The organism is Bacillus cereus group sp. BfR-BA-01441, from assembly GCF_022663075.1.
GTDB lineage: Bacteria > Bacillota > Bacilli > Bacillales > Bacillaceae_G > Bacillus_A > Bacillus_A cereus.
The window spans coordinates 1-47,212 of record NZ_JAKUEU010000043.1; the positions used below are offsets into that span (position 1 = coordinate 1).

The window sequence follows — 47,212 nt, forward strand, 5'->3', positions numbered from 1 at the left end:
AATAATGAGTGGTTTTTTCATAACAGCAACTGATACTGAAGTTGGAAAAACAGTAGTTGCAGGTGCTATAGCAGGTGTATTTAGAGAATTAGGATATAACGTAGGGGTGTATAAACCGTTGCAAAGTGGGCATGTTGCATCAAACCCTGAGGGAGATGCGGCAAGGTTAAAAGCATTATCAGGTGTACCGACACCAGAAAATGAAATTTGCCCTTATTCTATTGAAGAACCACTTGCTCCGAGACTTGCCATGAAAAGAGCTGGAAGAGTAGTAAAGTTAAAAGAAATTACTGATTACTATAATGAACTATTAAAAGAGTTTAATAGCTTATTTGTAGAAGGAGCAGGTGGGCTTGCTGTCCCATATACAGAAGATGCTTTAGTAATTGATTTTGCAAAAGAATTACAGTTGCCTCTTATTGTAGTAGCTCGTCCTACATTAGGAACAGTAAATCATACAGTGTTAACGATTGCTTACGCAAAGGCGCATGGTTTAACCGTAGCGGGTGTCATTTTATCAGGTTGCAAAGAATGTGAAATGGAAAGAGTGCAAGAAAATAAAGAGATGATTGAAGAGCTGAGCGGGGTACCAGTTTTAGGATTATTGCCATTCTTTGCAGGTGAGTTTACGAAAGAAGAAGTATTAGAATCTGCAAAAGAACATATTATGATTTCAAAATTAGAGGAGTTTATCCAAAATGAATCAAACGTGGCGGGCGCACCTTCAATCTAAATTACAACAATTACATGAGCAAGGGCAGTATCGTGATTTGCATGTAACAGAGAAGGCAGAAGAGACTTGGCTTATTCGAGATAAAAAAAGGATGTTAAATTTAGCGTCAAATAATTATTTAGGGTTAGCTGGAGATGAAAGGTTAAAAGAAGCTGCTATTGCCTGTACAAAAAGATATGGAACTGGAGCGACTGCCTCTCGTCTCGTTGTAGGAAATCATCCATTATATGAAGAGGTTGAGAGAAGCATATGTGACTGGAAAGGTACTGAAAGAGCTTTAATTGTAAATAGTGGGTATACGGCAAATATAGGTGCCATATCTTCTTTAGCCTCTCGGCACGATATTGTTTTTAGTGATAAGTTAAATCACGCAAGTATTGTTGATGGAATCATATTAAGCGGGGCAGAGCATAAAAGGTATCGTCATAATGATTTGGATCATTTAGAGAAGTTGTTGAAAATGGCTTCGCCTGAAAAAAGGAAATTAATCGTAACAGATACCGTTTTTAGTATGGATGGTGATACTGCGTATTTGAGAGATTTAGTACAGCTGAAAGAGAAATACGGGGCAATCATTATAGTTGATGAAGCACATGCGAGTGGAATATATGGAATCGGCGGAGCTGGGTTATCTCATATAGAAAAAAATCTTGCTCAAAAAATTGATATACATATGGGGACGTTTAGCAAGGCTTTAGGGTGTTATGGTGCGTATTTGACAGGTGATGAAATTTATATAGAGTATTTACAAAATATGATGAGAAGCTTTATTTTTACTACAGCTTTACCACCAAGTACGTTAGGAGCGGTGCAAAAAGCAATTGAAATTGTAAAAGAAGATAACGAAAGAAGAGAGAACCTTATAGCAAACGGAGAATACTTCAGAACTAAATTAAGGGATGCTGGTTTTGATATTGGGAATAGTTCAACTCATATTGTACCGATTGTAGTCGGTTCAAATGAACATGCTTTACGGTTTAGTAAAAGGTTGCAAGAGGCAGGGATTGCGGCTATTGCAATTCGTCCGCCAACTGTGCCGGTTCATAGTTCTCGAATTCGCTTTGCAGTTACATCGCAACATACAATAGCTGATTTTAAATGGGCTATTGACCGAATTATCCACATTGCGAAAGAAGAGGAGCTTTTCGTATGAATGAGCTAAAGATTATTTTTATCCCCGGATGGGGAATGGAAGAGAATATTTGGGATTTAGTACTTCCGTATTTTAAAGGATATTCTGTTCAATGCATAGATTGGCGTAATGTGAAAGAACGAAGTGAATTTGCGGAACGAATTATAGATGTAGCGCATAATGACAACGTAATATTGGTTGGATGGTCACTAGGAGCGTTAGCAGCAGTTGAAGCTTATAAAAAGATTCAGGCAAAAGGCATCGTATTAATTGGTGGTACTGCTAAATTTACAAATACGAGCGATTACAGTAACGGATGGAATGCTTTGCATGTAGAACGGCTGAAAAGGAATTTGGCGAGAAGGAAAGAAGATACGCTCAAGCGGTTTTATGAAAATATGTTTACGAAAGATGAGCTAAAAGAGAATAAAAACTTTGAAGACATTGTAGACCGTTTTAAAGGTGATTCTATTCAGTCTTTACAACTAGGTTTGGATTATTTAATAGAAACAGATATGAGAGAAGAACTAAAAGAAATTAAAGTACCTATACTACTTATTCACGGAGAACAGGATGTAATATGCCCATTGTCTGCGGCACGTAGTATGACGGAAAATAGCAGCAGCGAGCTGAAAGTAGTAAGTGAAGCAGGGCATGCATTATGTGTGACGAATTTTGAATATTGCGCAAATGAGATAATTCAATTTGTAGAGGGGATACGACATGATCAACAAAACGTTACTACAAAAACGGTTTAATGGGGCAGCCGTATCTTACGATCGATATGCAAATGTACAAAAAAAGATGGCACATTCATTACTTTCAATCTTAAAGGAACGATATAGTGAAACGGCATCAATACGTATTTTAGAACTGGGATGCGGGACGGGGTATGTAACAGAGCAATTATCAAAGTTATTTCCGAAAGCACATATTACAGCAGTTGATTTTGCTGAAAGTATGATTGCGATTGCGCAAACTAGACAAAATGTAAAAAATGTAACGTTTCACTGTGAAGATATTGAGCGATTACGATTAGAAGAATCATATGATGTCATTATTTCAAATGCTACATTTCAATGGTTAAATAATTTACAACAAGTGTTAAGAAATTTATTTCAACATTTGTCTATAGATGGGATATTACTCTTTTCAACGTTTGGACATGAAACGTTTCAAGAATTGCATGCTTCGTTCCAACGTGCGAAAGAAGAAAGAAATATAAAAAATGAAACATCGATTGGTCAACGTTTTTATTCAAAAGATCAGTTGCTTCATATATGTAAGATAGAAACAGGGGATGTGCATGTTTCTGAAACATGTTACATAGAGAGTTTTACAGAAGTTAAGGAGTTTCTGCATTCTATTCGAAAAGTAGGAGCAACTAATAGCAATGAAGGATCATATTGTCAAAGTCCCTCACTCTTTCGTGCGATGCTACGCATATACGAAAGAGACTTCACGGGAAATGAAGGGATAATGGCAACGTATCATGCTTTATTTATACATATAACAAAAGAGGGGAAGAGATGAAATGAAACAAGTACAAACAAAAAGGGATTGGAAAAAACTTGCATACGACGTAGTGGAAGAGAAGATGATCACGAAAGAAGATGCAATAGCGATATTAGAAGCTGATGATACCGAAGTTTTAGAAATTATGAATGCGGCTTACATTATTCGCCATCATCACTTTGGTAAGAAAGTAAAATTGAATATGATTATTAATACGAAATCTGGATTATGTCCTGAAGATTGTGGATATTGCTCACAGTCTATTATTTCAGAAGCACCGATTGATAAATATGCATGGTTAACGCAGGAGAAGATTGTAGAAGGGGCACATGAAGCAATACGCCGTAAAGCAGGTACATATTGTATTGTAGCGTCTGGTCGTCGTCCGACGGATAAAGAGGTAAATCACGTAATTGGAGCAGTTAAGGAAATTCGTGAAACGACAGACTTGAAGATTTGTTGTTGTTTAGGTTTCTTAAATGAAGATCAAGCAGGACGTTTAGCGGAAGCAGGCGTGCATCGTTATAACCACAACTTAAATACACATGCAAATAATTACGATAGTATTTGTTCAACTCATACGTATGATGATCGTGTTGATACAGTTCAAAAAGCAAAACAAGCGGGCATTTCCCCATGCTCGGGAGCGATTTTTGGCATGGGAGAAACAATTGAAGAGCGTGCTGAAATTGCATTTGAATTACAACGTATAGATGCAGATTCTATCCCTTGTAATTTCCTTGTTGCTGTAAAGGGGACACCTCTTGAAGGACAAAAAGAGTTAACTCCAGTAGAATGTTTAAAAGTACTGGCAATGATGCGTTTTGTAAACCCAGCAAAAGAAATTCGTATTTCAGGAGGACGTGAAATCAATTTACGTTCTGTACAGCCAATCGGTTTATTTGCAGCAAATTCTATTTTTGTCGGGGACTACTTAACGACAGCTGGACAAGAGCCGACTGCGGACTGGGGTATGATTGCAGATTTAGGATTTGAGATTGAAGAATGTGCATTATAAGATAGATGAAAAAGCAAACTTGTAAAAGGGTTTGCTTTTTTTGTAAATAAAATGTAATAAATAGTTGTGAACGCTTGATATTATTGGTTTTTAAGCGAAAAAAAGAATTTTTGTGGACGAATTTTCCAAGCCCTAGTTGTACATAGTAAATATGTAATTTATATTGGGTTGGAGGATTTTACATGTACAAATACATATTAGCGATTATGACTTGTTTAATTTTAATAAAAGCAATAAGTTCTGATCCAGTTAAGGCTGCTGAAAATCCTGAACAAAAAGAAATGCAACAAAGAATCGAACAACACTTTCGAACGAAAGCTGAACATTTTGGATTGAAAACGGAAGGAAAAGATTTAAAGGAAGTTAGAAAAGAAATTACTATTATAGAAGAAGCGAAAAAAAGAGAGAATGTATGGAGAACGGCACAAGCTCTTCATATAAAAACAGAAGGAAAAACGATGAATGAATTAATAAAAGATGTACAAAAAAAGGTGAAAAAATAAAAAGAGGCCGCAGCCTCTTTTTTTATGCCCATTGTTTTGATAAGTGAGCCATTTCAATTGCAGCAACAGCTGATTCATATCCTTTATTACCAGCTTTCGTACCTGCGCGTTCAATCGCTTGTTCAATTGTTTCTGTCGTTAATACGCCGAAAATAACTGGGATGTCCATTTGTAGTGATAAAGACGCAACACCTTTTGCTACTTCATTACAAACGTAATCGTAGTGAGTTGTAGCACCTCGGATTACAGTACCTAATGTAATAACAGCATCATACTTTCCGCTACTAGCCATCTTTTTAGCGATTAAAGGAATTTCAAATGCACCAGGAACCCAAGCAACATCAATATCATTTTCTTCTACACCGTGACGCTTTAATCCGTCTAAAGCGCCGCCAAGTAACTTACTTGTAATAAATTCGTTAAAACGTCCAACAACAACTCCAACTTTTAATCCTGTACCAACTAAATGACCTTCGAATACCATAATAAATCTCTCCTTTAATTATAAGTTTAGTAAGTGTCCTAATTTGTTTACTTTCGTTTGTAAATACGATTTATTCTCTTCTTTTGCTGGCATTTGCAACGGTACACGCTCGACTACTTCTAAATCGTAACCTTGTAAGCCAGCAATTTTTCTTGGGTTATTCGTTAATAATCGTAAACTCTGTAAACCTAAATCTTTTAATATTTGAGCACCGATACCGTAATCACGAAGATCAGCAGGGAAGCCGAGTTTTTCATTTGCTTCTACAGTATCGAATCCTTCTTCTTGTAATTTATAAGCACGAAGCTTATTAAGAAGCCCAATGCCTCTTCCTTCTTGCCTCATATAAAGAAGAACACCTTTTCCTTCACGCTCAATTTGAGCAAGTGCTGCATGGAGTTGTGGTCCGCAATCGCAGCGATGTGAACCGAATACATCTCCTGTTAAGCATTCAGAATGAACACGTACAAGTACCGGTTCACCTGTTGAAATATCACCTTTTACAAGTGCGATATGTTCTTTCGTATCTAATGAGTTAGAATAGCCAATTGCGTGGAAAGTACCGAAATCTGTAGGTAATGTAATTTCCACTTCTCTCGTCACAAGTGTTTCATGATGGCGGCGGTAAGCAATTAAATCTTCTATTGTAATCATTTTTATATCAAATTGTTTTGCGCATTCTATTAAATCAGGTACACGTGCCATCGTGCCGTCCTCATTTATAATCTCGCAAATAACTCCAGCTGGTTCGGCACCGCATAGCTTTGCTAAATCAACAGCAGCTTCTGTATGACCTGCACGACGCAGGACACCGCCTTCTTTCGCAATTAATGGAAAGATATGTCCAGGTCGATTGAAATCAGCACCTTTTGATGCGGGGTTTAACAATTCTTGTATCGTAGTTGCACGTTCGTGAGCGCTAATCCCTGTTGTTGTAGAGACATGGTCAATGCTCACTGTAAACGCAGTATGATGTGAATCTGTATTATGAGATACCATTGGTTCTAATTGTAGACGTTCTGCGTATCCTTCCGTAATCGGTACACAAACGAGACCACGGCCATGTGTAATCATAAAATTTATTGTTTCTGGTGTAATGTACTCTGCTAAAGCAATAAAATCGCCTTCATTTTCTCGGTTTTCATCATCACATACGATAACGACTTTACCTTTTTTTAAATCTTCTAGAGCTTCTTCAATACGATGAAACATTGTGATTCCCCCTTATAGAAATCCGTTTTCTTGTAAAAAGCTTTCGGTCATTGAACCTACTCGTTTTGTAGGTTTAGTAATAAAGCGTTCAATATATTTACCAATCATGTCACACTCAATGTTTACGATATCTCCGGCATTTTTTGCTCCAATGACAGATTCGCTTACTGTGTGCGGGATGAGTGAAATCGTTATGGAAGATTCGTCTATATCAAATATCGTTAAACTCGTTCCATCAACAGCAATGGACCCTTTCTGCAAACAATAGCGCAGTAGTTCATCAGAAATTGCTATTTTGTAATAGACGGCATTGTAATGTTGTTTTTTATTTAAAATCGTTCCGATTCCATCAATATGTCCTGAAACGAAATGTCCACCGAATCGTCCGTTTGCAGCCATTGCGCGCTCTAAATTTACTTTAGAGTGCGGTTTAAGCATGCGAAGTGATGTCGACTGCATCGTTTCAGGCATTGCATCAACTGTAAATGAAGTAGTTGTAAAGCTTGTTACAGTTAAGCAAATACCGTTAACCGCGATACTATCACCTAAGTGAACATCTGATAAAATTTTTTTTGCATGAATTGTTAATTTCATCGCTTCTCCGCTTTGTTGCATGTTTGCTATCGTTCCTAATTCTTCTACAATTCCTGTAAACATTTCGTCACCTCGTTTCGGGCATTCGCAACGATTTTTATATCATCACCAATTTGTTTCATCTCTTGAATTTTCAAGGAAAGCGCATTTTGTAATTTTGAAAAACCATTTCCTCCAAATAAAGTAGGAGCATCTTTCCCACCAATTAATTTCGGACTTATATAGGTTACAATTTCATTAAAATTGTTTGTTTTTAAGAAACTTGCATGAATCGATTGGCCACCTTCAACGAATAGAGAAAGAATTTGTTTCTCTCCAAGAAAGGAAAGAAGGTCCTCGATTTCTATATGTTTCGTTTCCATTTGGAATATAGCTATATTTTTAGATTCATAAGAAGATATCTTCTCTTCCTTTACATCCTTACCGACAATAATCCATGTCGGTGCTAAACCATCTGTTATAACATGAGAAGATGGTGGCGTTCGTAAATGGGTATCTAAAACAACGCGAATAGGATGTTTCCCACCATTTGGAATTCTTGTTGTTAAATGAGGATTATCAGCTATAACTGTATTCACTCCAACAAGAATTGCATCATGTGTATGGCGATATTGGTGAACATCAGCACGTGCTTCTTCACCTGTAATCCACTTACTTTCACCAGTTACAGTTGCTGTTTTTCCATCTAAGCTCATCGCTGTTTTGATTGTTACAAAAGGGCGCTTCGTTTTCATGTAGTGAAAAAAGTAGCGATTTAATAAAACTGCTTCTGCTTCAAGAACACCGGTCGTTACTTCAATTCTAGCTTCCTCTAATCTTCTTTTTCCGTTACCAGAAACGAGCGGATTACAATCGAGAGTAGCAATTACAACACGCTTAACTCCTTTTTCGATGAGCAATTCACAACAAGGTGGTGTTTTTCCAAAGTGACTACACGGTTCCAGTGTTACATAAACGGTAGCGTCTTTGGCGTTCTGACCAGCCATTTGAAGGGCATGAACTTCTGCGTGTTCTTCACCAGCTCGTAAATGAGCCCCCATACCAACGATGTTTCCATCTTTTACAACAACAGCACCAACCATAGGATTTGGACTTGTTTGTCCTGATGTCCCTTCTGCTAACTGCAGGGCAATCCTCATATATTCTTGATCTGTCATTTTCTTCACCTCTCCTAAAAAAATCAAAAAACCCCAAGGATTTAATATCCTTGGGGTTTGGGAGACGTGATTTCTAGAAATATAGTTTGAATACGAAAGCATAGGAAAGAAACCTAACGATAATTGATATTTCTGCATAAGGAAAAAACCTAGCAAAATATCGAATTTTTAAACGCTAGTTGTCTCTTTTTATTTCAGTATAAAAAATAAGTATAGAAAATTAAACATATATAAAGAATCAAAATGAATCTTTAAAAATATGCATACTGAAATAAAAGTGTATTCACTATATAAAAAACTAGAAACATATCCTTCTCCCATCCAGACTATACTGTCGGCCCTAGAGTTTCACTAGATCCACCGTTTTCGAGTTGAAAACGGGTCACGGACTTAGAAGTTTTCACTTCATCACCGCCGGTTGGGAATTTCACCCGACCCCGAAGGATGCTGTTTGCTCAAATTATAGCACAAAAAAAATAAAAGGCTAGTAAAAAATATTCGAATGTGAAGAATTGTGTGAAAATATATGCAGGCTGGAATGGAAATAAAAGTATTAGAAATGTTGTAAGGAGAAGGGATATAACGGAGTTGCTAAAAAGAAAAAACATGCACAAAAAAATGTGCATGTCACATGTAAAATTATTCTGCCTCTGGTGCTCTAACAACAGACTCGAATTTACCTTTATGCGAAGCGTCGCAATAAGGCATATTTTTTGATAAACCACAACGGCATAAAGAAAATGCCGGTTTTGCTGGGAATACATTTCCTTGTGAGTCGACTAATTCCACGTCCCCTGTAACGCGAAAAGAGCCATTATCATTTACTTTAATTTGTACTTTTGCCAACGTTATCCCTCCTTCCCAAACGCTTAATTTCATCATATAATCAAGGGAAGTGCTTGACAATATAAAAAGAGCACTTTGTTTGAGAAAGAAGAGAGTGTTATAATAGTTTTCATAACTGACTAGAGTAAGGTGACGAGAGATGGATAAACAATTACATACATTACGAAACATTGCAAATGAGCGCACGTGGGCATCATTTTTGAATGATAATCATCCATATAGTTTGTTACATTGGTCCATTGCAGGTGTAGGGCAAGAGGCAAAGGATGTTTGGTTACTTCAAGATGAAGTAACATTTCAAACGACAGAATTCCCAACGTTAGATGATGCAATGCAATGGATTTCTGAAAATATGGAACAAGTTACAGACGTTTTAGCGCAATAAAAAACAGGCTTATGCAAGCCTGTTTTTTGTTTCTTTCACATATGTGTTTAAAAATTGATCGACGGCTGCTTCGTACTCTTCTTTATTTTCGTTATAAGAGCAAGCGTGTGCACCGTGTTCTGCAATATAAAGCTGCTTATTATTTTCTTTCGCTTCATATAACGCTTTTGTCATATCAGCTAAAATATAGTCGTCATCTTTACTATGAATAAAGAGAACGGGATTGTTAATGTTTTTTATACAGTCGATTGGTGAAACTTCACGAATTGTATAACCGTCACGAACTTTCAAAAATGCGTTTGCTAAAGGTAATAAAGGCCATTTTGGTAAATGGAATTCAACCTTTAAACGGTGCTGTAATTGTCCTTGAAAATCAGAGAAAGGACAATCTGCAATATAGAAATCAGCACCATCTTCTACAAGTCCTGCGTATTGAAGAAGTGTTGCAGCTCCCATAGATTCACCATGAATACCAAGTGTAATATTGGTGCCAAAACGGTTTTTTAGCCAGTCAACTACGGATTTTAAATCATGTTTTTCATAGTATCCATAGCTTGTTGTTTTTCCGCCAGTTTTACCATGACGACGATGATCGTAAATGAGGACGTTATATCCCCTTTTTAAGAATAAGTTTGCATATTTTACAGAGTTTATTTTATTTACAGTTACACCGTGGCAAAAAACCATAAACTTATTGGTGGAATGACCGGCAGGAATGTAATATCCGTGAAGGTCGTATCCGAATTGTGAAGGGATATGAATTTCTTCTTTATGAAGAGCATAAAAATCCTCTATACGAAAATGTTTTTTCGTTTCTCTTTCGAGTACTTCTTCCTCTGTTTTTTTCTTTAAGTACATCACTTTATTTGTAAAGAAAATCCCAAGGGCAGTTATTGCACCTAGTATAGTAAACAATGCTGCAAAAAAACGTTTCATACTTTACCTCATCCTCCAAATACCGTTACATGTGATACACTTATATTGTATCACAATGATATAAAGGGGGAGAAATAGGAAATGCTGCATATACAAAAAATTACGCCAGCGATGAAAGAAACAATCCGAATGTTCATGTGTGAGAACTGGGGAAGTCCATTGATGGTTTCACGTGGTAAGGGACATCAGTTAGAAGAGTTGCCAGGATTTGTTGCGCTCTCAGATGACAGAATAATCGGAATTATAACGTATGAAGTGACCGGAAATATATGCGAAATTGTATCGCTAGATAGCTTTGAAGAAAGAAAAGGAATAGGGACGAAACTTGTGGATTGTGTATTACAAGTTGCAGAAGAAGAACGGTGCAGACAGGTTTGGCTTATTACAACAAATGATAATATGAATGCGTTACGATTTTACCAAAAACGTAATTTTGTAATGACTAATTTATATGTGAATGCGGTAGAGGAGGCACGAAAAATAAAGAAAGAAATTCCACGTATGGGATATGATAATATCCCAATTTTACATGAAATTCAGTTGGAGTATCGTTTAGTGAAATGATGTAACAATTTTCAGAAATATGAGTTATTAATCTTGACGGATAGTGTAATTTAGGTTACCGTAAAATTGTAATCTATTACCATATTAAGGGGTGACGATGTGGCAACTATACGTGATGTTGCAAAATTGGCAGGTGTTTCAGTCGCAACCGTTTCACGAGTTATTAATGAAAAAGGATACGTTCATGAGGACACAGTAAAACAAGTAAAGGAAGCAATTGAAGAATTACGTTATAGGCCAAACAGTGCAGCGAAGCCACTATTTAAAGAGAGTTCAACGATAATTGCATTACTTGTAGATAATTTATGTAACCAATCAAACATCACTTTGCTACATTGTATTGAGGAAATAGCATATAAAGAAGGCTATCAAATCATTATTTGTAATATAGAGAATAAAGATAGATACATACATATGCTGAAGCAAAATAACATTGCAGGTGTTATTTTGACGAGAGCAGTTTTTAAAAGTGTAGGAGAAATTCCATTTCCGTTTGTTGTGATCGATGAGCAACAATCACATGGAAATTATTATGAAAGTGGACAGAGAGCTGTTTCTTTATTAAAAGAGAAAGGGTGTCACTTTCTTGCATATTTCGGTGAGGGAGAAGAAAGTGAAGAAATGGAAGATCATATAGCAGGGTTTTTAGACGCTGTTTGGGATGAAGGAATCTCTTATCGAGAAGAATGTGTACAAGGGTATACAAATAAACAATTTATTACATTATTGCAAAACAATCCGTATATAGATGGAATTGTAGCCTCAAGTGATCAGATTGCTATTGAGTTAATTCGGTCAGCGAGATTTCTAAATATACATATACCAGATAAATTAAAAATTGTTGGACCGAATGGGAGTATAGAGTGTGAATGGATAGGTTCATCACTACCGACAATTGAAAGCTATGTCAAAGATAACGGAAAAGTAGCTTTTCAACAATTAAAAGGAAAAATAAAAAAGTAAAAGGTGCGTTTTATACGCACCTTTTTATAATGTAATTGCGGCAATAAAGCCAAATATAAGTAACGGTATATTGTAATGTAGAAAAGTGGGTACACATGTATCCCATATATGATGGTGCTGACCATCAGCATTTAAACCGGATGTTGGTCCAAGGGTACTATCCGATGCTGGAGATCCTGCGTCACCTAGTGCTCCGGCTGTACCGATAATTGCAATTGTGGCCATTGGACTAAATCCAAGCTGAATGCAAAGAGGTACAAAAATGGTTGTTAAGATAGGGATGGTTGAAAAGGATGAACCAATTCCCATCGTAACGAGAAGTCCAATAACGAGCATAAGAAATGCAGCGAGTGGTTTGTTATTTCCGATTATATGTGCACTCGTTTGCACTAGAGATTCAACATGTCCTGTTTTTCGAAGAACAGCGCCGAATCCAGCGGCAGCAATCATAACAAAGCCAATAAAGGACATCATACGCATTCCGCTTGTTAATATCGCATCTGCTTCTTTAAGTGGTAGACTGCCACTAACTGATAAGACGATAATACCTGCTAAAGCACCGAAAATCATTGATTCTGTTGTTAATTGAACAGTTAATGTAGCAATGATAGATAATAACCCGAAAGTAATGCTACGTTTTGTATAGGGAACGATTTCATTTTCGGTAGTATGAATTTGTTCTGTTTCATACGTACGAGGTTTTCGGTACGTAATGAATACCGCTACACATAATCCAATAATCATACCGATTGCTGGAATAGTCATTGCTTTTGGAATAAGTGTGACATCAAATGTAAGGCCGCTTTGCGCAGCGTTGGTTTGCAATACGTCATGATAAATTTTTCCGAACCCTGCAGGGATCCACATATAAGGAGTAATCAATCCAAATGTAATAATACATGTGACAAGTCTGCGATCCACTCTCAGCTCATTTAATACTTTTAAAAGTGCTGGAATTAAGATGGGGATGAAAGCAATGTGAACAGGAATCACATTTTGTGAGAAACAAGCCATCGTTAAAATAATGAATAAAATAAGTATTTTAGAATAAACTTGTTTTTTCGTGTCTTGTTCATTGCCAATCCATTTTAATGCAGTTTGAATCATAGCATCTGGAAGTCCTGTTTTGGAAAGGGAAATAGCGAAACCACCAAGCATTGCATAACTTAAAGCGATTGGAGCACTGTTTCCAAGACCAGTTGTAAAAGTATTAATCGTTTCTGAAATACCGAGTCCGCCGATAAGTCCGCCTGTTAAAGCTCCAACAATGATGGCGACAATGACCTGGACACGTAACAAACTAAGCAATAGCATAATTGCTACTGCGACGAGTACAGCGTTCATAATAAATGTAATCTCCCTAAATTTTTATTCTGTTAAGACAAGTAAATATGAAACATTTTGCTATGTTTATACATACTTGCGACATATTATTATAAAATGTTTTCTATGAAATGTAAAAGAGCCTTTTGTTACTAATGCTGAAAAGCTAGCTCTTGTTTAATTGATTGTAAAGAATTAGCGAATAATTCTGGTTCTTCTAAATCAGGAGAATGTGCTGAATTTGGGAACCAAATCATCTTTTTTATAGGCGCTTCAATAATATCGCAATATTCCTGAACGAGTGCATAAGGAGTTTGATAATCATAGCGACCAGAACAAAAATAAACTGGAATAGATAAACTTGAGATAGAAGAAAAGAAATCGATTGTCAGCATTTCTTCCCATAAAATGCCAGATTTTAAATTTCCTGCGAGAAACTTGAACCAATCTAATAGCGTATATTCGGGAGAAAAGAAACCTTTTCGTATGAAAGAAAAGGAAGATCCGTTTTGGATTGCGCCTCCAAATGTGCCAAGCCACTTTCTTTGAATAATGAGACGTCTCGTATCTAAAAATGGTGGTTTGCCTAATTTTAAAAGGGAAGCTAATGCTTTTTTATGATCATGTTTTTTTGCAGAATGAATTAAATGTTGATATAGCAATTCTTCATTTTGTTTCATATGTACAATTTGCCCAATACCGATGTAAGCCTCGATGTACTTTGGATATTGATGTGCTATGTTAAGCCCAATAATACTTCCCCAAGAATGACCAGCGAGAAATAGTTTTTGTTTGTTGAACTTTTTAAGTACATATTGAATCACTTCTTTTGCATCGGAAACGAATTGTTCGATTGTGAAATTTGCTCCGAAATCTTTCATTGAAAAGGATTTACCAGCCCCGCGCTGATCCCAATTAATAACAATAAATTGCTTCTCTAATTCTTTTTGAAAATGGCGAATAAATCCGATTTGTGCCATCCCAGGTCCGCCGTGATAGCATAATAAAATAGGTTGCTCTACGTTTTGTCCACGCATAAGGAGAGTTTGTTTTCGATTATTAATCATAACGCTTTCTATCGTAGCGATACTATTAGGAATGAGTTGTTTGTTTTCGTTATAGAACTGAGGGGTGTAGCTACGAAAAAGCATATTGAAAACCTCCTTTTGTGAAATCGTATGAATCGCACAGGCTATTCATTTTGCATATACTGTTAGAAAATCATTGTAACATACCATACTAGTGTCATTTCAACACGGGAGGAGGGAAATTGTGACGATTGGAGAAATTATAGATGGTTTAAATAGACGTGAATCCATCGCTATTATAGCAAAACGTCTTGAAATAAGCCCGTATACATTATCGAAGAAATTAAGATTGATTGGATACGAATATGATGGAGAGCAGAAGAAACGTATTTTTGTAGGAGATGGAGAAGAACCACGTCACTTACAACTCCAAGAAGCGACCGCCCTTCAATATGAGAAAACAGATTATCAATTATTAATTTATGAGCAATTACAAAGCATTTATGAGTTATTAAGAAAAAGAGAAGAAGTAATTGCACCAATTGTGAGTAAAAGTACAGAGAAAAAGAGACGAACCTTTTCTATTAATACAGAAATATTAGCAAGATTGGACCTTATATCAGAATCGAAAGGAATTCAAAAATCTAAACTTGTAGAAGAGGCGTTGCAACAATTTTTACAGCAATATGAAGTTGACAAAACATCACATTTTGATAACTAAAGAAAAGGATACTATGTTCATTAGAAGAACGAGTATCCTTTTTATGATGTATATTACGTATAAAATAGAGGATCAGTACAAATCCATTATACGTGAAAAATGAAATTTATTATTAGAGAAACACTTAATTTACTTTTTGAATTCTTCCATCAATAACTGGCTGAATTGGTTCTTTTAATTGTTTTACGTAATTGACTAACGCTTCAAAGTCGTTTGGCCCAGTTTCTGCATTTTTACCATTTTTAAATGATACGAATCCATCACCGCCAGAAGCTAAGAAGGCATTTGCAACTACGCTATACGTTGTAGATGGAGATAATTCTTCTCCGTTTGTTAAACGTATATTTGTAACTTTTTCACCGTTTGGTTTATTTGCATCCCACGTATATTGAATACCTGAAATTTGAAGCATTCTTGTTGTTCCTTTTTGCCATTGCTGATTTAAAATATCGCGAACGTCTTGACCTGTTAAATCTACTTTAATCAATTGATTTCCAAAAGGTTGAATGCCATATAACTCACCCCACGTAATATCACCAGCATCTAAGTCATTACGAATGCCACCAGGATTCATGAGGGAGATTTGAGTTTGCATCGTTTGACGCTGAGCATCGGCAACTAAATTTCCAAGAGTGGACTCACCAGCATCATTTTGTTTACGGTCGATAGGTGCTGTAGATTTTCCGACCACTTCATTTACAAGTGGTGCGATTTTTTCTTTATATTGATCTAGTTTTTTCTTTACTTGTTTATCAGGTTCTACACCTTCATGATACGTTGTAATAACTTCAGCTTTTTTCTTTACAATATCCTTTGTTTTACGATCAATTGTTACATCGACGTCTGAGAAAGCCATTCCGTATGAATTTGCTTGGACAATTAGTTTATTGTTTACTGTACCATTTACATACGTATGACTATGTCCACCGAAAATAACATCAACTTCTGGGTCTGTTTCATTTGCAATTCGAGTAAGATCGCCATTTGTTACCCCAGACTCATCGGTTGTTCCACCGACATGAGCAAGAACGACGATAGATTTAACGCCGAGGCGTTTTAATTGTTGTGTTGATTTATTAATTGCTTCTACTTCATCAGTAATTTGTACATTGTTAAGCATCGTAGGCATAACGACATTTGGTGTATCAGTTGTAACAACCCCAATGAATCCTACAGGAACACCATCTACCATTTTTACAGTAAATGGTGGTAAAAATAAGCGGCCAGTTGATTTGTTATAGAAATTAGCAGCTACATAGGGGAAGTTAGCCCCTTTGAAATTTCCTGTTTTTTCATGATATCCACCGTAAATGAGGCGTTTCATTTCATCAATGCCTTCATCAAATTCATGGTTCCCGATTGTACCGACATCAAATTTTAAGTCATTTAAAAATTCAATCGTCGGTTCATCTTGTAATAATGCTGAAACTGGTGGACTAGCTCCGACGATATCACCAGCATGTACGAGAAGTGTATTAGGGTTTTGTTTTTTATGCTCTTTTAAATAAGTAGCTAAGTAATCAGCGCCACCAGCTTCTTTATTATTGATTTTTTTAACAGTATCTAGTTGTCCATGGAGATCATTAATACCAAGCATTTGTACGTCTATGTAGCGGTTTTGTTCAGCTGGATTCTGAGATGGGGGAGCGGCAAATACGCTTGAAAAAGTAATGGTGCTTAAAACAGCAACGGCAGGAATAATTTTTTTCCACATAATATAATTCTCCTTTTTTATAATCTGACATCATACGACATAATTTTAATAGATTCATAGGATTATAGCTACATAAAAATTTAGTCTTTTCGAAAAATTAACATATTTACAAAAAGTGAATAATAGAGTAAAGACCCTTTTTTATTGTCGATTTCATTGTGTATCTACTATAATGGAGAAAAAAGTAAAAGGTGAGTAGCATGAAGAAAAAGAAACAAAGACAAATGCAAAGACAATCACAAGTGAATCAACCAAAGAAAGAAACACTTACATTAGGCGATCAATTAAATGATTCACTCATGCAACAATTAAAGAGTAAGAAGAAAGAGTTGCAAGTGAGGGAAGAGGAAAAAGAGGCAGCTGAACTGGAAAGAAAGCGCCAAGAACAAAAAGAACGTGAAAAGAATAAATCATTTGAAGAACTGCTAAGTGAAAGTAACCTTACTTGGAAAGACTTTAAATAATAAAAAAATGATCAGTGAAATACCACTGATCATTTTTTGACGAGCTTGTAAGAAAAGGGGAGTTAGAATGAGAAAAATTGTCGTTGTTCCACATGAAAACCATTGGAGTGAAAAATTTCAAATGGAGGCTAAAAGATTAAAATCAGCGATGCCAGAAACGGTAAAAATTTATCATATTGGAAGTACGTCAGTTCCCGGACTGGCAGCTAAACCTATTATTGATATGATCATGGAAGTAGAAAATATCGAAAGAGTAGATGGGTGGAATGAACGATTTATAGAGCTTGGTTACATCGTAAAAGGGGAAAATGGTATTTCAAGACGCCGATATTTTATTCATGGAACTGAAGAAAAACGCTCGTATCATTTACACGTGTTTGAAAAAGGAAATCCAGAGATAGTAAGGCATTTAGCATTTCGTGATTATATGATGGCTCATTGTGAAGAAGCAGAGGCATATGCAACCTTAAAGAAAGAATTAGCCGAAAAGTATACATATGATGGCGCGTTATATACGGAAGGAAAAAATGAGTTTGTGCGCAATGTGGATGAGAAAGCGAAAGAATGGAGAAAAAATAACGTGAATGAATGAGTTCACGCTATTTTTTAGCTATATAAAAGTGTTATGTAAACTGTACGTATGTTTTGACTTTTGGGATGAATCTTGTTGAAATAAAATTGTGGCTTATAAAAAATGTAACAATGAAAGGGAGACGACTGTGCATATTCCAACAACTACACTTCATAATGGCGTGAAAATGCCGATGATTGGTCTAGGCGTATATAAAGCGAAAGAAGGAGACGAAGTAAAGCAAGCAGTAAAAACAGCGTTAGAAGTTGGATACCGTTCGATTGATACAGCAACTGTATATGAAAATGAAAGCGGTGTCGGAGAGGCGATACGTGAATCAGGAATTCCAAGAGAAGATATATTTATTACAACAAAAGTATGGAATGACGATCAAGGATATGAGGAGACACTCGAGGCGTTTGAAAAGAGTTTGAAAAAATTACAAATGGACTATGTAGATTTATATTTAATACATTGGCCGGTAAGAGGGAAGTATGTTGATACGTACCGAGCTTTAGAGAAATTGTATGAAGAAGGTAAAGTGCGTGCGATTGGTGTTTCTAATTTTCATAAACATCATTTAGAACTATTATTACCAAATTGCAAAGTGAAGCCGATGGTAAACCAAGTGGAACTTCATCCGATGTTGACGCAATTTGAGTTGCGAAATTATTGTCAAGATGAGCAAATTCAAATGGAAGCATGGAGTCCGTTAATGAGGGGCGGAGAAGTATTCCAGCATCCAATCATTCAGGCTATTGCTAACAAATATGAAAAAACACCTGCACAAGTTATATTAAGGTGGGATATTCAAAGCGGGATTGTTACAATTCCTAAATCTGTTACACCATCTCGTATTAAAGAAAACTTTACTATTTCTGATTTTGCACTAACTGAAGAAGAGATACGTCAAATTAACACGTTGAATCGTGATTTACATGTAGGAACGAATCCTGATAAATATGATACGTTATAAAAAAGACTGTCTCCTAATACTGGAGACAGTCTTCTGTTTTATCGGTAATTCGATATTTTTAACGATGCAAAGCATATGTGTCATATTTAACAATCTTTTGAAGTTGTATATATTCTTCTTTCGTTAAAGGTAACTGTTGACTAGCTTGTATATTTTCCTGTAATTGTTGAAGAGAGCTTGCACCAGGTATAACAGCTGCAACAGTCTTATTATGTAAGCAATATTGAATAGCTGTTCCTGTTAAAGAGCGTTCTCCAATCATTTCTTTTACACTTGCTAGAGTTGCATGTAATTCATCGTAAGAATAAGAGAGATAATCCTTTTCCTTTACTCTTTCTATCTTTCTTGCATTATTGTCAGTTAAAATTCCTTTTGCAAGTGGCCCGCGGGCAATGACGCTAATTTGGTGTTCATTTAGAAGGGGGAACCATTCTTCTGGACGACGATTTAAAAGGTTATATTCCATTAGTACACTAACGATGTTTGAGCGTTTTGCATATTCACGAACGACATTTGGGCGTATAGAAGAAATACCGTAATGGCGAATAATACCTTCCTTTTTCAATTCTTCAAAAGCTTCAATTGTTTCATCTATTGGATCTTCAATTGTTCCGCCATGAAGTTGGTAAAGGTCAATATAATCAGTTTGAAGTCTACGTAAACTTTCCTTTACTTCAGTCTTTATGTAAGCTTTAGAAGGATCCCAAGACCAGCCATTTTTTTCTTCTGTCCAACGATTTCCAACCTTCGTTGTAAGTACAATTTGGTCTCTTCTTCCCTTCAAGGCTTTTCCAACAAATTCTTCATTTAATCCGTAATCATATAAATCTGCTGTATCAAAAAAATTAATTCCTAAATCGATCGCTTCATCGATAATATGCATAGCTTCTGTTTCAGATGTACCGAGAGACATACAGCCAAGGCCCATTTCTGTAACAAACAAATCTGAGTTTCCTAATTGACGTTTTTTCATAGGTCAACCTCCTTACCTTTATTGTACGAGAGGGAAAAGAGGTTGACAAACGTTTACTTTCCGCTTCGCATTAACTGCCCGTAAAAGCATGATTAATGTTTCACTTTATTTGCTGTAATCCACTCTTGTACAGTTGTATACTCTTTGCTATATTGCTTTAGCTTATGGCGAATTTGCCATGCTTTTCCGACTAAAGTGACGCGATTTGGTAAAATATAAACTTTCATTTCTATCACGCTCCTTTCAATGTGGTAAAATGTATGAGGAAAGAATAGGAAATAGAACAGGGAGATGAAGTAGTATGAGTAATCTTGCAGAGAGAACAGTAAAAACTGAGCCAATTTTTGATGGTAGAGTTATAAAAGTTCGTGTTGATGATGTAGTATTACCAAATGGAGCAATGAGTAAACGTGAAATTGTAAATCACCCTGGTGCAGTTGCTATTATTGCTATTACTGATGAGGGGAAAATTGTGCTTGTTGAGCAGTATCGTAAAGCACTTGAAAAGGCGATTATAGAAATTCCGGCTGGCAAGTTAGAACCTGGTGAAAAACCTGAGGTAACAGCAGTTCGTGAATTAGAAGAGGAAACAGGATATGTATGTGAAAATATGGAGCTCATTACTTCTTTCTATACATCTCCAGGATTCGCAGATGAAATTTTATATGTATATAAAGCGACAGGTTTGACAAGAAAAGAAAATAAAGCTGAGTTAGATGAAGATGAGTTTGTGGAATTAATGGAAGTATCGTTAGAAGAAGCGATTACTCTTATGAAAGATCTTCGTATTCATGATGCGAAGACGATGTTTGCAGTACAATATTTACAACTACAAAAATAAACACTCGCCAAAGGCGAGTGTTTTTTAATTGATTTTTGCATATACACGTGCATCACGTAAGCTACCATCTGGTGCTAGGAAATCATTTTCCATTGTCCCTTCTAGAATGAATTCTAGACGTTCTGCTAAGCTACATGCATTTATATTTGTTGCATCAGTACGAATTTCAATTCTTCTAGCGCCTAGTTTATCAAAGGCGAACTGAATTGCACCTTTAACAGCTTCGGTCATATAGCCTTGTTTTGTATAGGCACTATGTAGCCAGAAGTGAAGTGAAAACTTTGGAATATCCCAGTTTTCAGGCTTTAGTGTAATTGCTCCGATGAATGTACCAGATACTTTATCGTATAAGTGAAAATCAAGTGTTTCACGAAGTAAAAACTGTCCGTGAGCTTCGCGAACAATTTCTTCAGCACTCTCTTCTGTTTCAGCGTTAATTGGTATCCACGGTACTAAGTCTTCTAGAGAAGCTTGAATTGCTTCATATACTTCTGCACCATCACCTGGAAATGGTTTACGAACTTGCAAGCGTTCAGTTTGAAATAATGTTGGAAAATCTAATAATAATGGTTTCAAGAGAAATCCCTCCTATTCTCTACTTTTTAGTTTAGCAAAGTAGAGCGGAATTTCAATGTTAATTCGTCATACTTTTTTTTTTCTTTCATACATTTTTAATAAGAGTGTGAACGGAGGGAAGAAAAATGTGGCGAAAAAATTGGCAAGACCGTGTAATGTCTCACATACAGGAAAACTCTTCATTATATATATTTAACGCTGTTTTATTATTGATGGGAGTAATATTCGGAGCCATTCTTGTGAATAGTTTACAAATCAATCAAAAACAAGATTTATCATTTTATTTACAACGTTTTTTTGGACAAGTCTCTAAAGGAGAATTTGCCATTGCGGGCGAAATGTTTCGAGAAAGTTACTTTTCGCAATTAAAATACATCGGATTTATTTGGATTTTAGGAATTTCAATTATTGGATTACCACTTATTTTTATTTTATTATTTGTAAAAGGAGTTGTCGTTGGATTTACAGTTGGTTTTTTAGTAAGTCAGCATGGATGGAATGGACTATTATTAGCATTTGTATCTGTTTTGCCACAAAATTTAATTATCATTCCAGTCTTTCTCGTTATGACAACCATTGCTGCAAGTTTTTCTTTACGGATGATTAGGCATCAATTTATTAGAAAAATAACCGAGCCACTATTACCATTATTAATCCGTTATACATGCTTCTTTCTCGTAATTGGAGTGGTGTTAGCACTTGCTTCTAGTGTGGAGGCTTACGCATCACCAGTTTTAATGAAAGAAGTCGTTGAGGCTATTAATAAAAAATAAATACTTTTTGAGAATAATTATCAATTTGTTTTTATTGTTTTTTCTTTTGACAGAAGCCCTTCTTCTGATATAATGGTGTAAGAGTGGCGAGGAGGGAGTAGTACCGAATGGAAGAAAGAATTGAACGAATTAAGAAGCAATTACATGCAGCGAGCTACAAATTAACACCGCAACGTGAAGCAACAGTTCGTGTGCTGCTAGAAAATGAAGAAGATCATTTAAGCGCAGAAGATGTTTACCTCCTTGTAAAAGAAAAGTCGCCAGAGATCGGATTAGCAACCGTCTATCGAACTTTAGAACTATTATCTGAGTTAAAAGTTGTCGATAAGATTAACTTCGGAGACGGTGTTTCACGCTATGACTTACGCCAAGAAGGTGCGCAGCGTTTCCACCATCATTTGATTTGTACACAATGTGGTGCTGTACAAGAAATACAAGAAGATTTACTTGGTGAAGTGGAAAGGAAAGTAGAACGAGACTGGAGCTTTAAGGTGAAAGATCATCGTTTAACATTCCATGGGATTTGTAAAAATTGTCAAGAAAATGAAACGGATGAAAAATAACCTTTTCCTATTTATCTAGGAAGAGGTTTTTTATTTGAATAAGGTATAAATTGGTGAAAGCTTGGCATATGTTGTAATAACTTATATTTTGGAGGAATTTACAATGCGCCGAGCTTTAAAATTAACTTTTGATGGAATAAAAGTATTTTTATTATTTACAAGTTGTACGATTTTGTTTTATTTCGCTATACTATGGATAAATGAAGAATATGAAAGCTATCATCGTTATGAAAAACCTAAAGAAGAGACTGTAGAAAAAGTATCAGGGAATGAAGAACCGGCAAAGGATGCTTTCGTAAATAGAATGATGTTTTTCTATGAAAATGGGGAGTAGTGTAGAGTGGAAGATCAATTAAAAGATTTTATTCATTATATGGTTGTCGAAAAAGGATTAGCAAAGAATACAGTAGTATCTTATGAACGGGATTTAAAAAGCTACGTAAAGTATTTGCAAAATGTGGAACAGACGAAAACTTTTCATGAAGTGACCCGTTTACACATTGTTAACTTTTTGCAGTATTTAAAAGAGAACGGAAAATCTTCGAAAACATTGGCGCGTCATATCGCATCAATTCGTTCGTTCCACCAATTTTTACTTCGTGAACGAGCGGTAGAACACGATCCATCCGTACATATTGAAACGCCACAAGGGGAACGGAAATTACCAAAGGTATTATCAGTTGATGAAGTAGAGGCGTTACTTCAAACACCAAAAATGACAAGTGCTTTTGGTATTCGTGATAAGGCGATGCTAGAGTTACTGTATGCGACAGGACTTCGTGTTTCAGAATTGATTGCACTCAATTTAGAAGATGTACATTTAACGATGGGATTTGTTCGTTGCATAGGGAAAGGGAATAAAGAAAGAATTATTCCACTAGGAAGTTTAGCAACGGAAGCAATTCAAAAGTATATTGAAAAAGGAAGAAGAGAATTAATGGGGAAAAAAGTAGTAGATGCACTCTTTTTAAACCATCATGGTAATCGATTATCAAGACAAGGATTTTGGAAAATATTAAAACGATTAGCGAAAGAGGCAAATATTGAAAAAGAACTTACACCTCATACGTTGCGTCACTCGTTTGCTACGCACTTATTAGAAAATGGAGCAGATTTACGTGCTGTACAAGAAATGCTTGGACATGCAGATATTTCAACTACGCAAATCTATACGCACGTTTCAAAAACTAGATTAAAAGATGTATATAAACAGTTTCATCCGAGAGCATAGTTACTATGCTCTTTTTTTCATAGATTAAGAGGGGAAGACCGTTTCACAGAAACTTCACAAACATTTCGTATATTGTTTTCAGCAGAAGACTGGAATATTACAATGTATTTCCTCTATACTAAATAAAGTATAAAGGAGGAAATGATGATGAAAAAACTGATTATAACTTTATTTATCGCGATGCTAGCGTTGGCTGGCTGTAATACAAACAAAGAAGAACCGAAAAAAGAACAGAAACTTGAAGCTGTAAAAGTAGCAGTCCAAACAAATCCGAAAGAAATTAAACCAGGTGAAAAAACAGAAGTACAAGCACTTGTTACACAAGGGAAAGAAAAAGTAACGGATGCCGATGATGTAAAGTTTGAAATTTGGAAAGATGGCGACGAAAAGCACGAGATGTTAGATGGTAAGCATAAAGGAAAAGGTGTTTATGCAGTAGAGAAAACATTCGAAACGGATGGAGTATACCATATTATTGCTCACACAAATGCACGTGAAATGCACGTTATGCCAGAAGTGAAAGTTGCTGTAGGAAATGCGAAAGTAGAAGATGCGAAAAAAGAAAATAGTGATCACAGTGCAGGACATGGAGATCATAAAAGTGACACAATGATCCATCTTATGGCTGGAGACATAAAGGCAAATGCTGAATCTACAATGAAAGTTCATTTAAAGCAAAAAGAAGAAGCATTAACTGGTGCTGAAGTACAACTAGAGATTTGGAAAGATGGTGTTGAAAAACACGAATTTATTCCAGCGAAAGAAGGGAATAAAGGAGAGTATGAAACGAAACATACTTTCAAAGAGAACGGTGCTTACAAAGTGAAAGTACATGTAAGAAAAGGCGAATTGCATGAACATAAAGAAGAAACAATAGAAGTAAAATAAAAAGTAGCTCTTTAGAGCTACTTTTTATTTTTAATATGAAGAAATAAATCATAAAAAAATTAGCACTTCGTTGCAGAATGGATTACAATAGAAGTGTGAAGAAAATGAGAAATTCTACGAAAATGTATTAAAAAGAAAGCGTAAACATGTTATGATATCAGTATCAGATGTCTGACATCTGACTTAGAAAAAACTAGAAATGTTTTTGAATCGTTTCAAGTAAACGAAATAGGTTAGAAAATGATTTAAAGAAGTACTGTTTGACAATGAGAATTCTTTTGGATAACAGTTTCACTTTATAGCGTTTTGAACATACTACAAGAAGTAGAACTGAACTTATAGGAGGTCGCAGTTATGAATAAATATAAACGTATATTCCTAGTCGTAATGGACTCTGTGGGAATCGGTGAAGCACCAGATGCTGAGCAATTTGGTGATCTAGGATCTGACACAATTGGTCACATTGCTGAACATATGAATGGGTTACAAATGCCTAACATGGTGAAATTAGGTCTTGGTAACATTCGAGAAATGAAAGGTATCTCTAAAGTAGAGAAACCACTTGGATATTACACAAAAATGCAAGAGAAATCTACTGGTAAAGATACAATGACAGGTCACTGGGAAATCATGGGCCTTTACATTGATACACCATTCCAAGTGTTCCCAGAAGGATTCCCGAAAGAATTACTTGATGAATTAGAAGAAAAAACAGGCCGTAAAATTATCGGTAATAAGCCAGCTTCTGGAACTGAGATTCTTGATGAACTTGGTCAAGAGCAAATGGAAACAGGCTCTTTAATCGTTTATACTTCTGCTGATAGCGTATTGCAAATTGCAGCACACGAAGAAGTAGTGCCACTTGATGAGTTATATAAAATCTGTAAAATTGCACGTGAATTAACATTAGATGAGAAATACATGGTAGGTCGTGTTATTGCTCGTCCATTCGTTGGTGAACCTGGAAACTTTACACGTACACCAAATCGTCATGACTATGCATTAAAACCATTCGGCCGTACAGTAATGAACGAATTAAAAGATAGTGACTACGATGTAATTGCTATTGGTAAAATCTCTGATATTTATGATGGTGAAGGGGTAACTGAATCACTTCGTACGAAGTCTAACATGGATGGAATGGATAAGCTTGTAGATACATTAAATATGGACTTTACAGGTCTTAGCTTCTTAAACTTAGTTGACTTTGATGCATTATTCGGCCACCGCCGTGATCCACAAGGATACGGAGAAGCTCTGCAAGAATATGATGCACGTCTTCCAGAAGTATTCGCAAAACTAAAAGAAGATGATCTATTATTAATTACAGCAGACCACGGTAATGATCCAATTCACCCTGGTACTGACCATACACGTGAATATGTACCATTATTAGCATATAGCCCAAGCATGAAAGAAGGCGGACAAGAGTTACCACTTCGTCAAACATTTGCTGATATTGGTGCAACAGTAGCAGAAAACTTCGGTGTGAAAATGCCAGAATACGGAACAAGCTTCTTAAACGAGCTAAAGAAATAGGGGGATAAACAAATGAATCGTGAACTTATTACAAAATCAGCTTCATACTTAAAAGAGAAATTTCAAGAGACACCACAAGTAGGACTAATCCTTGGATCAGGACTAGGTGTATTAGCAGACGAAATTGAGAATGCAGTAACAGTACCTTACAGTGAAATCCCTGAATTCCCAGTATCAACTGTAGAAGGCCATGCAGGTCAACTAGTATTTGGTACACTTCAAGGTGTAACAGTAGTAGCAATGCAAGGACGTTTCCACTTCTATGAAGGATACGACATGCAAAAAGTAACATTCCCAGTTCGTGTTATGAAAGAACTAGGTGTAGAAACAGTAGTTGTAACAAACGCAGCTGGTGGTGTAAATACATCATTTGAGCCAGGCGATCTTATGTTAATTTCAGACCACATTAACTTCATGGGTACGAATCCATTAATCGGACCGAATGATTCTGAAATGGGCGTACGTTTCCCTGATATGTCTACATCATATACAGTAGAACTTCGCGAAATGGCGAAACAAGTTGCAGCAGACTTAAATATTAAAGTACAAGAAGGTGTATACGTAGGAATGACAGGTCCTGTATATGAAACACCTGCTGAAATTCGTATGCTTCGTACACTTGGCGGAGATGCAGTTGGTATGTCAACAGTACCTGAAGTAATTGTAGCGCGTCACGCTGGTATGAAAGTATTAGGTATTTCTTGTATTTCAAATATGGCAGCTGGTATTTTAGATCAACCACTTCACCACGATGAAGTAATTGAAACGACAGAACGTGTTAAAGCTAACTTCTTAGCATTAGTAAAAGCAATCGTAAAACAAATGAAGGGGTGACTTCACAATGAGAATGGTGGACCTAATTGCAAAAAAACGTGACGGACATGCATTAACGACAGAAGAAATTAACTTTATTGTTGAAGGATATACGAATGGTGATATTCCTGATTATCAAGTAAGTTCACTTGCAATGGCAATTTTCTTCCAAGATATGAACGATCAAGAGCGTGCTGATTTAACGATGGCAATGGTAAATAGCGGTGATACAATCGACTTATCGGCTATTGAAGGTGTAAAAGTAGATAAGCATTCAACAGGTGGTGTTGGTGATACAACGACACTTGTATTAGGTCCATTAGTAGCTGCTTTAGATGTACCAGTAGCGAAAATGTCTGGACGCGGTTTAGGACATACTGGTGGTACAATTGATAAATTAGAAGCAGTTCCAGGATTCCATGTGGAGATTGAAAACGATGAATTCATGCGTCTTGTAAATGAAAACAAAATCGCTGTTATCGGCCAAAGTGGTAACTTAACACCTGCTGATAAAAAGCTATATGCACTTCGTGATGTAACAGCAACAGTAAACTCAATTCCGCTTATTGCAAGTTCGATTATGAGTAAAAAAATTGCTGCTGGTGCAGATGCAATTGTTCTTGATGTAAAAACTGGAGCAGGTGCATTTATGAAAACGGATGAAGATGCAAAACGTTTAGCAGAAGCAATGGTACGTATCGGTAATAACGTTGGTCGTAATACGATGGCAGTTATTTCTGATATGAGTCAACCACTCGGTGAAGCTATCGGTAACGCATTAGAAGTTCAAGAAGCAATTGATACATTACAAGGTAAAGGGCCGAAAGATTTAGAAGAGCTATGTTTAACACTTGGAAGTCAAATGGTGTACCTTGCTGGACAAGCTTCATCTTTAGAAGATGCACGTGAAAAGCTAATTGAAGTAATGAACAACGGAAAAGCGCTAGAATCATTTAAAACGTTCTTATCAGCGCAAGGCGGTGACGCATCTGTTGTTGATGACCCTTCTAAATTGCCACAAGCACAATTTAAAATTGAAGTGGAAGCGAAAGAAGACGGATATGTATCAGAAATCGTTGCAGACGAAATCGGAACAGCAGCAATGCTTTTAGGAGCAGGACGTGCAACGAAAGAGTCTGAAATTGATTTAGCAGTTGGTCTAATGCTGCGCAAAAAAGTAGGCGATAGCGTGAAGCAAGGTGAATCTCTCGTTACAATTTACGCAAACCGCGAAAATGTTGAAGATGTAAAAGCGAAAATTTATGAGAACATGAAGATCTCTAAAGAACACGTAGATGCACCAACTTTAGTACACGGTATCGTAACGAAGTAATAAAAAAAGCTGAGGAGATTTCTCCTTGGCTTTTTTTACTATTTTTTGTTTATAATAATAATGGGTGAAATTATGATTAGAATTTGTGCAGTAACAAAAACAGATGAAGTATTATATGATGTTTCTCTAGAAGAAACAAAGAAAGACCATATTGTATGGTATTGGCTAGATTTATATAAGCCAACGAAAGAAGAGTATACATATATTCTGCAAGACCATTTTAAGTTCCATCCCCTTGCAATTGAAGACTGTCTAGAATACGTACAGAGGCCAAAAGTTGATTTTTATGATGGATATAACTTTTTAGTTCTTCACGCGTTTGGAGAAGATGGGCTAGAACCACATGAAATTGATTTGTTTGTTAGTGATCGCTATATTGTTTCTTTCCATTTTTCTCATAATAATGCAATTGAAAGAGTATGGAAAACACTTGGTGAGAAGAGGCGGATTAAGAAAGGACCTTTACATGTAGCACATACGATCACTGATCAAATTGTAGATGATTATTTCGCACCTGTATATTACATTGAAGATCATTTAAATGCGATTGATGATAATTTAACAGGTGAGACAGCAGGAGCCGTACTAGAAGAAGTATTTGATATTAGGGCAGATTTATCTAAGTTAAGACGTACAATTATTCCAATGCGTGATTTATTGTATCGTATTTTGAATTCCACTCGTTTTTACGGTATAAGTGATCATGAGATTTATTTTAAAGATATACATGATCATTTACTTAAACTTACGGAAATGATTGAGGCAAGTCGAGAGTTAACGGCGGATATTCGGGATAGTTATTTTTCATTAAACTCACATCATATGAATAACATTATGAAAACATTAACTGTATTCTCGACTATTTTCATGCCATTAACATTTATTGCGGGAGTATATGGAATGAACTTTACGCATATGCCAGAGCTTGGTGGACAATATAGTTATTTTATTTGTCTTCTTCTAATGGCATTAATTGGCGGCGGAATGATGGCCTGGTTTTATAAAAAAGGATGGTTTAAGTAAAAAAACACCGAGGATTTCCTCGGTGTTTTTTTTAACCAATAGCATGTAATACAAACATAGCTAAGAATAAGCATGTAATGATATACATAGATGGTGCGACTTCTTTACGCTTTCCAAGAGCAACTTTTAAGATAGGGTAAGCAATAAATCCGAACGCAATGCCATCAGCGATACTATATGTGAGCGGGATCATGACGATAATTAAGAACGCTGGAAATCCTTCTGAAAAATCGTTCAGAGGAATTTGCTGAATGCTTGTAATCATCAGGCCGCCAATAATAATTAAGATTGGTGCAATGGCACTATCAGGAATTAGTTTGACAAACGGAAGTGCAAACAATGATGCAAAGAATAACAACCCCGTAACGATAGACGTCAGACCTGTCTTTCCGCCTGCAGTAATACCTGCGGCACTCTCTACTGTTGATACGGTAGGGCTTGTGCCAAATAGACCACATGTCATTGCTGAAATTGCATTGGCTTGGTAAGCACGTGGGAATTTACGGTCATCTTCTAATAAACCGTGCAGAAGTCCCATGTTCTCAAAAATAAGCACCATGCTTAAGGAGAATGTTGCAATCCAAAACGGTAAGGAAGAAAGTTTGCCAAATGACATAGCTCCAAACACATCGCCGTAATTAGCGAATGAGAATGAACTATTTCCGATTTGACTTGTATCAACAAGGCCAAATAGCCATGCAATACCAGTTCCTATTGCAATCGTCCATAAAAAGTTTCCACGTACGTTACGAATAAATAGTACAAGTGCAACGATAAGAGTAAGCACGGTCGCAAGAACGACAGGGTTACTTAATTTACCCATTGCAACAGCAGTATTTGGGTTCGAAACGACTAAGCCACCTTTTTGCAATCCGATAAACGCTAAAAATAATCCGATGCCGACAGTAATTGCTTCCTTTAATGACTTTGGAATTGATACTGATAGCACGCGAGCGATTGGTGTAAAAGCGGCAATTGCAAAAATAATACCAGAGATAAAGACAGCAGCCAATGCTTCTTGCCAAGTTAGTCCAAGCGTATGCACAGCTGTGTACGTGAAGAATGCATTTACACCCATACCAGGGACAAGAATAGCAGGTGCATTTGCCCAAAATGCCATGAGTAGACATCCGACAAATGAACTGAAAACAGTTGCTAAAATTCCAGCTTCAAGAGGAATGCCAGCATCGGATAAAATTGATGCATTTACAATCATAATATATACGATCGTGAAAAATGACGTAACTCCAGCTAAAACTTCTTGTTTTGGTGATGTTTCGTGTAAACCTAATTTAAATGTTCTTTCAAGTATTCCTTTCATGTTAAACCTTCTTTTTCATATCCCTCTCCCACCCGTGATATCTCTTTCGTAAGAGCTCACCGTCCTTTATTATATCAGAACATCATGTTTTTACAACAAGGAAAATGATAACGTTTACTTATAAATGAAATTATTTATAAATACGTAAAAATTGCCCGTATTGTTGAAATAATTTCTAACTCTCCCGATTGAATGGGTGGAGCTGCTTGCGCATGTAAAGTAGCATAAGACGTAACCTCCCTTGGTAATTGGGCAGATTCTTCAACGAATGAGAGGGGAACGGGATTAATATTTAAATTATATGTACTCGCAATAGCACGAGCTTTTTCTACTGCCTGGTGCAGAGCTTGAATGAGAGCTTGCTCATAATATTTATTTGGATGAGATACTCGGAAACGTAAACCTTTTGCTACATTTGCTCCATTTGAAACGGCTATATCATATACTTCCCCAGCTTTTTGTACATTTAAAACGGTAATTTCATACAAATGCTCTACACGGTATCCTTGCAGCAATGCTTTATCATTTACATATTCGTATTGAGGAGTAATTGTATAAGAAATCGTCTCTATATCTTTATCGGCAATACCAAGCTGTTTAAGTGCATCCAGCAATTGTTTGGATTGCACTGCATTTTCTTCTTGAGCCTGTTTTACATTTTTATCATCTGTTCGAATGCCGAGTGTTAATATAACAACATTCGGTTTTGCTTTTACAACACCTTCTCCTTGTACAGTAATAGTAGCTTCTTTACCAGTATTAGCAGTGCGTACGTTGTGTAAATAAGGATTCATTCCACCCTGCATTTTCCATCACCATCCTTTTTATATGTATATGTGTGAACAAAAAAGAAATTTATATGAAAAAAGTTACATAAATGAGAATGTTGAGGAAAGAAAGCATATACAACATAGGTATTTATAGATTATAATATGTGTAAATATGATAAAAAAGGGACGAGGCTATTGAACGAAAAAAGAGAAACGCTGATTTTAGATTTATCTGCATCATTTCGAAAAATGATACGTTTATTACAAAATGATATTAATACACGTTTTGCAGAACATATGCCATATAATGAATTTTCTGTATTACGTGCGTTATTTTTAAACAGTCCACAGATGGCTTCGCAAATTGCGAGTGAAGTAAACGTAACCTCCAGTCATATTACAGCTGTTACAGATCGTCTCGTACGAAAAGGATTAGTAGAAAGAAAACGTTCTAATTCAGATCGTCGAATCGTGTACTTAGAAATTACAGAGCACGGAAGAGAAGTAACTGAAAAACTTGAAGCTGTGCGTAAAGAATATTATAAAGAGAGATTTAAAGGTTGGAGCGACCAAGAAATAGAAATGGTCTTAGAACTATTTGGCCGCGTATTATAATAAATGAGGATAGGAAGCGAAAGCACTCCTATCCTTTTTCTTTTGAATAAAAATATTTTGAAACTCCGATACTTTAATTAAAAGATCGGAGGAAAGATTATGAAATATATTGCTGCACTTACCATTTTATTTGGTAGTTTTTTCTGTTTTCAAACATTCACGTACGCAGATACGCCTATCCAAGTGGTGCGAAAAGAAGTGAAGTACATCGAAAACGATAATACAGTCTTATATTCAAAATTATGGGTTCGTTCTATGCAAAACGCAGTATTATTCCACCATAGCGATAATATTCGTAATCGGGACACATTACGTAATGTAACAAGTTCATCGCTTGTTAAAGCGAAGCAACTATCTTTTCAGAAAGCAGCACTTTATATACCGAGACTATCGCAATACGTATCAAAAATAGGGAAAGAAAACATTCAAGTGTACTACATTGCGATTCACTATAATGTGAAAAAAGAAAATGCATATCAATTAGATGGCATGAACTATTTTCTACAAGTATTCGTAAAAGAGCGTGGGGAATGGAAAATTGCCGAAAGTGTAGTTGCACCGACAGAGCAAATTGTGCAAAATGGTGATGGATTTGGGATGAAAGAAGAGATGGTGTATGGGGATAGGAGAGAGAACGTGAAATAACCTCCTTTTAAAGGAGGTTATTTCACACGCCAAGAAAATTTAAATTTTAATAAGCGAGATAATAGTAGGTAGACTATCGTACTGGTCCCTATAAAACCAATATAATAATTTAAGATAGAACGACTTCCGCCCGCTGCCATTCCTCCAAACATTCCAATAAAGATTACACAACATATCATACATAGTGTTTTAAGCTTCGGGTATAATAGAAAGTTTCCGTTTTGTTCATTAGGTGATCTTGTATATAAGTACATTCCTAAAGGGAATAGAATAAGTATATTTGCAATTGGACCGGTAAGTTTTGTTGCTGAAGGAATATACGTAAAATTAGGTTCATCATGACGTACGCCTTGTTGATCAGTATAAGCACGTTGAGGATCGTAATTAAAATTAATATTGAATCCACGAACGGGCGCTAAAATACTCATTTTTTCTATTACTGAACCGTAACGATCTACATTTTCCTCCGTATAGACGGTATGATTGGAAGTAAGTCCAACCGTATGAATAGAAATAGCTCCGGCAATTAGAGTCGGCAAAATAAAAGGGAATCCAAGTATAGCAACACTGAAGAATCCTTGTGAAATCATATTACCAGCAATTGTTCCTATGCATAATGCAAGTGTATAGATAGCAATTAAGATGATAACCATGTACAAGAAGTAAGTATGAAATGGTGAAAATATTTGATACTTATTATGAAAGGTTGTCTTTTTCATAATAGCAAAAAGTCCCCAATTTAGTATAACGATAGCTACAATATTACACACACCAAAAAGCCATTTCGTTATGAAGAGATGTTTTCGTTTAAATGGCATAGACCATAAAATGTCACTGGATTGATTTTGACGTTCCCATCCAATAAGAATGCAGGCTAATATAATAAGGAGTCCTCCTTGAACCATGATAGCATCGGGAAGTGAAAGTTGATAATAGTATCGGTATATATATTTCCATTCATTATGTTCATGAAAATATTTTAATTGCTCGGCAGCTGCTAAATAGTATTTATATGATAGTACATAAAAACTTACTAACCAAAATAGCCAAACAATATATTTACTTTGTTTGTAGGTATGCACCCATAATGCTTTTTGAAACATAGGATCTCTCCTTTAAAAAACTTTATAGTTTGTAAGACGTGATAATATAAAATAAGTGACGATTCCAAATAAAAAGAATCCAACATAGTAACTAAATAATAAATCGAAACGTTTTAACATTTGCCCACCTATTAATGCAAAATAAAAGGTAGTACCCCATATCCAAATTGAGTTGTATTTTGGAAAAAGGAAAATTTTCTTATTATGTTCATTAGGTGATCGTGCATAAAGAAACATACCAATTAGTAAGCTGGAAATAGTATAGAAGATAGGAACAAGTATTACTTTTGCAGAGTAGTAACTATGAAAAGTGGGTCCCCTTTGTATTACTTTTCCATGATCTTCATCTGATTGGGCAGTAGGGTGGTAATTATAACTAATTGAAAAGTCTAATATAGCGCTTGAAATGTTGGTTTTTCTATTGAATTCATAAACGTTTTCGAAATTCGTATAACTTTTATTCCCCTGTATCGCCTCAGCGTGAGCTGTAAAGAAAAGGAGTAAGAGTGAAAATATTCCCATTCCCATGATGCAAAAAGTAATGCTAAAGATGCTTTGTGAAATAATACTGCCAGTAAATGTACCGATACATAAAGAGACAGTATAGATCGCTATATATGTGAAAATTGCATACAAGAAATATCGATGAAACGGTTCGAAAGATTGATATTCAAAGTGAATCGTAGATTTATAAATAAAATACATAAGACCCCAATTGATTAGAAATGATAGTACAATGAAAAATCCACCGAAAACCCACTTCGATAAGAACATATCACGTCTTTTAAATGGAAATGTCATAAGTGAATCTCCATTTTGATTACTTCGCTCCCAGCCAATTAATATACAGGATAGGATAATTGTAATAATACTTAACCAAAAGCTATTAGAAGAATAAAAAGAATAATAATAGTAGAACTTTTCTTCACCTATTTTTTCTGGATGGAGAAAGAGAGACTGTTGAGTTTCTGCTGCTTGATAGTATTCGAAAGATAAAAAATAAAGTGAACTGAAGAGAAAAAGTAACGCAGCATATTTCCCACGCTTCCAATTCCACATCCACAACGCCTTATGAAACATACCCATCCTCCTCCAGTGTCGTAACGAAGACATCTTCAAGTGACATTGTTAATTCTTCAATGAGCAGTGGTTGTTCTTTATAAAACTTCTCGAGTGTTGTAGCCACATTTCCTTCAATTAAGATTGTATATACTTTTCCTGTTTGATTTAATATTTTAATATTGCTTAAGTTTTCTAGTTTTTGAGGTAATGAACGCTCGTAAGCTACTTGTATTTTTGCAAATTGTGATTTTGCATCGTCTAGTGACGTAATAGATGCTACAGTATGTTCTTTTAACATAATGATTGTATCTGCAATTTGTTCCACTTCATCTAAATGATGGGTAGAGATGAAAATGGTAATTTCTTTTGCTGCAACTTCTCCAACGAGAAACTGTAAAATCTGTCTTTTAACGATAGGATCAAGTCCGTTTGTTGGTTCATCTAAAATAATATATTCTGCCTGTGCAGCAACAGCTAAAATGATAGCAAGCAGTGCCTTCATTCCTTTTGAATAACTACGAATTCGTTTGTTTGGTAAGTTGAAACGTTCTAGTAGTTCGTAGAAATATGGTTCATCAAATGCGGTATAAACTGCTTTATAAAACTTCACGATTTCTTTTACTGTATAACCGTTCAGTATGTTAGTAGAATCCGGGACATATACGATTTTTTGTTTCGTTTCAGGATTCTTATGAATGTCGATATCCTCATATGTAACAGTTCCCTCATCTGGGTCTAAAATGCCGACTATCGTTCGTAATAAAGTTGTTTTTCCCGCACCATTTCTTCCAAGTAATCCGACGATACTACCTTTTTGTAATGTGAAAGAAACATCGTCTAAAATTGTTTGATTATCAATTGTTTTCTTCAAGCTTGTCACTTTCAACATCCGTATTCCCTCCAATCTCTTTATAGTATGAATCTATCCAATCATGAATTTTATCTTTCGTAATACCAAGATAAGAGGCTTCTAATAGTAATTGATGAAATTGCTTTTCAACCATAGCGATTTTCCTTTCGTCTAATGTTGGGGTAATCGATTGGGATACAAATGTTCCTTTTCCTCGTAACGTTTCAATAATTCCTTGTCGCTCTAACTCTTGATACGCTTTACTCACTGTATTTGGATTTATAACGAGTAAAGAAGCGAGTTCGCGTACAGAAGGAAGTTTATCACTTGGAGCCAACATGCTTTTCAATACGAGTTCTTTTATATTTTGAACAATTTGTTCCCATATCGGAGTGTTGCTTCTTGGGTCAAGTTGAATATGCAAGAGCAATGTCTCCTTCCTCATATGTATTAAGTGTACTACTATGTGTAATACACTTAATACAATATAGGGGACGAATGTATTTGTCAACTGAAAATAATAGAAAAAATTGGTATTAAAAAAAGGAGAATTGGAAAAAATAGGTCTGATATAGAATGGAGGGTTAGTCATGAAGCGAGTTTTTGGAATACTTGTTTGTTTCATGTTATTGCTTTCTGGAACTTCAGTGAGTTTTGCGCAATCTGAAAAAACGAAGCAGGAGAAAACAGAAGAAACAACGCCGAAGTTAGCGGAACAAGCGTCGTCAGCAATCGTAATTGAGCAAGATACAGGTAAAGTTTTATTTGATAAAAACCCAAATGAAAAATTACCACCTGCTAGTATGACAAAGATTATGACAATGCTTTTAATTATGGAACAAGTTGAAAAAGGAAAACTAAAACTGACCGATAAAGTTAGAGCGAGTGAACATGCAGCTTCAATGGGTGGATCGCAAATCTTTTTAGAACCTGGGGAAGAGATGACTGTAAATGAGATGTTAAAGGGTATTGCAATTGCATCTGGAAATGACGCATCTGTTGCAGTAGCCGAGCACATCGCAGGTTCAGAAGAAGGATTTGTAAATATGATGAACAAAAAGGCGAAAGATTTAGGGCTGAAAAATACACATTTTCAAAACCCAACAGGTCTTCCGGCCAAAGACCATTATTCGACAGCAAATGATATGGCTATAATGGCGAGAGAATTGATGAAGTATCCACTTATTCGTAAATACACAGGTAAGTACGAAGATTATTTACGTGAAGATACGGATAAAAAGTTTTGGCTCGTTAATACGAATAAACTAGTACGTTTTTATCCTGGCGTAGATGGAGTAAAAACAGGTTTTACGACAGAAGCGAAATATTGTTTAACAGCATCGGCTGAAAAAAATGGTATGCGTGTCATTTCAGTTGTCATGGGAGCACCAACATCAAAAGAACGGAACAACCAAGTGACAAAGCTTCTTGACTATGCATTTGGACAATATATGACAAAGAAATTGTATACGCGCGGCGAAAAAATTAAGACAGTTCAAGTAGGAAAAGGGAAAAAAGAAAAAGTAGATTTAGTTGCATCAGATAATGTTTCTCTTCTTATGAAGAAGGGCGAGAATATGGACAAGGTAAAACAAGAAGTAATTGCTGAAAAGAAAGTAAAAGCACCGATTAAAAAAGGTGACGCGCTTGGTACACTTGTTATTAAAAAAGATAAAGATGTTTTATTAAAACAAACAATTGTAGCAAAAGAAGATGTTGCTGCAGCGAGCTGGTGGGAGTTATTTAAAAGAAGTTTTGGGATGTTTTCAACATCAAAATAGCGGCAAATATTTTGCCGCTTTTCTATTCGTATGTAAGTGAATAATGCTGAAAGGTTTCACTTTATGACGAAATAGTTCTTCTTTTGTCAGCAGGAAGGATTCTTATTTTGTATCACGAAAATCTTTATGTATGTGAATAAGTAAAGTTTGAGCATAAGGAGGAAATCGTGTGAGTCTTTCCATGCAATTAGAAGTAAAACGTGACGTCCTATGTGTGAGACTAGAGGGTGAATTAGATCATCATACGGCTGAAGAGTTGCGAACGAAAGTAACAGATATGATTGAGACACATGGTGTTCATCATATTGTTTTGAGCCTAGAGAACTTATCGTTTATGGATAGTTCTGGTCTAGGTGTTATATTAGGCCGATATAAACACGTAAAGGGATTAGGTGGAGAAATGGTTGTTTGTGCAATTTCACCGCCTGTTAAGCGTTTATTTGAAATGTCGGGCTTATTCAAAATCGTTCGCTTAGAAGAAAGTGAAGCGCACGCGCTCGCGACGTTGGGGGTGGCATAGATGAGAAATGAAATGAACCTTCAATTTTCAGCATTAAGTCAAAATGAATCATTCGCTCGCGTTACAGTGGCGGCTTTCATTGCACAACTAGATCCAACGATGGAAGAATTAACGGAGATTAAAACAGTTGTGTCAGAAGCGGTTACAAATGCAATTATTCATGGATACGAAGGAAATGCAGAAGGTATTGTTTATATTTCTGTAATTTTGGAAGAAGCAATGGTGAAACTCACGATTCGAGATGAAGGGATTGGAATCTTTAACTTAGATGAAGCGAGACAACCCCTTTTTACAACTAAACCTGAATTAGAGCGTTCCGGAATGGGATTTACTATCATGGAAAATTTTATGGATGAAGTAGAAGTTATTTCAAACGAATCTTTCGGGACAACAATCCATTTGACAAAATACTTATCAAATAGTAACGCTCTATGCAATTAAGGAGAATAGCCTATGGACATAGAGGTCAAAAATGAGAAGAAGAAACCTCAGTTAAAGGACCACGAGCTAAAAGCGTTAATTCAAAAAAGTCAAGATGGAGATCAACAAGCGAGAGATACAATCGTTCAAAGTAATATGCGCCTCGTTTGGTCGGTTGTACAGCGGTTTCTTAATCGAGGATACGAACCAGACGACCTATTTCAAATTGGATGTATTGGGCTCTTGAAATCGGTAGATAAATTTGATTTATCTTTCGACGTGAAATTTTCAACATATGCAGTTCCAATGATTATTGGTGAAATACAACGTTTCTTACGCGATGATGGATCAGTGAAAGTTAGTAGGTCTTTAAAAGAAACAGGAAACAAAATTAGAAAGATGAGAGATGAGCTTTCGAAAGAATTCGGAAGGGCTCCAACGATTAATGAAGTGGCAGAGGCACTAGAACTAACGCCAGAGGAAGTTGTTCTAGCACAAGAAGCGAGCCGGGCCCCTTCATCTATACATGAAACTGTATATGAAAACGATGGAGATCCAATCACTATTTTAGATCAAATTGCAGATCAATCTGAAACGAAATGGTTCGATAAAATTGCTTTAAAAGAAGCGATTAGAGAACTAGATGAACGAGAGCGCTTAATTGTATACTTGCGTTACTATAAAGATCAAACACAGTCAGAAGTAGCCGAGCGCATAGGCATTTCGCAAGTACAAGTTTCAAGACTTGAAAAGAAAATATTAAAACAGATGAAAGATCGAATAGACGAATAATTGTCTATTCGATTTTTTTATGCCGTTAATAGGAGAGAGATGTTAATTTTCACAAAAATTAACAGAATTTATTGATAATTTAGTCAATTTAAAATATAATCCAAGTATGAACTTGTCATAAAGGGGGAAGGAAACATGGAAACGAGGCAACAATGGGGAACGAGAGCTGGATTTATTTTCGCAGCGGTCGGATCTGCCGTTGGATTAGGAAACATATGGCGTTTTCCTTATACAGCGTATGAAAATGGAGGAGGAGCGTTCTTTTTACCGTATTTATTTGCATTATTAACGACTGGTATTTCATTGTTAGCGTTTGAGTTTGCCCTTGGTCATCGTCATCGTGGCTCAGCACCACTTACATTTTTCCGTATTAGCCCGCGTGCAGAATTTATTGGATGGTGGCAAATGTGCGTAACATTTATTGTTTCAACATATTATGCAGTGATTATTGCTTGGTCTATATCGTATACATACTTTGCAATTACTGGAGCATGGGGAAAAGACACGCAATCATTTTTATTTAAAGAGTACTTACATGTTGCAGATAAGCCAGGACAATTTGGAGGACTTGTACCAGAAGTATTAATTCCGTTAGCTCTCGTTTGGATTATTGTGCTTGGCGTTGCATTTAAAGGAGTTAAAAAAGGAATCGAAGTTGTTAACCGTATATTTATTCCTTTATTAGTTGTTATGTTCCTTATTATCGTTGTTCGTGCAGTGACGATGGAAGGTGCTATGCAAGGACTAGATGCATTCTTTAAACCAGATTGGAGTCGTATTTTTGATGGGAAAGTATGGCTTGCTGCTTACGGTCAAATATTCTTTAGTTTATCTTTAGCATTTGGAATTATGATTACGTATTCTAGTTATTTACCGAAAAACTCGGATACAACAAATAATGCCTTTATTACTGGATTTGCAAACTCAGGATTTGAATTATTAGCAGGTATTGGGGTCTTTGCAGCTCTTGGATTTATGGCAAATAATATGGGAGTACCGGTTGATAAAGTAGCAAGTGCTGGCGTTGGGCTTGCGTTCGTAGTATTTCCCCAAATTATTAATGAATTGCCGATGTCACCGTTGTTTGGTGTTTTATTTTTCTTATCGTTAACGGTTGCTGGAATTACATCACTTATTTCACTCGCGGAAGTATGCTTTGCCGCTGTATCTGAAAAATTCAGTTTAAGTCGGGAAAAAACTATTGGAATTATGGGAACCCTTCTCGTGTTAGTTTCTCTTGTTTTTGCAACACGTGGTGGACTTATGTTTTTAGATGTTGTCGACTATTTCGCTAATAATTTCGGATTAATTACAATTGCACTTGCGGAAGTAGTTACGATAGGGCTCATTTTACGCCGTTTACCAGTTTATCAAAATCATGCAAACTTTGTATCTGATATTAAATTAGGAACGTTTTGGAGAGTGAGTTTACTCGTTATTACTCCGCTTATGTTAGGGTATATGCTAATTGATGGTACAATCCAAAATATTAAAAAGAACTACGGAGATTATCCGACTGAGTTTGTTGTAACGTATGGTTGGTCGATAGCAGCAGCATTCCTCATAGTTGCAATAATCATTGGCCTGAAAAAATGGGATGCACAAATTCATTCGGATTCTGCCAAGCTTGAAAAAGAATGGAAAGATCGAGGTGTTTCATAATGAGTGGATCAGCGATTATGATGATGGTTATTGGAATAGTAGTCATTTGGGGAGGGCTTGCATTAAGTATTGTAAACTTATTTAAGAAAAAGGCATAAGTAAAAAACATCTGTACCGAAATGGTGCAGATGTTTTTTTATGAAAAAATTGTATTAGAAAAAAATTCAATAACCATACTACAACTACGAGGAAGAGTGAAGGGGTGAATGAAAGTTGGAACAAACGATTTATATTAAAATGCGCAATCGTTTAAAAGTTTCTCCTACTTATGAAGTAAAGCTGGGCGATGTTGCTCAACTTGCCGGAGATTCTTCCGTAGTTGAGTTGTTACAAAATGAGATAGTTTACAAAATAACAGCGCATGATAAGACGCATGTTGTAATTGATGTTATGAAAGTAATTGAGATTATTCAACAGAAAGCATCTCATGTACAAATTAATTTACTCGGTTCTGGACAAACTCTTGTTGAAATTATATACGAAAAAAAGAAGACACACCCAATTTTTTTCGGGCTTGTATGGCTGTTACTGTTCATTGGAGCGGCCCTTGCGATCATTTATTTCCATGAAGATGTAAGTATGCAACAAGTACATCAACGGTTATATTACATGATTACTGGAGAATTTAATGCGCAACCACTTTTATTTCAAATCCCTTATTCTTTAGGTCTTGGCTTAGGGATGGTTTTATTTTTTAATCATGTATTTCAAAAGCGAATTAATGAAGAGCCGAGTCCGTTAGAAGTTGAGATGTTTCAATACCAACAGTCACTTGATCAGTATGTAATCGTTAATGAAAACAAGGATAATATGAAACAACTTGCCGATGATTGAGTCTGGATTTGTTATTTTAATTGGTTTAGCTGGAGGGATTGCGGTAGGTAGCGGATATGTCGCATTTTTAGCTGTACTTGGTATAATCCCCCGTTTAGCCCAATTAACGAGAAGTGGAAAGCATATTCAATATTTTGAGTGGGCAGTCATTGCAGGTACTTTAACAGGGGCTTGGTGCAGTTTGAAAAACATTACATTTCAAACGTCGCAGTATTGGCTCGTTATATTAGGGATATTTTGTGGCACATTCATCGGAATGCTTGCTGCGGCATTAACAGAGGTGTTAAATGTTCTGCCTATTTTAGCGAAACGAGTAGGGGTAGAGGGGAAGATTATTGTTTTACTCGTTGCTCTTGTACTTGGGAAAGTAATAGGATCGTTGTTTCACTGGATTTATTTCGTAAAGTAGGAGGCAGTATATAAATGACAAGTCAGAAATTGAAGGATGATTACATAAATAAAGTGAAGGAGTATCATCCAAAGCCAAACTATTTACTAAATTGTATCAAAGCATTTCTTGTAGGTGGACTCATTTGCACAGTTGGAGAAGTATTGATGAAATTTTATATACATTATTTTCACTTCAGTGAACAAGAGGCAGGAAACCCAACTGTTGCAACCCTTGTTTTATTATCCGCGATTTTAACAGGGTGTGGTGTATATGATAAAATCGGTCAATTTGCTGGAGCAGGATCAGCGGTACCGGTAACAGGATTTGCAAATTCTATGGCGAGCGCTGCCTTAGAACATAAGAGCGAAGGGGTTGTTCTAGGGATTGCTACAAATATGTTTAAACTGGCAGGAAGTGTGATTGTATTTGGGGTTGTTGGTGCATATATCATTGGGTTAATAAGGTATACCTTTAAAATTTTTATGTCTTAAAGGAGGGCTAGTATGAGGTTGACCGGAAAACAAACGTGGGTATTTCAAAATGATATATATGTGAATGCAACGGGTACTGCTGTCGGTCCGAAAGAAGCTGAGGGCCCTCTTGGGAAAAAATTTGATATTTCATATGGTGACTTGCATTGTGGAGAAGAAAATTGGGAGCTTGCCGAACGAAGATTAATGTCAGACTCAATTCAACAAGCAGTGCAAAAAGGGAATATAAAAACATCGCAAATTGATTTCTTTTTAGCGGGAGATTTATTAAATCAAACAGTGACAGCAAATTATGTTGCGCGTAAGTGGGGCATTCCTTTTTTAGGAATGTTTAGCGCTTGTGCGACGTCTATGGAGACTTTAGCAGTTGGCTCAGCTTTTATAGACGGTGGATTTGCAAATCGTGTCTTAGCTACAGTAAGTAGTCATAATGCAACGGCTGAAAGACAATTTCGCTATCCAACAGAGTACGGTGGACAAAAGCCAGGGACAGCAAATTCAACTGTGACTGGTGCAGGATCTATATTAATTAGCAATGAAAAAAGTGCAATTAAAATTACGTCGGCTACAATTGGAAAAGTGCAAGATTTAGGAATTACAAATCCTTTGGATATGGGGGCAGCGATGGCTCCAGCAGCAGCTCATACAATTCAACAACATTTTGAAGATTTAAGAAGAAGTGCCGATGATTATGATTTGATTGTTACGGGTGATTTATCAGCTGTTGGGACGCCGATTGCGAAACAACTTTTACTTGAGGAAGGTTATGATCTTGGGCATATATACAATGATTGTGGATTGATGATTTATGAATCAAGTCAAGAAGAAGTGTTTGCAGGTGGTAGTGGTTGCGCTTGTTCAGCAGTTGTCACATATGGTCATTTATTACACGAGATGCAAAAAGGGAATTTACAACGAATTTTTGTCGTTGCGACTGGTGCATTATTAAGCCCGATGATGATGCAACAGAAGGAAACGATTCCAACAATTGCACATGGTGTCGTATTTGAGAGAGTTAAAGGAGAGTGAATTGTGGATTTTATATATGCATTTCTTGTAGGTGGAGTTATTTGTTTAATTGGGCAACTATTGTTAGATTTCGTAAAGTTAACACCAGCTCATTTAATGGCAACTTTTGTAGTCATCGGAGCAATTTTAGATGGATTTGGATTGTACGATAAACTAATAAAGTTTGCAGGTGCTGGAGCAACAGTCCCTATTACAAGTTTTGGACATTCACTATTGCACGGAGCAATGCATGCAGCAGAAAAACATGGATATTTAGGAATTGGTATTGGCATGTTTAGTTTAACGTCTGCGGGCATTTCCGCAGCGATATTGTTTTCGTTTTTTATAGCACTTATATGTAAACCGAAAGGATAAATCAAATGAGACGAAGGGTTGTTTTGGTCACAGATGGAGATGAATATGCAAAGCGGACAATTGAGCTTTTAACGAAGGAATTTGGGGGAAGGTGTATTTCAGCATCACAAAGTAATCCAACCAAATTGACAGGGAAAAAAGTTGTTGAGCTTATTATGCAAACGCCATATGACCCTGTATTTGTCATGTTTGATGACAGTGGATTTATTGGAGAAGGATCTGGTGAAAAGGCTTTAAAATATGTGGCTACCCATAAACAAATTGATGTGCTCGGTATTTTAGCGGTAGCGTCTAATACGCATCATTGGGAATGGGCACGTGTAGATGTAAGTGTAGATCGGAATGGGAATTTAACCGAATACGGTGTTGATAAATTTGGACTTCCAGATGGCGAAATTGGCAGAATTAGCGGAGATACAATTTATTGTTTAGATGACTTGAATGTTCCTGTCATCGTTGGAGTCGGTGACATTGGTAAGATGTGTGGAAATGATGAATGGGAGAGGGGATCACCTATTACGAAGAAAGCAATTCAATTAATTTTGGAAAGGAGTGGTTTTTATGACGAAGCCTAAAAAAGTGGATATCCCTATATCAACTTTCATAAGTGACAATGAAAATTATTTAAAGCAGACAGTTGGGCTAGGCGTTACATACGATGTTGGCATTCGTAAATTTCAAATTTTGAATAAAGAAATTGGTGTGTTATTTGTAAACGGACTTTGTGATACAAATTATATTATCCCTATTTTAGAAGAAGCGGTGGATACAAATGAGATAAGGGATGTAGAAGAAGATACAGTGAAGCTTTTAGAGAATCGCTTAATCCATCAACAAGTAAGTAAAGTGAAAACGATGGATGAGGTAATGCTCCAAGTATTATCAGGACTCATCGTGATATTTGTGGAAGGTGAAACGGAAGCGTTTGCAATCGATGTTCGTAGTTATCCAGGGCGAACGCCGACAGAACCAGATACCGAAAAGGTAGTACGCGGTGCAAGGGATGGATTTGTTGAAAATATCGTTGTAAATACAGCATTAATCCGTAGAAGAATTCGAGATCCACGTCTTCGAAATGAAATGGTTCGAGTAGGAGATAGATCACAAACGGATATTTGCATTACATACGTTCAAGATGTTGCAAATCCAGATTTAGTAAAGATTATAAAACAAGAATTAAATAACATCGATGTAGATGGAATTACGATGGCGGATAAAACAGTAGAAGAATTTGTTGTAAAGCAAAGCTATAACCCATTTCCACTTATTCGATATACAGAAAGGCCAGATGTAGCAGCAAATCATCTACTAGAAGGACATGTGTTAGTACTTGTTGACACATCGCCAAGTGCTATGATTACACCGACAACATATTTTCATCATTTACAGCACGCGGAAGAGTTTAGACAAAATCCAGCTGTCGGTACATTTTTACGCTGGGTGCGCTTTTTAGGTGTTATATTCTCGTTATTTTTATTACCATTTTGGTTAGTGTTTGTATTTGATCCAACTCTTTTGCCAGCAAATCTTGCTTTTATTGGACCGACTAAGATGACGCATTTACCAATTTTATTACAGGTGTTAATGGCAGAGGTCGGACTTGAGTTTTTAAGGATGGCAGCCATTCATACTCCAACGCCGTTATCGTCTGCAGCAGGGTTGATTTCCGCTATATTAATTGGTCAAATTGCAATTGATGTAGGTTTGTTTGTGCCAGAAGTAATTTTGTATGTAGCAGTTTCGATGATTGGTGCATATGCAACACCGAGTTATGAATTAGGATTAGGGAATAAGGTTGGGAAATTGTTTGTTATTATTTTAACAGGTCTCTTCCATGAGATGGGATTTGTAATTGGTATGACGATATTAATTTTATTTTTAACGTCTATAAAAAGTTTACAAACACCTTATTTATGGCCGTTTTTACCATTTGATTGGGGCGCATTAACAAAAATTTTACTCCGTCCAACGATGTCTAGTTTAAAAGTACGACCAAGTATTGTAAGACCTCAAAATGTAAAAAGACAAAAATAAACGGGATTATACACCCGTTTATTTTTTTTAGCAAAAATTTATTATTTTTTAACAAAAATCAAACATTTTTTGTGTACACTTAGAGTAGATATTGTGTATGGAAGGGGAAGAGGACATGATTAAATTATTTGTAAGTGATTTAGATGACACGCTCGTTTACGATGTGAATCATATGCAAAAAGAAGATGAACGTGCGCTGTGTTGGTTAGCTGAGAAAGGGACAAATATTTGTTTTGCCTCTGGCCGCTTTACACACAGAATTGATGAAGTTGTAAAAAGGTTTTCATTCCCATATTATACAACTGGCTTAAATGGAGCGACAATGTTGCTTCCGGATGGAAATTTATTTCATGAATCGAGTTTTGAAAATGTGGTTGCCCAGGAAATATATCGATATATACATAAAAAAGGACTAGCGGATATTGTTTGTGCAAATGAGCAGCGATATACAAAAAGGAAGAATGAACATCACCATAATTTTGAAGCGTATATGGGCGTGCATATCGCTGAAATTGAAGCGTTAGAAGAAGAGTTTGGTAAGACTGTACACCCTGCAAAATTGTTTGTTTTTGGAGAAGAAGAGAAAATTGTGACGTTAGATCAAGAGCTACGAGATACGTTTCAAGGCGAAGCGGAAGTTTTTATATCAGGTAAACGCTATGTTGATATTATGCCGAGAGGCGTGAGTAAGGGGAGTGCTCTAAAGCGACTAATGGACCATTTGCAAATTGAAGCAAATGAAGTTGCTTGTATTGGAGATTCTTTCAATGATATTTCTATGTTTGAAGTAACCCCGCATTCATTTACTCTTCATCATGCCCATCCATATGTAAAGGAGAAAGCAAATCATATAGTGCGTTCGGTTGAAGAGGCTGTTATGAAATTACCATTACTTGTATAAAAAAGAAGCCCGTCACTGGCGGGCTTCTTTTTTACTTGAATAAAGATTTAACAAAATCAATGATACTTGAGAAGAAATCTTTCACTTTATCTAGAAAACTTTGTCCTTCTTCAGAACCTAAGAAGGCAGAAACGTGTTCTTTTGCTTTGTTTAATTGACTACCAACTTGATTCCAATCGATATTAAGATTTTTCATTTTATCAAATAACGATACTAAGTTATCTAACTGTTCATTTGTCAATGTA

At 36.1% G+C, this 47,212-nt stretch carries 57 protein-coding genes, 1 pseudogene and 1 riboswitch; of the genes and pseudogenes, 39 read left to right on the top strand and 19 right to left on the bottom strand.

Annotated elements, in window-relative coordinates; translation table 11 throughout:
• The first annotated feature begins 4 nt into the window (after positions 1–4).
• The 6 genes from bioD to MR107_RS17900 all read left to right on the top strand — a co-directional run bounded on the left by bioD (position 5) and on the right by MR107_RS17900 (position 4,901).
• Positions 5–733: a dethiobiotin synthase gene (bioD, locus tag MR107_RS17875; protein WP_000012470.1), complete on the top strand. Its 729-nt coding sequence runs from the start codon at positions 5–7 to the stop codon at positions 731–733.
• Positions 699–1,886, top strand: coding sequence for an 8-amino-7-oxononanoate synthase (bioF, locus tag MR107_RS17880; protein WP_071741164.1), 1,188 nt, complete (start codon positions 699–701; stop codon positions 1,884–1,886). Before bioD ends, bioF begins: the two co-directional genes overlap by 35 nt.
• On the top strand, positions 1,883–2,623 hold the full coding sequence (locus MR107_RS17885; RefSeq protein ID WP_001004172.1) for an alpha/beta fold hydrolase: 741 nt from the start codon (positions 1,883–1,885) through the stop codon (positions 2,621–2,623). The genes bioF and MR107_RS17885 overlap by 4 nt, the downstream gene beginning before the upstream one ends.
• Positions 2,589–3,398 (top strand): malonyl-ACP O-methyltransferase BioC, encoded by an 810-nt coding sequence (gene bioC, locus MR107_RS17890; RefSeq protein WP_000608911.1) that lies wholly within the window; start codon positions 2,589–2,591, stop codon positions 3,396–3,398. The genes MR107_RS17885 and bioC overlap by 35 nt, the downstream gene beginning before the upstream one ends.
• Before the next feature lies 1 nt (position 3,399).
• A complete protein-coding gene (gene bioB, locus MR107_RS17895) occupies positions 3,400–4,398 on the top strand; it encodes a biotin synthase (RefSeq protein WP_071741166.1) in 999 nt (332 codons plus the stop codon).
• 182 nt (positions 4,399–4,580) lie between these two features.
• Positions 4,581–4,901, top strand: a complete 321-nt coding sequence (locus MR107_RS17900; protein WP_000280032.1) for a hypothetical protein — start codon at positions 4,581–4,583, stop codon at positions 4,899–4,901.
• Positions 4,902–4,923: 22 nt separating this feature from the next.
• On the opposite strand, the gene ribH is transcribed toward MR107_RS17900, so the two are convergent.
• The 5 genes from ribH to MR107_RS17925 form a co-directional block, all read right to left on the bottom strand.
• Entirely contained in the window at positions 4,924–5,385 is a 462-nt protein-coding gene (gene ribH, locus MR107_RS17905) for a 6,7-dimethyl-8-ribityllumazine synthase (RefSeq protein ID WP_000230895.1), read from the bottom strand.
• Positions 5,386–5,403: 18 nt separating this feature from the next.
• Entirely contained in the window at positions 5,404–6,597 is a 1,194-nt protein-coding gene (gene ribBA, locus MR107_RS17910) for a bifunctional 3,4-dihydroxy-2-butanone 4-phosphate synthase/GTP cyclohydrolase II (RefSeq protein ID WP_000468976.1), read from the bottom strand.
• A 12-nt stretch (positions 6,598–6,609) separates the two neighbouring features.
• Positions 6,610–7,254: a riboflavin synthase subunit alpha gene (gene ribE, locus MR107_RS17915; protein ID WP_000493908.1), complete on the bottom strand. Its 645-nt coding sequence runs from the start codon at positions 7,252–7,254 to the stop codon at positions 6,610–6,612.
• Positions 7,236–8,348, bottom strand: coding sequence for a bifunctional diaminohydroxyphosphoribosylaminopyrimidine deaminase/5-amino-6-(5-phosphoribosylamino)uracil reductase RibD (gene ribD, locus MR107_RS17920; RefSeq protein WP_000131986.1), 1,113 nt, complete (start codon positions 8,346–8,348; stop codon positions 7,236–7,238). Before ribD ends, ribE begins: the two co-directional genes overlap by 19 nt.
• Before the next feature lie 305 nt (positions 8,349–8,653).
• A riboswitch (FMN riboswitch) is annotated at positions 8,654–8,797 on the bottom strand.
• Between the two features lie 190 nt (positions 8,798–8,987).
• Positions 8,988–9,194: a CDGSH iron-sulfur domain-containing protein gene (locus MR107_RS17925; protein WP_001151582.1), complete on the bottom strand. Its 207-nt coding sequence runs from the start codon at positions 9,192–9,194 to the stop codon at positions 8,988–8,990.
• 139 nt (positions 9,195–9,333) lie between these two features.
• Between MR107_RS17925 and MR107_RS17930 the strand changes: the two genes are divergently transcribed.
• Positions 9,334–9,579 (top strand): DUF2552 family protein, encoded by a 246-nt coding sequence (locus MR107_RS17930; RefSeq protein ID WP_000360793.1) that lies wholly within the window; start codon positions 9,334–9,336, stop codon positions 9,577–9,579.
• A 9-nt stretch (positions 9,580–9,588) separates the two neighbouring features.
• Here MR107_RS17930 and MR107_RS17935 read toward each other — a convergent pair whose 3' ends face one another.
• Positions 9,589–10,515, bottom strand: a complete 927-nt coding sequence (locus tag MR107_RS17935) for an alpha/beta hydrolase (RefSeq protein ID WP_071741167.1) — start codon at positions 10,513–10,515, stop codon at positions 9,589–9,591.
• A gap of 81 nt (positions 10,516–10,596) precedes the next feature.
• On the opposite strand from MR107_RS17935, the gene MR107_RS17940 reads away from it, so the two are divergent.
• Both MR107_RS17940 and MR107_RS17945 read left to right on the top strand, forming a co-directional pair.
• A complete protein-coding gene (locus MR107_RS17940; protein ID WP_242292575.1) occupies positions 10,597–11,079 on the top strand; it encodes a GNAT family N-acetyltransferase in 483 nt (160 codons plus the stop codon).
• A gap of 99 nt (positions 11,080–11,178) precedes the next feature.
• A complete protein-coding gene (locus tag MR107_RS17945; RefSeq protein WP_000201363.1) occupies positions 11,179–12,042 on the top strand; it encodes a LacI family DNA-binding transcriptional regulator in 864 nt (287 codons plus the stop codon).
• A gap of 24 nt (positions 12,043–12,066) precedes the next feature.
• On the opposite strand, the gene MR107_RS17950 is transcribed toward MR107_RS17945, so the two are convergent.
• Together MR107_RS17950 and MR107_RS17955 are read right to left on the bottom strand one after the other, a co-directional pair.
• A complete protein-coding gene (locus tag MR107_RS17950; RefSeq protein WP_000994817.1) occupies positions 12,067–13,386 on the bottom strand; it encodes a Na+/H+ antiporter family protein in 1,320 nt (439 codons plus the stop codon).
• Between the two features lie 131 nt (positions 13,387–13,517).
• Positions 13,518–14,516 carry an alpha/beta fold hydrolase gene (locus tag MR107_RS17955; RefSeq protein WP_242292576.1) on the bottom strand — a complete coding sequence of 333 codons (999 nt, stop codon included), beginning with the start codon at positions 14,514–14,516 and terminating at the stop codon, positions 13,518–13,520.
• A 121-nt stretch (positions 14,517–14,637) separates the two neighbouring features.
• Between MR107_RS17955 and MR107_RS17960 the strand changes: the two genes are divergently transcribed.
• Positions 14,638–15,114, top strand: a complete 477-nt coding sequence (locus MR107_RS17960; RefSeq protein ID WP_000151931.1) for a ribbon-helix-helix domain-containing protein — start codon at positions 14,638–14,640, stop codon at positions 15,112–15,114.
• Between the two features lie 124 nt (positions 15,115–15,238).
• Here MR107_RS17960 and MR107_RS17965 read toward each other — a convergent pair whose 3' ends face one another.
• Positions 15,239–16,828, bottom strand: coding sequence for a bifunctional metallophosphatase/5'-nucleotidase (locus MR107_RS17965; RefSeq protein ID WP_071741168.1), 1,590 nt, complete (start codon positions 16,826–16,828; stop codon positions 15,239–15,241).
• Between the two features lie 200 nt (positions 16,829–17,028).
• Between MR107_RS17965 and MR107_RS17970 the strand changes: the two genes are divergently transcribed.
• The 3 genes from MR107_RS17970 to MR107_RS17980 all read left to right on the top strand — a co-directional run bounded on the left by MR107_RS17970 (position 17,029) and on the right by MR107_RS17980 (position 18,839).
• On the top strand, positions 17,029–17,292 hold the full coding sequence (locus MR107_RS17970; protein ID WP_000727561.1) for a YqkE family protein: 264 nt from the start codon (positions 17,029–17,031) through the stop codon (positions 17,290–17,292).
• Positions 17,293–17,359: 67 nt separating this feature from the next.
• Positions 17,360–17,884, top strand: coding sequence for a GrpB family protein (locus tag MR107_RS17975; protein ID WP_001227190.1), 525 nt, complete (start codon positions 17,360–17,362; stop codon positions 17,882–17,884).
• Between the two features lie 127 nt (positions 17,885–18,011).
• Positions 18,012–18,839, top strand: a complete 828-nt coding sequence (locus MR107_RS17980) for an aldo/keto reductase (RefSeq protein ID WP_000547993.1) — start codon at positions 18,012–18,014, stop codon at positions 18,837–18,839.
• A gap of 58 nt (positions 18,840–18,897) precedes the next feature.
• Here the strand turns inward: MR107_RS17980 and MR107_RS17985 are convergent, their stop codons facing one another.
• Complete coding sequence (locus tag MR107_RS17985) at positions 18,898–19,812, bottom strand: aldo/keto reductase (protein ID WP_071741169.1); 915 nt, start codon at positions 19,810–19,812, stop codon at positions 18,898–18,900.
• Positions 19,813–19,904: 92 nt separating this feature from the next.
• Positions 19,905–20,039 carry a Z-ring formation inhibitor MciZ gene (mciZ, locus tag MR107_RS17990; protein WP_000870302.1) on the bottom strand — a complete coding sequence of 45 codons (135 nt, stop codon included), beginning with the start codon at positions 20,037–20,039 and terminating at the stop codon, positions 19,905–19,907.
• Between the two features lie 74 nt (positions 20,040–20,113).
• Here mciZ and MR107_RS17995 point away from each other — a divergent pair, with 74 nt between their 5' ends.
• The gene (locus MR107_RS17995; protein WP_000067042.1) at positions 20,114–20,653 is read left to right on the top strand and encodes an NUDIX hydrolase; all 540 of its coding nucleotides are present in this window, start codon (positions 20,114–20,116) and stop codon (positions 20,651–20,653) included.
• Positions 20,654–20,677: 24 nt separating this feature from the next.
• On the opposite strand, the gene MR107_RS18000 is transcribed toward MR107_RS17995, so the two are convergent.
• Positions 20,678–21,229 carry a GNAT family N-acetyltransferase gene (locus MR107_RS18000; protein ID WP_000803479.1) on the bottom strand — a complete coding sequence of 184 codons (552 nt, stop codon included), beginning with the start codon at positions 21,227–21,229 and terminating at the stop codon, positions 20,678–20,680.
• Between the two features lie 155 nt (positions 21,230–21,384).
• Here MR107_RS18000 and spoIIM point away from each other — a divergent pair, with 155 nt between their 5' ends.
• The 9 genes from spoIIM (at position 21,385) to corA (ending at position 29,392) form a co-directional block, all read left to right on the top strand.
• Positions 21,385–22,002 (top strand): stage II sporulation protein M, encoded by a 618-nt coding sequence (gene spoIIM / locus MR107_RS18005; RefSeq protein ID WP_013142149.1) that lies wholly within the window; start codon positions 21,385–21,387, stop codon positions 22,000–22,002.
• Between the two features lie 107 nt (positions 22,003–22,109).
• Positions 22,110–22,565, top strand: a complete 456-nt coding sequence (gene fur, locus MR107_RS18010) for a ferric iron uptake transcriptional regulator (RefSeq protein ID WP_000392657.1) — start codon at positions 22,110–22,112, stop codon at positions 22,563–22,565.
• Between the two features lie 103 nt (positions 22,566–22,668).
• Positions 22,669–22,899 (top strand): YqzK family protein, encoded by a 231-nt coding sequence (locus tag MR107_RS18015; RefSeq protein ID WP_001250432.1) that lies wholly within the window; start codon positions 22,669–22,671, stop codon positions 22,897–22,899.
• A 6-nt stretch (positions 22,900–22,905) separates the two neighbouring features.
• A complete protein-coding gene (xerD, locus tag MR107_RS18020; protein WP_000390088.1) occupies positions 22,906–23,796 on the top strand; it encodes a site-specific tyrosine recombinase XerD in 891 nt (296 codons plus the stop codon).
• Positions 23,797–23,943: 147 nt separating this feature from the next.
• Positions 23,944–24,684: a FixH family protein gene (locus MR107_RS18025; protein WP_000733456.1), complete on the top strand. Its 741-nt coding sequence runs from the start codon at positions 23,944–23,946 to the stop codon at positions 24,682–24,684.
• A gap of 354 nt (positions 24,685–25,038) precedes the next feature.
• Positions 25,039–26,223 (top strand): phosphopentomutase, encoded by a 1,185-nt coding sequence (gene deoB / locus MR107_RS18030; protein ID WP_001046079.1) that lies wholly within the window; start codon positions 25,039–25,041, stop codon positions 26,221–26,223.
• Between the two features lie 12 nt (positions 26,224–26,235).
• A complete protein-coding gene (locus MR107_RS18035) occupies positions 26,236–27,057 on the top strand; it encodes a purine-nucleoside phosphorylase (protein WP_001078446.1) in 822 nt (273 codons plus the stop codon).
• A 7-nt stretch (positions 27,058–27,064) separates the two neighbouring features.
• Complete coding sequence (locus tag MR107_RS18040; RefSeq protein WP_001243069.1) at positions 27,065–28,369, top strand: pyrimidine-nucleoside phosphorylase; 1,305 nt, start codon at positions 27,065–27,067, stop codon at positions 28,367–28,369.
• Positions 28,370–28,429: 60 nt separating this feature from the next.
• On the top strand, positions 28,430–29,392 hold the full coding sequence (gene corA / locus MR107_RS18045) for a magnesium/cobalt transporter CorA (RefSeq protein ID WP_002026281.1): 963 nt from the start codon (positions 28,430–28,432) through the stop codon (positions 29,390–29,392).
• 31 nt (positions 29,393–29,423) lie between these two features.
• Here corA and MR107_RS18050 read toward each other — a convergent pair whose 3' ends face one another.
• Positions 29,424–30,713, bottom strand: coding sequence for an NCS2 family permease (locus MR107_RS18050; protein ID WP_000676248.1), 1,290 nt, complete (start codon positions 30,711–30,713; stop codon positions 29,424–29,426).
• 134 nt (positions 30,714–30,847) lie between these two features.
• Positions 30,848–31,519: an SIMPL domain-containing protein gene (locus tag MR107_RS18055; RefSeq protein ID WP_001161449.1), complete on the bottom strand. Its 672-nt coding sequence runs from the start codon at positions 31,517–31,519 to the stop codon at positions 30,848–30,850.
• A 159-nt stretch (positions 31,520–31,678) separates the two neighbouring features.
• On the opposite strand from MR107_RS18055, the gene MR107_RS18060 reads away from it, so the two are divergent.
• Positions 31,679–32,098, top strand: coding sequence for a MarR family winged helix-turn-helix transcriptional regulator (locus MR107_RS18060; RefSeq protein WP_001003307.1), 420 nt, complete (start codon positions 31,679–31,681; stop codon positions 32,096–32,098).
• 99 nt (positions 32,099–32,197) lie between these two features.
• Complete coding sequence (locus tag MR107_RS18065) at positions 32,198–32,743, top strand: hypothetical protein (protein ID WP_000873787.1); 546 nt, start codon at positions 32,198–32,200, stop codon at positions 32,741–32,743.
• A gap of 17 nt (positions 32,744–32,760) precedes the next feature.
• On the opposite strand, the gene MR107_RS18070 is transcribed toward MR107_RS18065, so the two are convergent.
• Genes MR107_RS18070 through MR107_RS18085 form a run of 4 tightly spaced genes read right to left on the bottom strand, consistent with a single transcriptional unit; the run spans position 32,761 to position 36,182 of the window.
• Complete coding sequence (locus tag MR107_RS18070; protein WP_017657070.1) at positions 32,761–33,846, bottom strand: ABC-2 transporter permease; 1,086 nt, start codon at positions 33,844–33,846, stop codon at positions 32,761–32,763.
• A 12-nt stretch (positions 33,847–33,858) separates the two neighbouring features.
• Positions 33,859–34,926 (bottom strand): ABC transporter permease, encoded by a 1,068-nt coding sequence (locus MR107_RS18075; protein ID WP_134266068.1) that lies wholly within the window; start codon positions 34,924–34,926, stop codon positions 33,859–33,861.
• On the bottom strand, positions 34,916–35,797 hold the full coding sequence (locus tag MR107_RS18080; RefSeq protein ID WP_242292577.1) for an ABC transporter ATP-binding protein: 882 nt from the start codon (positions 35,795–35,797) through the stop codon (positions 34,916–34,918). Before MR107_RS18080 ends, MR107_RS18075 begins: the two co-directional genes overlap by 11 nt.
• Entirely contained in the window at positions 35,763–36,182 is a 420-nt protein-coding gene (locus tag MR107_RS18085) for a GntR family transcriptional regulator (RefSeq protein WP_000548044.1), read from the bottom strand. Before MR107_RS18085 ends, MR107_RS18080 begins: the two co-directional genes overlap by 35 nt.
• A 166-nt stretch (positions 36,183–36,348) precedes the next feature.
• Here MR107_RS18085 and dacF point away from each other — a divergent pair, with 166 nt between their 5' ends.
• The 14 genes from dacF to MR107_RS18155 all read left to right on the top strand — a co-directional run bounded on the left by dacF (position 36,349) and on the right by MR107_RS18155 (position 46,967).
• Positions 36,349–37,539: a serine-type D-Ala-D-Ala carboxypeptidase DacF gene (dacF, locus tag MR107_RS18090; protein ID WP_000831998.1), complete on the top strand. Its 1,191-nt coding sequence runs from the start codon at positions 36,349–36,351 to the stop codon at positions 37,537–37,539.
• A gap of 169 nt (positions 37,540–37,708) precedes the next feature.
• Complete coding sequence (gene spoIIAA, locus MR107_RS18095) at positions 37,709–38,059, top strand: anti-sigma F factor antagonist (protein WP_000059135.1); 351 nt, start codon at positions 37,709–37,711, stop codon at positions 38,057–38,059.
• The gene (gene spoIIAB / locus MR107_RS18100) at positions 38,060–38,500 is read left to right on the top strand and encodes an anti-sigma F factor (RefSeq protein ID WP_001243398.1); all 441 of its coding nucleotides are present in this window, start codon (positions 38,060–38,062) and stop codon (positions 38,498–38,500) included.
• A gap of 12 nt (positions 38,501–38,512) precedes the next feature.
• A complete protein-coding gene (sigF, locus tag MR107_RS18105; RefSeq protein WP_000350729.1) occupies positions 38,513–39,271 on the top strand; it encodes an RNA polymerase sporulation sigma factor SigF in 759 nt (252 codons plus the stop codon).
• A 135-nt stretch (positions 39,272–39,406) separates the two neighbouring features.
• Positions 39,407–40,933, top strand: a complete 1,527-nt coding sequence (locus MR107_RS18110; protein ID WP_000450088.1) for a sodium-dependent transporter — start codon at positions 39,407–39,409, stop codon at positions 40,931–40,933.
• Positions 40,933–41,031 carry a methionine/alanine import family NSS transporter small subunit gene (locus MR107_RS18115; protein WP_000016828.1) on the top strand — a complete coding sequence of 33 codons (99 nt, stop codon included), beginning with the start codon at positions 40,933–40,935 and terminating at the stop codon, positions 41,029–41,031. Before MR107_RS18110 ends, MR107_RS18115 begins: the two co-directional genes overlap by 1 nt.
• A gap of 115 nt (positions 41,032–41,146) precedes the next feature.
• Positions 41,147–41,767: a stage V sporulation protein AA gene (locus MR107_RS18120; RefSeq protein ID WP_000438369.1), complete on the top strand. Its 621-nt coding sequence runs from the start codon at positions 41,147–41,149 to the stop codon at positions 41,765–41,767.
• A complete protein-coding gene (gene spoVAB / locus MR107_RS18125; protein ID WP_000572936.1) occupies positions 41,760–42,176 on the top strand; it encodes a stage V sporulation protein SpoVAB in 417 nt (138 codons plus the stop codon). The genes MR107_RS18120 and spoVAB overlap by 8 nt, the downstream gene beginning before the upstream one ends.
• Before the next feature lie 14 nt (positions 42,177–42,190).
• Positions 42,191–42,649 carry a stage V sporulation protein AC gene (gene spoVAC, locus MR107_RS18130; protein WP_000203810.1) on the top strand — a complete coding sequence of 153 codons (459 nt, stop codon included), beginning with the start codon at positions 42,191–42,193 and terminating at the stop codon, positions 42,647–42,649.
• A gap of 12 nt (positions 42,650–42,661) precedes the next feature.
• Positions 42,662–43,678: a stage V sporulation protein AD gene (gene spoVAD, locus MR107_RS18135; protein WP_001241166.1), complete on the top strand. Its 1,017-nt coding sequence runs from the start codon at positions 42,662–42,664 to the stop codon at positions 43,676–43,678.
• A gap of 3 nt (positions 43,679–43,681) precedes the next feature.
• A complete protein-coding gene (spoVAE, locus tag MR107_RS18140; RefSeq protein WP_000345916.1) occupies positions 43,682–44,032 on the top strand; it encodes a stage V sporulation protein AE in 351 nt (116 codons plus the stop codon).
• Positions 44,033–44,037: 5 nt separating this feature from the next.
• Positions 44,038–44,607, top strand: a complete 570-nt coding sequence (gene spoVAEA, locus MR107_RS18145; protein WP_001254415.1) for a stage V sporulation protein SpoVABEA — start codon at positions 44,038–44,040, stop codon at positions 44,605–44,607.
• Positions 44,594–46,066 (top strand): spore germination protein SpoVAF, encoded by a 1,473-nt coding sequence (gene spoVAF / locus MR107_RS18150; RefSeq protein ID WP_000165595.1) that lies wholly within the window; start codon positions 44,594–44,596, stop codon positions 46,064–46,066. Before spoVAEA ends, spoVAF begins: the two co-directional genes overlap by 14 nt.
• 97 nt (positions 46,067–46,163) lie before the next feature.
• A complete protein-coding gene (locus tag MR107_RS18155; RefSeq protein WP_002026273.1) occupies positions 46,164–46,967 on the top strand; it encodes a Cof-type HAD-IIB family hydrolase in 804 nt (267 codons plus the stop codon).
• Between the two features lie 31 nt (positions 46,968–46,998).
• Here MR107_RS18155 and MR107_RS18160 read toward each other — a convergent pair.
• Positions 46,999–47,212 (bottom strand): annotated as a pseudogene (locus tag MR107_RS18160) (DUF1002 domain-containing protein); the annotation flags it as partial.

Bases quoted from the DNA above. Each gene is read 5' to 3' on its own strand.
- bioD (WP_000012470.1), top strand. From the start codon at position 5: ATGAGTGGTTTTTTCATAACAGCAACTGATACTGAAGTTGGAAAAACA.
- bioF (WP_071741164.1), top strand. From the start codon at position 699: ATGAATCAAACGTGGCGGGCGCACCTTCAATCTAAATTACAACAATTA.
- MR107_RS17885 (WP_001004172.1), top strand. From the start codon at position 1,883: ATGAATGAGCTAAAGATTATTTTTATCCCCGGATGGGGAATGGAAGAG.
- bioC (WP_000608911.1), top strand. From the start codon at position 2,589: ATGATCAACAAAACGTTACTACAAAAACGGTTTAATGGGGCAGCCGTA.
- bioB (WP_071741166.1), top strand. From the start codon at position 3,400: ATGAAACAAGTACAAACAAAAAGGGATTGGAAAAAACTTGCATACGAC.
- MR107_RS17900 (WP_000280032.1), top strand. From the start codon at position 4,581: ATGTACAAATACATATTAGCGATTATGACTTGTTTAATTTTAATAAAA.
- ribH (WP_000230895.1), bottom strand. From the start codon at position 5,385: ATGGTATTCGAAGGTCATTTAGTTGGTACAGGATTAAAAGTTGGAGTT.
- ribBA (WP_000468976.1), bottom strand. From the start codon at position 6,597: ATGTTTCATCGTATTGAAGAAGCTCTAGAAGATTTAAAAAAAGGTAAA.
- ribE (WP_000493908.1), bottom strand. From the start codon at position 7,254: ATGTTTACAGGAATTGTAGAAGAATTAGGAACGATAGCAAACATGCAA.
- ribD (WP_000131986.1), bottom strand. From the start codon at position 8,348: ATGACAGATCAAGAATATATGAGGATTGCCCTGCAGTTAGCAGAAGGG.
- MR107_RS17930 (WP_000360793.1), top strand. From the start codon at position 9,334: ATGGATAAACAATTACATACATTACGAAACATTGCAAATGAGCGCACG.
- MR107_RS17935 (WP_071741167.1), bottom strand. From the start codon at position 10,515: ATGAAACGTTTTTTTGCAGCATTGTTTACTATACTAGGTGCAATAACT.
- MR107_RS17940 (WP_242292575.1), top strand. From the start codon at position 10,597: ATGCTGCATATACAAAAAATTACGCCAGCGATGAAAGAAACAATCCGA.
- MR107_RS17950 (WP_000994817.1), bottom strand. From the start codon at position 13,386: ATGAACGCTGTACTCGTCGCAGTAGCAATTATGCTATTGCTTAGTTTG.
- MR107_RS17955 (WP_242292576.1), bottom strand. From the start codon at position 14,516: ATGCTTTTTCGTAGCTACACCCCTCAGTTCTATAACGAAAACAAACAA.
- MR107_RS17965 (WP_071741168.1), bottom strand. From the start codon at position 16,828: ATGTGGAAAAAAATTATTCCTGCCGTTGCTGTTTTAAGCACCATTACT.
- MR107_RS17970 (WP_000727561.1), top strand. From the start codon at position 17,029: ATGAAGAAAAAGAAACAAAGACAAATGCAAAGACAATCACAAGTGAAT.
- MR107_RS17975 (WP_001227190.1), top strand. From the start codon at position 17,360: ATGAGAAAAATTGTCGTTGTTCCACATGAAAACCATTGGAGTGAAAAA.
- MR107_RS17985 (WP_071741169.1), bottom strand. From the start codon at position 19,812: ATGAAAAAACGTCAATTAGGAAACTCAGATTTGTTTGTTACAGAAATG.
- mciZ (WP_000870302.1), bottom strand. From the start codon at position 20,039: ATGAAAGTTTATATTTTACCAAATCGCGTCACTTTAGTCGGAAAAGCA.
- MR107_RS17995 (WP_000067042.1), top strand. From the start codon at position 20,114: ATGAGTAATCTTGCAGAGAGAACAGTAAAAACTGAGCCAATTTTTGAT.
- spoIIM (WP_013142149.1), top strand. From the start codon at position 21,385: ATGTCTCACATACAGGAAAACTCTTCATTATATATATTTAACGCTGTT.
- fur (WP_000392657.1), top strand. From the start codon at position 22,110: ATGGAAGAAAGAATTGAACGAATTAAGAAGCAATTACATGCAGCGAGC.
- MR107_RS18015 (WP_001250432.1), top strand. From the start codon at position 22,669: ATGCGCCGAGCTTTAAAATTAACTTTTGATGGAATAAAAGTATTTTTA.
- MR107_RS18025 (WP_000733456.1), top strand. From the start codon at position 23,944: ATGAAAAAACTGATTATAACTTTATTTATCGCGATGCTAGCGTTGGCT.
- deoB (WP_001046079.1), top strand. From the start codon at position 25,039: ATGAATAAATATAAACGTATATTCCTAGTCGTAATGGACTCTGTGGGA.
- MR107_RS18035 (WP_001078446.1), top strand. From the start codon at position 26,236: ATGAATCGTGAACTTATTACAAAATCAGCTTCATACTTAAAAGAGAAA.
- MR107_RS18040 (WP_001243069.1), top strand. From the start codon at position 27,065: ATGAGAATGGTGGACCTAATTGCAAAAAAACGTGACGGACATGCATTA.
- corA (WP_002026281.1), top strand. From the start codon at position 28,430: ATGGGTGAAATTATGATTAGAATTTGTGCAGTAACAAAAACAGATGAA.
- MR107_RS18050 (WP_000676248.1), bottom strand. From the start codon at position 30,713: ATGAAAGGAATACTTGAAAGAACATTTAAATTAGGTTTACACGAAACA.
- MR107_RS18055 (WP_001161449.1), bottom strand. From the start codon at position 31,519: ATGCAGGGTGGAATGAATCCTTATTTACACAACGTACGCACTGCTAAT.
- MR107_RS18065 (WP_000873787.1), top strand. From the start codon at position 32,198: ATGAAATATATTGCTGCACTTACCATTTTATTTGGTAGTTTTTTCTGT.
- MR107_RS18070 (WP_017657070.1), bottom strand. From the start codon at position 33,846: ATGTTTCAAAAAGCATTATGGGTGCATACCTACAAACAAAGTAAATAT.
- MR107_RS18075 (WP_134266068.1), bottom strand. From the start codon at position 34,926: ATGTTTCATAAGGCGTTGTGGATGTGGAATTGGAAGCGTGGGAAATAT.
- MR107_RS18080 (WP_242292577.1), bottom strand. From the start codon at position 35,797: ATGTTGAAAGTGACAAGCTTGAAGAAAACAATTGATAATCAAACAATT.
- dacF (WP_000831998.1), top strand. From the start codon at position 36,349: ATGAAGCGAGTTTTTGGAATACTTGTTTGTTTCATGTTATTGCTTTCT.
- spoIIAB (WP_001243398.1), top strand. From the start codon at position 38,060: ATGAGAAATGAAATGAACCTTCAATTTTCAGCATTAAGTCAAAATGAA.
- sigF (WP_000350729.1), top strand. From the start codon at position 38,513: ATGGACATAGAGGTCAAAAATGAGAAGAAGAAACCTCAGTTAAAGGAC.
- MR107_RS18110 (WP_000450088.1), top strand. From the start codon at position 39,407: ATGGAAACGAGGCAACAATGGGGAACGAGAGCTGGATTTATTTTCGCA.
- MR107_RS18115 (WP_000016828.1), top strand. From the start codon at position 40,933: ATGAGTGGATCAGCGATTATGATGATGGTTATTGGAATAGTAGTCATT.
- spoVAB (WP_000572936.1), top strand. From the start codon at position 41,760: ATGATTGAGTCTGGATTTGTTATTTTAATTGGTTTAGCTGGAGGGATT.
- spoVAC (WP_000203810.1), top strand. From the start codon at position 42,191: ATGACAAGTCAGAAATTGAAGGATGATTACATAAATAAAGTGAAGGAG.
- spoVAD (WP_001241166.1), top strand. From the start codon at position 42,662: ATGAGGTTGACCGGAAAACAAACGTGGGTATTTCAAAATGATATATAT.
- spoVAEA (WP_001254415.1), top strand. From the start codon at position 44,038: ATGAGACGAAGGGTTGTTTTGGTCACAGATGGAGATGAATATGCAAAG.
- spoVAF (WP_000165595.1), top strand. From the start codon at position 44,594: ATGACGAAGCCTAAAAAAGTGGATATCCCTATATCAACTTTCATAAGT.
- MR107_RS18155 (WP_002026273.1), top strand. From the start codon at position 46,164: ATGGAAGGGGAAGAGGACATGATTAAATTATTTGTAAGTGATTTAGAT.